This window comes from Caulobacter sp. GW456-12-1-14-TSB4 (genome assembly GCF_059424195.1).
In genome coordinates this window covers 1-54,767 of the sequence record NZ_JBWKZF010000005.1, presented here as the reverse complement: position 1 = coordinate 54,767, position 54,767 = coordinate 1, and the positions used below count along the sequence as shown (strand labels likewise).

56 protein-coding genes and 2 pseudogenes (1 of these 58 running past the window's edge) are annotated in these 54,767 nt (G+C 67.3%); 32 read left to right on the top strand and 26 right to left on the bottom strand.

Annotated elements, in window-relative coordinates:
• From mgtE to AC07YH_RS06175, 3 genes are all read left to right on the top strand, one after another.
• A protein-coding gene (mgtE, locus tag AC07YH_RS06185; RefSeq protein WP_494746133.1) for a magnesium transporter crosses the window boundary here: on the top strand, positions 1-960 show its 3' portion. Its footprint begins 495 nt before the window's first position; the window shows 960 of its 1,455 coding nt (coding positions 496-1,455); its start codon lies beyond the left edge, outside the window; it ends in the stop codon at positions 958-960.
• Positions 961-1,055: 95 nt separating this feature from the next.
• Positions 1,056-2,366, top strand: a complete 1,311-nt coding sequence (gene spmX / locus AC07YH_RS06180) for a lysozyme-family localization factor SpmX (RefSeq protein ID WP_494746132.1) — start codon at positions 1,056-1,058, stop codon at positions 2,364-2,366.
• Between the two features lie 164 nt (positions 2,367-2,530).
• The gene (locus tag AC07YH_RS06175) at positions 2,531-3,682 is read left to right on the top strand and encodes an isovaleryl-CoA dehydrogenase (protein ID WP_494746131.1); all 1,152 of its coding nucleotides are present in this window, start codon (positions 2,531-2,533) and stop codon (positions 3,680-3,682) included.
• On the opposite strand, the gene AC07YH_RS06170 is transcribed toward AC07YH_RS06175, so the two are convergent.
• From AC07YH_RS06170 to AC07YH_RS06155, 4 genes and pseudogenes are all read right to left on the bottom strand, one after another.
• Positions 3,679-4,395 carry an alpha-L-arabinofuranosidase C-terminal domain-containing protein gene (locus AC07YH_RS06170; protein WP_494746130.1) on the bottom strand — a complete coding sequence of 239 codons (717 nt, stop codon included), beginning with the start codon at positions 4,393-4,395 and terminating at the stop codon, positions 3,679-3,681. The genes AC07YH_RS06175 and AC07YH_RS06170 overlap by 4 nt on opposite strands.
• 78 nt (positions 4,396-4,473) lie before the next feature.
• The gene (locus AC07YH_RS06165) at positions 4,474-5,151 is read right to left on the bottom strand and encodes an alpha-L-arabinofuranosidase family protein (RefSeq protein ID WP_494746129.1); all 678 of its coding nucleotides are present in this window, start codon (positions 5,149-5,151) and stop codon (positions 4,474-4,476) included.
• Between the two features lie 257 nt (positions 5,152-5,408).
• Positions 5,409-5,494: pseudogene (locus AC07YH_RS06160) on the bottom strand (hypothetical protein).
• Between the two features lie 88 nt (positions 5,495-5,582).
• Positions 5,583-5,732, bottom strand: a complete 150-nt coding sequence (locus AC07YH_RS06155) for a hypothetical protein (protein ID WP_494746128.1) — start codon at positions 5,730-5,732, stop codon at positions 5,583-5,585.
• Between the two features lie 144 nt (positions 5,733-5,876).
• Here AC07YH_RS06155 and AC07YH_RS06150 point away from each other — a divergent pair, with 144 nt between their 5' ends.
• On the top strand, positions 5,877-6,650 hold the full coding sequence (locus tag AC07YH_RS06150; protein ID WP_494746127.1) for a methyltransferase domain-containing protein: 774 nt from the start codon (positions 5,877-5,879) through the stop codon (positions 6,648-6,650).
• Here AC07YH_RS06150 and AC07YH_RS06145 read toward each other — a convergent pair.
• The gene (locus AC07YH_RS06145; protein WP_494746126.1) at positions 6,628-8,403 is read right to left on the bottom strand and encodes a patatin-like phospholipase family protein; all 1,776 of its coding nucleotides are present in this window, start codon (positions 8,401-8,403) and stop codon (positions 6,628-6,630) included. The genes AC07YH_RS06150 and AC07YH_RS06145 overlap by 23 nt on opposite strands.
• Positions 8,404-8,573: 170 nt before the next feature.
• Between AC07YH_RS06145 and AC07YH_RS06140 the strand changes: the two genes are divergently transcribed.
• The 6 genes and pseudogenes from AC07YH_RS06140 to AC07YH_RS06115 all read left to right on the top strand — a co-directional run bounded on the left by AC07YH_RS06140 (position 8,574) and on the right by AC07YH_RS06115 (position 15,418).
• Positions 8,574-10,166, top strand: coding sequence for a carboxyl transferase domain-containing protein (locus tag AC07YH_RS06140; RefSeq protein ID WP_494746125.1), 1,593 nt, complete (start codon positions 8,574-8,576; stop codon positions 10,164-10,166).
• 22 nt (positions 10,167-10,188) lie between these two features.
• Entirely contained in the window at positions 10,189-11,028 is an 840-nt protein-coding gene (locus tag AC07YH_RS06135; protein WP_494746124.1) for an enoyl-CoA hydratase-related protein, read from the top strand.
• A gap of 24 nt (positions 11,029-11,052) precedes the next feature.
• A complete protein-coding gene (locus tag AC07YH_RS06130; protein ID WP_494746123.1) occupies positions 11,053-12,357 on the top strand; it encodes a DUF3667 domain-containing protein in 1,305 nt (434 codons plus the stop codon).
• A gap of 9 nt (positions 12,358-12,366) precedes the next feature.
• Positions 12,367-14,331 (top strand): acetyl/propionyl/methylcrotonyl-CoA carboxylase subunit alpha, encoded by a 1,965-nt coding sequence (locus tag AC07YH_RS06125; protein ID WP_494746122.1) that lies wholly within the window; start codon positions 12,367-12,369, stop codon positions 14,329-14,331.
• 464 nt (positions 14,332-14,795) lie between these two features.
• Positions 14,796-14,869: pseudogene (locus tag AC07YH_RS06120) on the top strand (hypothetical protein); the annotation flags it as partial.
• A 246-nt stretch (positions 14,870-15,115) separates the two neighbouring features.
• Positions 15,116-15,418, top strand: a complete 303-nt coding sequence (locus AC07YH_RS06115) for a hypothetical protein (RefSeq protein ID WP_494746121.1) — start codon at positions 15,116-15,118, stop codon at positions 15,416-15,418.
• On the opposite strand, the gene AC07YH_RS06110 is transcribed toward AC07YH_RS06115, so the two are convergent.
• Complete coding sequence (locus AC07YH_RS06110; RefSeq protein ID WP_494746120.1) at positions 15,336-15,893, bottom strand: hypothetical protein; 558 nt, start codon at positions 15,891-15,893, stop codon at positions 15,336-15,338. The genes AC07YH_RS06115 and AC07YH_RS06110 overlap by 83 nt on opposite strands.
• Here AC07YH_RS06110 and AC07YH_RS06105 point away from each other — a divergent pair.
• Entirely contained in the window at positions 15,892-16,038 is a 147-nt protein-coding gene (locus AC07YH_RS06105) for a hypothetical protein (RefSeq protein ID WP_494746119.1), read from the top strand. The genes AC07YH_RS06110 and AC07YH_RS06105 overlap by 2 nt on opposite strands.
• Here AC07YH_RS06105 and AC07YH_RS06100 read toward each other — a convergent pair.
• Positions 16,024-16,620, bottom strand: a complete 597-nt coding sequence (locus AC07YH_RS06100; RefSeq protein ID WP_494746118.1) for a hypothetical protein — start codon at positions 16,618-16,620, stop codon at positions 16,024-16,026. The two genes, AC07YH_RS06105 and AC07YH_RS06100, sit on opposite strands and share 15 nt — an antisense overlap.
• Before the next feature lie 257 nt (positions 16,621-16,877).
• On the bottom strand, positions 16,878-17,819 hold the full coding sequence (locus tag AC07YH_RS06095; protein WP_494746117.1) for an IS1595 family transposase: 942 nt from the start codon (positions 17,817-17,819) through the stop codon (positions 16,878-16,880).
• A 307-nt stretch (positions 17,820-18,126) separates the two neighbouring features.
• Between AC07YH_RS06095 and AC07YH_RS06090 the strand changes: the two genes are divergently transcribed.
• On the top strand, positions 18,127-18,528 hold the full coding sequence (locus AC07YH_RS06090; RefSeq protein ID WP_494746116.1) for a DUF1489 family protein: 402 nt from the start codon (positions 18,127-18,129) through the stop codon (positions 18,526-18,528).
• Positions 18,529-18,721: 193 nt separating this feature from the next.
• Here the strand turns inward: AC07YH_RS06090 and panC are convergent, their stop codons facing one another.
• Positions 18,722-19,570: a pantoate--beta-alanine ligase gene (gene panC, locus AC07YH_RS06085; protein ID WP_494746115.1), complete on the bottom strand. Its 849-nt coding sequence runs from the start codon at positions 19,568-19,570 to the stop codon at positions 18,722-18,724.
• A gap of 220 nt (positions 19,571-19,790) precedes the next feature.
• Between panC and mipZ the strand changes: the two genes are divergently transcribed.
• The 4 genes from mipZ to AC07YH_RS06065 all read left to right on the top strand — a co-directional run bounded on the left by mipZ (position 19,791) and on the right by AC07YH_RS06065 (position 22,516).
• Positions 19,791-20,627: a division plane-positioning ATPase MipZ gene (gene mipZ, locus AC07YH_RS06080; protein ID WP_494746114.1), complete on the top strand. Its 837-nt coding sequence runs from the start codon at positions 19,791-19,793 to the stop codon at positions 20,625-20,627.
• Positions 20,628-20,699: 72 nt separating this feature from the next.
• Positions 20,700-21,134: a J domain-containing protein gene (locus AC07YH_RS06075; RefSeq protein WP_494746113.1), complete on the top strand. Its 435-nt coding sequence runs from the start codon at positions 20,700-20,702 to the stop codon at positions 21,132-21,134.
• 15 nt (positions 21,135-21,149) lie between these two features.
• Entirely contained in the window at positions 21,150-21,209 is a 60-nt protein-coding gene (locus AC07YH_RS06070; protein WP_024265769.1) for a hypothetical protein, read from the top strand.
• A gap of 77 nt (positions 21,210-21,286) precedes the next feature.
• A complete protein-coding gene (locus AC07YH_RS06065) occupies positions 21,287-22,516 on the top strand; it encodes an aminotransferase-like domain-containing protein (RefSeq protein ID WP_494746112.1) in 1,230 nt (409 codons plus the stop codon).
• 59 nt (positions 22,517-22,575) lie between these two features.
• On the opposite strand, the gene AC07YH_RS06060 is transcribed toward AC07YH_RS06065, so the two are convergent.
• Positions 22,576-23,877 (bottom strand): serine hydrolase, encoded by a 1,302-nt coding sequence (locus tag AC07YH_RS06060; protein WP_494746111.1) that lies wholly within the window; start codon positions 23,875-23,877, stop codon positions 22,576-22,578.
• Between the two features lie 308 nt (positions 23,878-24,185).
• Here AC07YH_RS06060 and AC07YH_RS06055 point away from each other — a divergent pair, with 308 nt between their 5' ends.
• From AC07YH_RS06055 to AC07YH_RS06040, 4 genes are all read left to right on the top strand, one after another.
• Complete coding sequence (locus tag AC07YH_RS06055; RefSeq protein ID WP_454716986.1) at positions 24,186-24,620, top strand: phasin family protein; 435 nt, start codon at positions 24,186-24,188, stop codon at positions 24,618-24,620.
• 111 nt (positions 24,621-24,731) lie between these two features.
• On the top strand, positions 24,732-25,199 hold the full coding sequence (locus tag AC07YH_RS06050; protein ID WP_494746110.1) for a RidA family protein: 468 nt from the start codon (positions 24,732-24,734) through the stop codon (positions 25,197-25,199).
• Positions 25,199-25,972 carry a glycerophosphodiester phosphodiesterase gene (locus tag AC07YH_RS06045; RefSeq protein ID WP_494746109.1) on the top strand — a complete coding sequence of 258 codons (774 nt, stop codon included), beginning with the start codon at positions 25,199-25,201 and terminating at the stop codon, positions 25,970-25,972. The genes AC07YH_RS06050 and AC07YH_RS06045 overlap by 1 nt, the downstream gene beginning before the upstream one ends.
• Complete coding sequence (locus AC07YH_RS06040) at positions 25,969-27,162, top strand: GNAT family N-acetyltransferase (RefSeq protein WP_494746108.1); 1,194 nt, start codon at positions 25,969-25,971, stop codon at positions 27,160-27,162. The genes AC07YH_RS06045 and AC07YH_RS06040 overlap by 4 nt, the downstream gene beginning before the upstream one ends.
• 9 nt (positions 27,163-27,171) lie before the next feature.
• Here AC07YH_RS06040 and AC07YH_RS06035 read toward each other — a convergent pair whose 3' ends face one another.
• Both AC07YH_RS06035 and AC07YH_RS06030 read right to left on the bottom strand, forming a co-directional pair.
• Complete coding sequence (locus AC07YH_RS06035) at positions 27,172-27,660, bottom strand: pyridoxamine 5'-phosphate oxidase family protein (RefSeq protein WP_494746107.1); 489 nt, start codon at positions 27,658-27,660, stop codon at positions 27,172-27,174.
• A 406-nt stretch (positions 27,661-28,066) separates the two neighbouring features.
• Positions 28,067-28,648: a DUF4287 domain-containing protein gene (locus AC07YH_RS06030; protein ID WP_494746106.1), complete on the bottom strand. Its 582-nt coding sequence runs from the start codon at positions 28,646-28,648 to the stop codon at positions 28,067-28,069.
• A 53-nt stretch (positions 28,649-28,701) separates the two neighbouring features.
• Here AC07YH_RS06030 and AC07YH_RS06025 point away from each other — a divergent pair, with 53 nt between their 5' ends.
• A complete protein-coding gene (locus AC07YH_RS06025) occupies positions 28,702-29,136 on the top strand; it encodes an HIT family protein (protein WP_494746105.1) in 435 nt (144 codons plus the stop codon).
• Between the two features lie 99 nt (positions 29,137-29,235).
• Positions 29,236-29,682, top strand: coding sequence for a BLUF domain-containing protein (locus tag AC07YH_RS06020; protein WP_494746104.1), 447 nt, complete (start codon positions 29,236-29,238; stop codon positions 29,680-29,682).
• On the opposite strand, the gene AC07YH_RS06015 is transcribed toward AC07YH_RS06020, so the two are convergent.
• The 6 genes from AC07YH_RS06015 to AC07YH_RS05990 all read right to left on the bottom strand — a co-directional run bounded on the left by AC07YH_RS06015 (position 29,679) and on the right by AC07YH_RS05990 (position 35,828).
• Positions 29,679-30,008 (bottom strand): hypothetical protein, encoded by a 330-nt coding sequence (locus AC07YH_RS06015; RefSeq protein WP_494746103.1) that lies wholly within the window; start codon positions 30,006-30,008, stop codon positions 29,679-29,681. The genes AC07YH_RS06020 and AC07YH_RS06015 overlap by 4 nt on opposite strands.
• Positions 30,009-30,114: 106 nt before the next feature.
• Complete coding sequence (gene clpA, locus AC07YH_RS06010; RefSeq protein ID WP_494746102.1) at positions 30,115-32,445, bottom strand: ATP-dependent Clp protease ATP-binding subunit ClpA; 2,331 nt, start codon at positions 32,443-32,445, stop codon at positions 30,115-30,117.
• Between the two features lie 11 nt (positions 32,446-32,456).
• Positions 32,457-32,786 carry an ATP-dependent Clp protease adapter ClpS gene (gene clpS, locus AC07YH_RS06005; RefSeq protein ID WP_013079900.1) on the bottom strand — a complete coding sequence of 110 codons (330 nt, stop codon included), beginning with the start codon at positions 32,784-32,786 and terminating at the stop codon, positions 32,457-32,459.
• 240 nt (positions 32,787-33,026) lie between these two features.
• On the bottom strand, positions 33,027-34,283 hold the full coding sequence (locus tag AC07YH_RS06000; RefSeq protein ID WP_494746101.1) for a DNA polymerase IV: 1,257 nt from the start codon (positions 34,281-34,283) through the stop codon (positions 33,027-33,029).
• Between the two features lie 10 nt (positions 34,284-34,293).
• On the bottom strand, positions 34,294-35,184 hold the full coding sequence (locus AC07YH_RS05995; RefSeq protein ID WP_494746100.1) for an ROK family protein: 891 nt from the start codon (positions 35,182-35,184) through the stop codon (positions 34,294-34,296).
• Positions 35,181-35,828 (bottom strand): hypothetical protein, encoded by a 648-nt coding sequence (locus AC07YH_RS05990; RefSeq protein ID WP_494746099.1) that lies wholly within the window; start codon positions 35,826-35,828, stop codon positions 35,181-35,183. The genes AC07YH_RS05995 and AC07YH_RS05990 overlap by 4 nt, the downstream gene beginning before the upstream one ends.
• Before the next feature lie 114 nt (positions 35,829-35,942).
• On the opposite strand from AC07YH_RS05990, the gene divK reads away from it, so the two are divergent.
• The 7 genes from divK to AC07YH_RS05955 all read left to right on the top strand — a co-directional run bounded on the left by divK (position 35,943) and on the right by AC07YH_RS05955 (position 42,648).
• Positions 35,943-36,323: a cell-cycle response regulator DivK gene (gene divK / locus AC07YH_RS05985; RefSeq protein WP_492104040.1), complete on the top strand. Its 381-nt coding sequence runs from the start codon at positions 35,943-35,945 to the stop codon at positions 36,321-36,323.
• Positions 36,320-37,684, top strand: coding sequence for a PleD family two-component system response regulator (locus AC07YH_RS05980; protein ID WP_494746098.1), 1,365 nt, complete (start codon positions 36,320-36,322; stop codon positions 37,682-37,684). Before divK ends, AC07YH_RS05980 begins: the two co-directional genes overlap by 4 nt.
• Before the next feature lie 105 nt (positions 37,685-37,789).
• Entirely contained in the window at positions 37,790-39,178 is a 1,389-nt protein-coding gene (locus AC07YH_RS05975; protein WP_494746097.1) for a glycoside hydrolase family 28 protein, read from the top strand.
• Between the two features lie 55 nt (positions 39,179-39,233).
• Positions 39,234-40,385: a sugar-transfer associated ATP-grasp domain-containing protein gene (locus tag AC07YH_RS05970; protein WP_494746096.1), complete on the top strand. Its 1,152-nt coding sequence runs from the start codon at positions 39,234-39,236 to the stop codon at positions 40,383-40,385.
• Between the two features lie 99 nt (positions 40,386-40,484).
• On the top strand, positions 40,485-41,513 hold the full coding sequence (locus AC07YH_RS05965) for a D-alanine--D-alanine ligase family protein (protein ID WP_494746095.1): 1,029 nt from the start codon (positions 40,485-40,487) through the stop codon (positions 41,511-41,513).
• Positions 41,497-42,318, top strand: a complete 822-nt coding sequence (locus AC07YH_RS05960; RefSeq protein WP_494746094.1) for an NTP transferase domain-containing protein — start codon at positions 41,497-41,499, stop codon at positions 42,316-42,318. Before AC07YH_RS05965 ends, AC07YH_RS05960 begins: the two co-directional genes overlap by 17 nt.
• A 99-nt stretch (positions 42,319-42,417) precedes the next feature.
• Complete coding sequence (locus AC07YH_RS05955; RefSeq protein ID WP_494746093.1) at positions 42,418-42,648, top strand: hypothetical protein; 231 nt, start codon at positions 42,418-42,420, stop codon at positions 42,646-42,648.
• Positions 42,649-42,819: 171 nt separating this feature from the next.
• On the opposite strand, the gene rpmG is transcribed toward AC07YH_RS05955, so the two are convergent.
• The 3 genes from rpmG to AC07YH_RS05940 all read right to left on the bottom strand — a co-directional run bounded on the left by rpmG (position 42,820) and on the right by AC07YH_RS05940 (position 44,213).
• Entirely contained in the window at positions 42,820-42,987 is a 168-nt protein-coding gene (gene rpmG / locus AC07YH_RS05950; protein ID WP_010920317.1) for a 50S ribosomal protein L33, read from the bottom strand.
• Positions 42,988-43,068: 81 nt separating this feature from the next.
• Entirely contained in the window at positions 43,069-43,473 is a 405-nt protein-coding gene (locus tag AC07YH_RS05945) for a DUF6265 family protein (protein WP_494746092.1), read from the bottom strand.
• Positions 43,474-43,484: 11 nt separating this feature from the next.
• Positions 43,485-44,213: an NUDIX hydrolase gene (locus tag AC07YH_RS05940; protein ID WP_494746091.1), complete on the bottom strand. Its 729-nt coding sequence runs from the start codon at positions 44,211-44,213 to the stop codon at positions 43,485-43,487.
• A gap of 73 nt (positions 44,214-44,286) precedes the next feature.
• Here AC07YH_RS05940 and AC07YH_RS05935 point away from each other — a divergent pair, with 73 nt between their 5' ends.
• Positions 44,287-45,600: an amidohydrolase gene (locus AC07YH_RS05935; protein WP_494746090.1), complete on the top strand. Its 1,314-nt coding sequence runs from the start codon at positions 44,287-44,289 to the stop codon at positions 45,598-45,600.
• Between the two features lie 133 nt (positions 45,601-45,733).
• Here AC07YH_RS05935 and AC07YH_RS05930 read toward each other — a convergent pair whose 3' ends face one another.
• Positions 45,734-46,891 carry a pyridoxal phosphate-dependent aminotransferase gene (locus AC07YH_RS05930; protein WP_494746089.1) on the bottom strand — a complete coding sequence of 386 codons (1,158 nt, stop codon included), beginning with the start codon at positions 46,889-46,891 and terminating at the stop codon, positions 45,734-45,736.
• A gap of 52 nt (positions 46,892-46,943) precedes the next feature.
• Here AC07YH_RS05930 and AC07YH_RS05925 point away from each other — a divergent pair, with 52 nt between their 5' ends.
• Positions 46,944-47,960, top strand: a complete 1,017-nt coding sequence (locus AC07YH_RS05925) for an SGNH/GDSL hydrolase family protein (protein WP_494746088.1) — start codon at positions 46,944-46,946, stop codon at positions 47,958-47,960.
• A 111-nt stretch (positions 47,961-48,071) separates the two neighbouring features.
• On the opposite strand, the gene rnr is transcribed toward AC07YH_RS05925, so the two are convergent.
• The 3 genes from rnr to topA are packed head-to-tail and all read right to left on the bottom strand — an operon-like array spanning position 48,072 to position 53,526.
• Positions 48,072-50,354, bottom strand: a complete 2,283-nt coding sequence (gene rnr / locus AC07YH_RS05920) for a ribonuclease R (RefSeq protein WP_494746087.1) — start codon at positions 50,352-50,354, stop codon at positions 48,072-48,074.
• 56 nt (positions 50,355-50,410) lie between these two features.
• Positions 50,411-50,782 (bottom strand): hypothetical protein, encoded by a 372-nt coding sequence (locus AC07YH_RS05915; RefSeq protein ID WP_494746086.1) that lies wholly within the window; start codon positions 50,780-50,782, stop codon positions 50,411-50,413.
• Positions 50,783-50,820: 38 nt separating this feature from the next.
• On the bottom strand, positions 50,821-53,526 hold the full coding sequence (gene topA, locus AC07YH_RS05910; protein ID WP_494746085.1) for a type I DNA topoisomerase: 2,706 nt from the start codon (positions 53,524-53,526) through the stop codon (positions 50,821-50,823).
• 179 nt (positions 53,527-53,705) lie between these two features.
• On the opposite strand from topA, the gene AC07YH_RS05905 reads away from it, so the two are divergent.
• Positions 53,706-53,876: a hypothetical protein gene (locus AC07YH_RS05905; RefSeq protein ID WP_494618217.1), complete on the top strand. Its 171-nt coding sequence runs from the start codon at positions 53,706-53,708 to the stop codon at positions 53,874-53,876.
• On the opposite strand, the gene AC07YH_RS05900 is transcribed toward AC07YH_RS05905, so the two are convergent.
• On the bottom strand, positions 53,873-54,451 hold the full coding sequence (locus AC07YH_RS05900) for a hypothetical protein (RefSeq protein WP_494746084.1): 579 nt from the start codon (positions 54,449-54,451) through the stop codon (positions 53,873-53,875). The genes AC07YH_RS05905 and AC07YH_RS05900 overlap by 4 nt on opposite strands.
• Positions 54,452-54,767 lie beyond the last annotated feature (316 nt).

Genomic DNA, 54,767 nt, shown 5'->3' with positions numbered 1-54,767 from the left:
GAGACCGCTGGCCGCCTGATGCAGCGCGAATTCCTGGCCGCGCCGGAATTCTGGACCGTCGGCCAGACGATCGACCACGTCCGCGAGGCGGGCGACCAACTGCCCGAGCTCTTCTTCGACGTCTATGTGGTCGACCCGACCTACAAGCCCGTCGGGGCGATCCCGATCAGCATCCTGCTGCGCAGCCGCCGCGAGACGCCGCTGGCCGAGCTGATGGAGGCGGCGACCGAAATCGATGTCGGCATGGACCAGGAAGAGGTCGCCTACATCTTCGACAAGTACCACCTGATCAGCGCTCCGGTGATCGACGCGGGCGGACGCCTGGTGGGCCAGATCACCGTCGACGACATCGTCGAGGTCATCCGCGACGAAGCGCAGGAAGACATCCTCGCCCTGGCCGGTGTGTCCGACGCCGGCCGTGACGCCTCGGTGATCGAGATCGTCAAGTCGCGCCTGCCGTGGCTGATGTTGAACCTGGCCACCGCGACCCTGGCGGTCAGCGGCGTGGCCATCTTCCAGGCCGAGATCGCCCAGCTGGTGGCCCTGGCCATCCTGATGCCGATCGTCTCGTCCCTGGGCGGCAACGCCGGCACCCAGACCCTGGCCGTGGCCGTGCGCGCCCTGTCCAGCAAGGAGCTGACCACGGCCAACGCCCGCCGGATCGTGCTGCGCGAGCTGCTGGTCGGCCTGGTCAACGGCGTGTGCCTGGCCCTGGTCATGGGCGCGGCGACCTATCTCTTCTTCGGCCCCGCCGACCACCACGGCAAGCTGGCGATCATCGTCGGCTCGGCCCTGATCGCCAACATCTTCACCGCCGCCCTGGGCGGCATCCTGATGCCCCTGGCGCTGGAGAAGATGGGCCGAGACCCCGCGGTGTCGTCGTCGATTTTCGTGACCTTCCTGACGGATTTCACCGGCTTCTTCGCGGTGCTGCTGATCGCGGCGCTCTTGCTGCACTGACGCCTTTCTCGCCTCAGTAGGGAAAACTGGCGCCGACCTTGCGCCGAGACAGGCGAACGCATCCGCGTCTGTCTCAAACTGGGTCAAACTCCGCGATGAAACCGCGCCATCAGGTCACCCGGACGGCCGTCGATCTCATCAAGAGATTCGAAGGCTACCGTCAGAAGGCCGCGCAGCTCCCCGACGGGCGCTGGACGGTCGGCTATGGCCATACCCTGACCGCTCGCGAGGGCGCCTCCGTCTCTGAAAAGGACGCCGAGGCCCTGCTGCTGTACGACCTGATCTCGGTCGCCCATTCGGTCAACGAACATACCTACGCGCCGCTGAACCAGAACCAGTTCGACGCCCTGGTCTGCTTCGCCTTCAATATCGGTCTCGACAACTTCCTCCGCTCGGGCGTGCTGCGCCGGATCAATGAAGGCTCGCTGCTGCAAGCGGCGTGCGCGATGGAGATGTGGCGCAAGGCCGACTTCGAGGGCGAGCGGATCGTCATCGACGCCCTGGTCCGCCGCCGCTCGGCCGAGAAGACCCTGTTCCTGACGCCGGCCAACGGCGAATGGGTGCCCGCGCCCAGCCCGGTGCTGCGCCCGAAGGTCGATTACGACGCCGGCTGCGCCATTCCGAAACAGACGCCGATGGCCGTCAACACCCGCACCGAGGGCGACCGCGTCGTCACCGAGCGCGAGGAAGGCCTGCCGCTGAACATCGTCGTCCCGGAAGAGGACGGCCCGACCGCCACCGAAACCTCGGCCGCCGCCGTCGCCGCGCGCCTTGAGGCCATCCTGCCGGACGCGCCGCTGGCCGCTCCGACCACGACTACGACCGCGCCAAAGCCCGTGCGCCAGGACGACCTGGGCCTGCCGGAGCCGCCGGCTCCGGTCCAGCTGACCGTCACCGAGCCCGCGCCGGTGCTGTTCCAGGACGAGACGACCACGACCCCGGTCGAGCCGGTCGCCGCGCCGGTCGAGTTCACGCCGTTCCGCCTGACGCCGCAGCCAGTCGAGGAAGTCGCACGGCCGACGCCGGTCGAAAGCTTCGCCCCGGCCTCGCAGACGGTCCAGAGCGAGCCGACCCTGTTCGGCGGCCCGGCCGCCAGCTCGTCGGTGTTCAATCTGGGCGGCTTCTCGACCAGCGAGGAAGTCGACCTGCAGACGATGGACGTCTCCCTGGTCCAGGCCGAAGATCCGCGCTTTGGCAACACCAGCCTGCTGGTCAGCCTGGGCATCCTGGGCCTGGCCCTGTTCGGCGGTGGCGTGCTGTGGATCCTGACCGTGGCCGCGGGCTCCGACACCGGCGTGAAGATGTTCGGCTACGGCGCCAGCATGATTGGCGCGATCTGTTTCGTGGTTTCGGCCTATCTTCTGCTCCGCCGCCTTGCCGGCCCCGATGCGAGCGACGAAGAATAGTTTTCTTTGCTTCCCCGAGAGCCTGGAGGGCTCTCTTTCTTAGAGATAGCGCGCCAATCGCCGAAACCGGCAACCACTTTCGGCTGGCGCGCTAGGGGAACTTGAGCAAGAACGCCCGCAGGTCACAAAGACCGGCGGGCGTTTGTGCTGTGGGAGGAGCTAACATGACGAATTTCGCACCCTCGATGGATTTCGCGCTGGGCGAGACGGCGGACGCGATCCGCGACACCACGGCCCGCTTCGCCGCCGACAAGATCGCGCCGGTCGCCGCCAAGATCGACGAAACCAATGAATTCCCGCGCGACCTGTGGGTCCCGATGGGCGACCTGGGCCTGCACGGCATCACGGTCGAGGAAGAGTTCGGGGGCCTCGGCCTCGGCTATCTCGAGCACGTGATCGCCATGGAGGAGATCTCTCGCGCCTCGGCCTCGGTGGGTCTCAGCTACGGCGCGCACTCCAACCTCTGCGTCAACCAGATCCGCCGCTGGGCCACGCCCGAGCAGAAGCAGCGCTACCTGCCCAAGCTGATCAGCGGCGAGCACGTCGGTTCGCTGGCCATGAGCGAGGCCGGCTCGGGCTCGGACGTCGTGTCGATGAAGCTGCGCGCTGAACAAAAGGGCGACCGCTACGTCCTGAACGGCACGAAGTTCTGGATCACCAACGCCCCGCACGCCGACACCCTGGTGGTCTACGCCAAGACGGATGAGCGCCGGATCACCGCCTTCATCGTCGAAAAGGGCATGAAGGGCTTCAGCGTCTCCAAGAAGCTGGACAAGATGGGCATGCGCGGCAGCGACACCGCCGAGCTGGTGTTCGAGGACTGCGAGATTCCGGAAGAGAACGTCATGGGCCCGGTCGGCGGCGGCGTCGGGGTGCTGATGAGCGGCCTCGACTACGAGCGCGCCGTGCTCAGCGCCGGTCCGCTGGGTATCATGCAGGCCTGCCTGGATATCGTCCTGCCCTATGTCCGCGACCGCAAGCAGTTCGGCCAGGCCATCGGCTCGTTCCAGCTGATGCAGGGCAAGATCGCCGACATGTACGTGGCCCTGAACTCGGCCCGCGCCTATGTCTACGCCGTGGCTCGCGCTTGCGACGCCGGCAAGACCACGCGCTTCGACGCGGCCGGCGCGATCCTGATGGCGTCCGAGAACGCCGTGAAGGTGTCGCTGGAAGCCATCCAGGCCCTGGGCGGCGCCGGCTACACCAAGGAGTGGCCGGTCGAGCGCCTGCTGCGCGACGCCAAGCTCTACGACATCGGCGCCGGCACCAACGAGATCCGCCGCTTCCTGATCGGCCGCGAGCTGATCGGGGCTTAAGGCTCCAGCCGCACCACCGTCACCGACGCCGGCGCCAGGGGCAGCACCAGCTTGCCGCCCTTGGCCTTGGCGCTGACGGGCTTCGGCGCGACCGTGTTCGGGGCCTCGAAGGTGTTGATGCTGTTGAAGCGCGGCGCGGCCAGGGTCCGGCCGACGACCGCCTTGGCCGGTAGTTCGACCTCGGCAGCCTGATGCGGATCGAGGTTCGTCACCGCCAGCCACAGCGCGCCGCCCTTGTCGCGGGCGGCGATGGCGTCCAGGCGGGGCAGGGCGGTGTCGCCTTCCTGGTAGGTCCCCGCGTCGAGCTTGATCGGCACGGACGTCGCGTCCTGGAACGGCGTGTACATCGAGAACAGGTGGTAGGTCGGCGTCAGCAGCATCTTGCCGCCGTCGGTCAGGATCATCGCCTGCAGCACATTGACCATCTGGGCGATGTTGGCGCCGCGCACCCGGTCGGCGTGGCGGGCGAAGATGTTCAGGGTCAAAGCCGCCAGCAGCGCGTCGCGCTGGCTGTTCTGCTGGTAGAGGAAGCCGGGGTTCGTGCCCTTCTCGACCGCGTACCAGGCGCCCCATTCGTCGACATAGAGCCCGACCTTCTTCTCCGGGTCATAGCGGTCCATGATCGCGGCGTGGTCGGCGACATAGGTCTCCATCCGCAGGGCCGACTTCAGCACCAGCGCATAGGCCGCCTCGTCGAAGCCGGTCGCGGCCATGTTCGGCGGCCACTTGGCGAAGCCGGAATAGGCGTGCAGCGACAGGGCCTCGAAGTCCCAGGCGTAATTGCGGTTGCTTCAGGCCTTCATGACCGTGTCGGTCCAGACCTTGTCGTCGTCGCTGGGGCCGGCGGCGACGCGGACCATGCCCTTCTGGCCGCTGTCATAGTTGCGAGCGAAGGTGGCGTACTTGCGCAACTCCTGCACGTACTGGTCGGCGGTCATCGCCCCGCCGCAGCCCCAGTTCTCATTGCCGATGCCCAGCAGGCGCACCGTGTAGGGCGCGGGGTGGCCGTTGGCGGCGCGTTCCTTGGCGAGAGCGGTCGGCCGGTCGGACGTCATGTAGTCCATCCAGTCGGTCATCTCCTCGACCGTGCCCGAGCCGACATTGACCGACACATAGGCGTCCGCGCCGATCTGGTCGGCGAAGTCCATGAACTCGTGCGTGCCGAAGGTGTTGGGCTCGATCACGCCGCCCCAGCTGGCGTTCAGGGTCGGCTGGCGGGTCGGGCCGACGCCCTTGCGCCAGTGATAGGTGTCGGCGAAGCAACCGCCAGGCCAGCGGACATTGGGGACCTTCAGGGCCTTCAGGGCGCCGACGACATCGTTGCGCATGCCGCGGGTGTTGGGGATCGGCGAGTCCGGGCCGACCCAGACGCCTTCATAGACGCCCCGGCCCAGATGCTCGGCGAACTGGCCGAAGACGTCTCGGGCGATCACGGGGCCGGCGGCCTTGGCGTCGACGGTGATCGTCACGGGCGGGGCCTGGCTCGCCGTCACCGCTGTTACCGCTATCAGAATTGCCGCCGCAAAAGCCCGCATCCGCCGTCCTCCCGCTTTCTGGTTATCGGGCTAGTCAGGCATGGCGGGGCGGCGGGGCGCAAGCGGGCCGTAGTCGTAGATGGAAGTCGTCGCAGACAGAAAAAGGGCCGCCCCGATTGCTCGGGACGGCCCTCCATCGTCGTAGCCGCTCTCGCAGCGTGTGACTTGAACCTTCAGGCGTTCAACGCGCCCTAGGCGGAGACCTCATTCATAAGGCTCCAGGTCACGACTTGCGACCGCGGTTGGAGACAATGAGACACTGGTCACCTCCTTTCAGTTGGTTGAACAACACAGCCTGAATATGGACCCGATTTCGCGAATGAAAAGGGGGAGTCGACCGCGACGAGGCGTCGCGCTGTCCGTGCTCAGATCGTCAGCAACCTGAAGGCAATGAGGATGACCGCCCACAGCGCGAAGGCCGCGCCGACGGCCAAGGGGCGATTGAGGTTGAGACGACGAAAACCTGGCGTCCGGGCCGGAGGGCCGTTGGGGACGAAATTGATGGGCGTGAGCATGCCGCGTGAATCCTTCCCTTAAATCCCTCTGTCGGGGATCTGACTCGAACCGTATGGTAAAAATTCGCCTTTGAGAAGAATTCTTCACAAAAGGTTTTTGCCGCGCGAGTGAAAAATTGTCGCAGGGGAAGTTGGGGAGCGTAGATGGCGAGTTGGGATCCTGACATCTACGCCCTCTATCGCCGTTATCGCGAGCGGCCGGCGCTGGATTTGCTGACCGCCATTCCTCGCGACCTTGAGCCCCGCGAGGTCTGGGACCTGGGCTGCGGCCTGGGCGAGCAGGCGGCGCTGCTGGCCGCGCGGCATCCGATGGCGCGGGTGCGGGGCCTGGATTCCAGTCCGGAGATGCTGGAGCGGGCCAAGGCCCTGCCGGCGCGGGTCGAATGGGTGCTGGGCGACATCGACGGCTTCGCGCCCGACGCTCCAGCCGACCTGATCTTCAGCAACGCGGCCCTGCAATGGGTGGACGATCATGCGAGCCTGATCCCGCGCCTGGCCGACAGCCTCGCGCCCGGCGGCGTGCTGGCCGTGCAGATGCCGGTGGCCGATGGCCTGGGCTGGCGAGGCACGCTCACTGAGATCGCCGCCGAAGGACCGTGGGCCGACCGCTTCACCGGCGTCGAGGGCGTGCGCCACGCCAATGCGGCCGAGGACTACTACGCCTGGCTGGCCCCGACCTGTCCCGAGGTCGACATCTGGACCACGACCTATCTGCACGCCCTGCACGGCCAGGATCCGATCGTCGACTGGACCCTGGGCACGACCTTGCGGCCCTATCTCGACGCCCTGCCCGATGACGAGAAGAAGCCGTTCCTCGACGCTTGGCGGGAGCGGCTGGCGCAAGACTATCCGCGTCGCGAGGACGGCGTGACGCTGTTTCCGTTCAAGCGATTGTTCATCGTCGCGCGGAAGGACTGACCCCGGCGTGCTTCTCGGCCAGGCTGGGCCGGCGGCGCAGCTCATCGACGGGCCGGGGCAAGGCGTCCAGCGCTTGGCTGGCGGCGATGTAGCCGGCCTTCACGGCGGGCTCGAACGCGCGCCAGTCGCGGATATCGACGCCCTCCAGCTTCGGCGTGACCAGCACGTCGGTGGCCTCGCGGGCGGCGGCGAGGTCCCGACCCGTGGTCACGGTGGCCGCGCGCATCAGCAGGGCCACGATCGGCGGGCCCTTGCGCCACTCGCCCGAAGCGATCCAGCTCCAGATCGACGGGGGGCGGTAGACGTCGTCGGCGGTGATGCTGCGGCCGCGGGTGACATCGACCCCGACGATCGGCCCGAGCTGGAACGAGCGCATCACGTCGGCCGGGAAGTTCTTCATCACCGCCCCGTCGACCAGCACCTGGCCTTTTTCGGTGGCTGGCGGCAGCACGCCCGGCAGCGAGATCGAGGCCCGCAGCGCGGTCTGGAGATCGCCGGTGCGATGCAGCTGATAGGCGCCCGAGGTCAGGTTCGACGAGACGCAGAAGAACGGCAGCCACAGGTCGCTGATATCGACCGTGCCGAAATGCTCGTCCAGCCGCGCCTTGACCTTCTCGCCCCGGGTCATGGCGATCAAGGGGAAGGCGATGTCGTCCAGCGGGCTGGTGTCGACAAAAGCCTTGCGGATGCGATGCTCCAGCTCGCCGTCGTCCCAGCCCATGGCGATGCCGGCCGCCACGATCGCGCCCATCGAGGCGCCGCCGACGAAGTCGATCGGGATGCCCCGCTCACGCATCGCCTCGATCGCGCCGATATGGGCATAGGCCCGCGCGCCGCCGCCGGAGAGCACCAGGCCCACGGACTGACCGGTCAGCACCCGCGCCAGCCGCTGCATGTCGGCCAGGCCGTTCTCGCGCAGATGGAACAGCCGCGCCGCCTGGGTGGCCTCCATCCAGGCCGCCGAGCCCGTGGGGCGGGTCAGGGTCGCCGACTGCAGCAGGATCAGGTCGACCAGCCGCTGGGCCTGCAGCGGACCGGAAGCGTAGGAGGGGATTTCGTCCGGCGGCGTGCGGTCACCGCGTCCGATGCGGAACAGGCGGTCCACCTGGCGGCCGACCACGTGCTTCCAGGCGGTCTCGTCGGCCTCGGCGACATAGAGGACGAAGTCGTGCTCGCGCTCGACATTGCTGAACCACTCGGTCGGGGCCAGCAGCGACTCGCCGCCCTCGACGGTGACCGAGTAGCCCAGGGCCTCGATGCAGCGGGCCAGGCGCTCGACCACGGGCCGGATGGCCGCGCCGCCCTCGACGGCGATGAAGCCGAACACCGACGGATCGCCGATCGCCGCGTGGGTCTGGGCCTGGCGGGCGCGGCGGATCATCAGCCGCGACAGCTCCAGCATCACATGCGGGTCTTCCTCGGCCGCCTCGAAGAAATCCTCGCGGGGCAGGGACAGGACCTCGCTGTCGCGCAAGGCGACCATGTAGGCCGAGTGGGCGTTGCCGCCGACCAGGGCCATCTCGCCGGCCGGTTCGCCTGGACGGATGACGCCCAGGAACTGCGGCTCCTGGCCCTCCTCGCGGCGGAAGGCGCCGAGGCGTCCGGTCTTCAGGAAATAGAGCTGGTCGGCGTCCTCGCCGGGGCTGAACAGCACCGCGCCGCCCGGCAGCGAAAACCATGCGGCGACGCCGGTCCGTCGCTCTCGGGCGAACAGGCGGGCCAGGGCCGAGTCGTCGGGCAGGGGCGTTTCCACGGCGCGGACGCTAGCTCAAGGCGCAAGGCTTGACCACGGGGGCGGCTTAAGGCGCAACTGTTGATCTCGAACTGGAAATGTCCGAGAACGGATTTGGCCCGGAATCTTTCTCTTCAGGGTCCAAAAAACTACGACTTCCGGGTTGGGGTGGAAGAGGCTAAGCGTCGGTCATGCCGAAGTTGAACTCCGTTATCGACGCGTCCGGTGACGCTTTCGCCCGTAACGCGGCCCACAACCGCGCCCTGGCCGACGAACTGCGCGCAAAGGTCGCGCACGCGGCCCTCGGTGGTCCCGAGAGCTCGCGCGAGCGCCACGCCTCGCGCGGCAAGCTCTTGCCCCGCCAGCGCGTCGAGCGCCTGCTGGATCCCGGCTCGCCCTTCTTGGAGATCGGCCAGCTGGCCGCCTGCGACCTCTATGGCGGCGAAGCGCCGGGCGCGGGCATGATCTGCGGTGTCGGCCGGGTGTCGGGCCGCGAGGTGATGATCGTGGCCAACGACGCCACGGTGAAGGGCGGGGCCTACTTCCCGATGACGGTGAAAAAGCACCTGCGGGCCCAGGAGATCGCCGCCCAGAACCGCCTGCCGTGCGTCTATCTGGTCGACAGCGGCGGCGCGAACCTGCCGCACCAGGCCGAGGTCTTCCCCGACCGCGACCACTTCGGCCGCATCTTCTTCAACCAGGCCCGCATGAGCGCGGTGGGCATCCCGCAGATCGCCTGCGTCATGGGCTCGTGCACCGCCGGCGGGGCCTATGTCCCGGCGATGAGCGACGAGACCGTCATCGTCCGCAACCAAGGCACCATCTTCCTGGCCGGCCCGCCGCTGGTGAAGGCCGCCACGGGCGAGGTCATCTCGGCGGAAGAGCTGGGCGGGGCCGACACCCATGGTCGTCGCTCCGGTGTCGTGGACCACGTGGCGGAGAACGACGAGCACGCGCTGGAGATCGTCCGCTCGATCGTCGCCAACCTCAACACCACCAAGCCCGATCAGCTGGTCCTCACCGAGTCCGAGCCGCCGCTGTACGATCCTGAAGAGATTTACGGCATCGTCCCGACCGACGTCCGTGCGCCCTACGACGTCCGCGAAGTCATCGCCCGCATCGTCGACGGCAGCCAGTTCGACGAGTTCAAGGCGCTGTACGGCACCACCCTGGTCTGCGGTTTCGCCCGCATCTGGGGACAGCCGGTAGCGATCCTGGCCAATAACGGCGTGCTGTTTTCCGAGAGCGCCGTGAAGGGCGCGCACTTCATCGAGCTGGCCTGCAAGCGCAAGATCCCGCTGATCTTCCTGCAGAACATCTCGGGCTTCATGGTCGGCGGCAAGTATGAGGCCGGCGGCATCGCCAAGGACGGCGCCAAGCTGGTCACGGCGGTCGCCTCGGCCGAGGTGCCCAAGTTCACCGTCCTGATCGGCGGCAGCTTCGGGGCCGGCAACTACGGCATGTGCGGCCGAGCCTATTCCCCGCGCTTCCTCTTTACCTGGCCCAACAGTCGCATCTCGGTGATGGGCGGCGAGCAGGCCGCCAGCGTGCTGGCCACCGTCCACCGCGACGCGGCCAAGTGGACGCCGGAGGAGGCGGAAGCCTTCAAGACGCCGATCCGCCAGCGCTATGAGGATGAGGGCAATCCGTATCACGCCACGGCGCGCCTCTGGGATGACGGCATCATTGATCCGGCGCAAACCCGCGACGTGCTGGGTCTGGCCATCTCGGCCTCGCTGAATGCGCCGATCCCGGAGACCACCTTCGGCGTTTTCCGGATGTAGCGCTTAAAAAGGAACGAGCCCCATGACCAACCCGATCGCCGATCCCATCGTCGAAGTGCCCGACACCGAGACCATGACCCCGCTCGTTCATATCGACAGCACGCCTGACGGCGCGGTGACGGTCTGGATCAACCGGCCCGACAAGAAGAACGCCTTCGACGCCGAGACCATTTCGGGCCTGCGCCAGGCGTTCGAGACCCTGCACGGGGCCGAGGGCGTGCGGGTGGTGTTCCTGCGCGGTGTCGGCGGCGCGTTCAGCGCGGGCGCCGACCTGGACTGGATGGCCGAGGCCGTTGAGCGGGACGAGGACGACAACCGCGCCGACGCCCTCGAACTGGCCCACATGCTCAAGGCCCTGCACGACATCCCGGCCTTGACCGTGGCCATGGTCGAAGGCCCGGCCTTCGGCGGCGGCGCGGGCCTGGTGGCTGCGTGCGACCACGCCATCGCCCTGATCGACGCCAAGTTCTCGTTCTCCGAGGTCAAGCTGGGCCTGACCCCGGCGACCATCAGCCCCTACGTGATCCAGGCCCTGGGCCCGCGGACCGCCAAGCTGCTGTTCGCCACCGGCCGGGTGTTCGACGCCGACGACGCCTGGGGCTACGGCCTGGTCGATGAGGTTTTCGAGGACGTCGCCAGCCTGGAAGTCGCCCGCGACGCCCTGATCGAGGAAATGCTGCCCTGCGCCCCCGGCGCGATGGGCGACGCCAAGGCCCTGGTCAACGACTTCGCTGGCCAGAAAATCGACAAGGGCCTGATCGAGGAGAGCGCCAAACGCATCGCCCGTCGCCGAGTGTCGGAAGAGGGCCAAGAAGGGGTGCGCGCCTTCCTCGCCCGTCGTAAACCGTCCTGGGCTGAATAGACTCAACCGTTGGGGGCGTAGGGCGTGATCACTGGGGCGGAACTGGAAGCGGCGGCGGCGGACTCGGCGGGCGGTTATATCCGGCCGAAGAAGAAGCCGTTCGACCATAAGGGCGAGCTTTGCAAGAACTGCGGCACGCCGCTGGAGGGCTGGTTCTGCCACTCCTGTGGCCAGAGCGCGGACACCCATCACCGCTCCATCCTGCACCTGATGTGGGAGGCCATCGAGGGGATGTTCCACCTCGACGGTCGCCTGGCCAACACCCTGCCGCTGCTGTTCTTCCGGCCGGGCAAGCTGGCCAAGGACTACATGGAAGGTCGGATCGTGCGGCATGTGCCGCCGTTCCGGACCTTCCTGGTGGCCCTGCTGCTGTTCATCTTCGCCGCCGAGCACGCCATCCACGGCCTCCGCCATGAGCAGGAGCTGAAGGAAGAGCGCGAGGCCGCCCAGCTGGCCACGCCGGCCGGCCGCAAGGCCAAGGCCGACGAAATCCGCAAGGAAGCGACCGAGAACCGCGCCGAACGCCTGAGGGACGCCGTCGAACAGCGTGACGGGAACCTCAAGGAAGAAGGCGCCGACAAGGCCAAGATCGCCGAGGAATTCGCCGACGACACCAAGAAGGCCGAGGACCGCTACGCCAAGTCGATGGCCGAGGCCCAGGCGCTGCAGGACAATCCCAACGCCGCCGAAGAGGCCCTGGCCAAGAGCAGGGGCAAGATGTCCAACGCGGCCAAGCAGGTCCGGGACCTGAAGCTGCAGGACGCCGAGACGCTGCCGAACGGCCAGAAGAAACTGACCGGGGTCACGGTCGACGGCACGCAGGTCAATGTCACGGTTCCGCCCCAGGCGAGCATCGACGCGAACGCGAAGGGCCACACGAACCTCGACAGCAACGAGACTGTCAAGGGCTGGAAGCAGAACCTGGCCAAGGCCATCGAGAACCCGGACTACTACCTGCTGGTCCTGTTCGGCTGGGCCCACCGCCTGGCGGTGCTGCTGCTGCCGATCACCGGCCTTAGCCTGGCGCTGGTCTATGTGAACAAGCGCCAGTACTTCATCTACGACCACCTGCTGGTGGCCACGAACCTGCTGTCGTTCTCGTTCCTGATCTATGCCGTGTGCATGGTCCTGCCGATGTCGGCCTGGCCGGCCGCGTTCGGCATCGCCGGCCTGTGGGGGCCGATCAATCTCTTCCAGACGATGCGCGGCGGCTACGGCTCCAGCATCTTCGGCGCCCTGCTGAAGACCTGGATCGTCTGGACCATCGGCGTCACGTCCTTCGGGCTTCTGATGGTCGGCCTGATGCTCTTCACCCTTTCCCAGATGTAGGTCTAAGCCTTGATCTCCTCCGTCCTGATCGCCAACCGAGGCGAGATCGCCCGTCGCATCATCCGCACCGCCCGAGAGCTGGGCGTGCGGACGATCGCCGTCTATTCCGAAGCGGACGCCAACGCGCCCTTCGTGATGGAGGCCGACGCGGCGATCCTGATCGGCCCGGCGCCGGCGAAGGAGAGCTATCTGGATCCGAAGAAGATCCTGGCGGCGGCCAAGCAGATGGGGGCCGAGGCCATCCACCCCGGCTATGGCTTCCTCTCGGAAAATGCCGACTTCGCCCAGGTGGTGACGGACGCGGGCCTGGTCTGGATCGGTCCGCCGCCCTCGGCGATCCGCGCCATGGGCCTGAAGGACGCGGCCAAGAAGGTGATGATCGAGGCCGGCGTGCCGACCACGCCGGGCTATCTGGGCGAGGACCAGTCGGTCGAGCGCCTGGCCACCGAAGCCGGCAAGATCGGCTTCCCGGTGCTGATCAAGGCCGTGGCCGGCGGCGGCGGCAAGGGCATGCGCAAGGTCGATCGCGCCGACGACTTCGAAGCCGCCCTGGGCTCGTGCCGTCGCGAGGCCGCCGCCAGCTTCGGCGACGACCGCGTGCTGCTGGAAAAGTACGTCACCCGGCCGCGCCATATCGAGGTGCAGGTGTTCGGCGACACCCACGGCAACGTCGTCCACCTGTTCGAGCGCGACTGCTCGCTGCAGCGCCGCCACCAGAAGGTCATCGAGGAGGCTCCGGCCCCCGGCATGGACGAGGCCACCCGCGCCTCCGTCTGCGCCGCCGCCGTGAAGGCCGCGCAAGCCGTGGGCTATGTCGGGGCCGGCACGGTCGAGTTCATCGCCGACGCTTCGGAAGGCCTGCGCGCCGACCGCATCTGGTTCATGGAGATGAACACCCGTCTCCAGGTCGAGCACCCGGTCACCGAGATGGTCACCGGCCAGGACCTGGTCGAGTGGCAACTGCTGGTCGCCTCGGGCGAACCGCTGCCGCTGGAGCAGGACGAGATCACGCTGGACGGCTGGGCCATGGAGGCCCGCCTCTATGCCGAAAACCCGGCCACCGGCTTCCTGCCTTCGACGGGCAAGCTGAAACACTTCCGCCTGCCGGAAGGCGATGTCCGCGTCGACAGCGCGGTGGAGGAGGGCGGCGAGGTCACGCCCTTCTACGACCCGATGATCGCCAAGCTGATCGCCCACGGCGCCGACCGCGAGGACGCCGCCCAGCGGCTGGCCGAGGCCTGCGCGCTGGTCGAGGTCTGGCCGGTCAAGACCAACGCCGCCTTCCTGGCCAGGTGCGCCAGCCACCCCGACTTCGTCGACGGCGCCGTCGACACCGGCTTCATCGAGGCCCGCCTGGACGAGCTGGTCGAGCGCGGCTTCAGCGACGAGCCGGCCATGGCCGCGATCGGCTGGCGGCTGGACAGCTTCCTGGAGGCCGAGGCCCGCCGCGACCCGTGGGAGAGCGCGCCGTCCAAGCTGCTGGGCTTCCGCATGAACGCCCCCCGCGCCCCGATGCATCTGCCGATGTCGGCCGACGGCAAGGCCATGCCGCTGCAGGTCGCCCTGATCGGCGGTGGCTCCGAGGACTGGTCGTGGGACATCCGCCACGCGGACGGCGCGACCTTCGACGAGGTCACCCGCCTGCCGACCACCTACGGCAAGGGTCCGATCCAGGTGTTCGAGGGCGGCGACGTCGTCGAGTTCGACTTCGCCGCCAAGGTCGGCGGAGCGGGCGAAGGGGCGGCCTCGGACGGCGCGATCCTGTCGCCGATGCCGGGCAAGATCGTCTCCGTCGCCGTCGAGGCCGGCCAGGCGGTGACCAAGGGCCAGACGCTGCTGACCCTGGAAGCCATGAAGATGGAACACGCTCTAGCGGCTCCGTTCGACGGCGTGGTGGCCGAGCTGACGGCGGTCGCCGGCGGCCAGGTCAGCGAGGGCGTGGTGCTGGTGAAGCTGGAAGCGGCGGCGGGCTGAGATCCTCCCCCGCGTCGCGGGGGAGATGGCCCAGAGGGCCGGAGGGGGGGCAGCACGGCCTCGATCCAGCTCGCCCCCTCAGTCGCTCCGCGACAGCTCCCCCGCATCGCGGGGGAGCAGCTAGCTGGGCGCACGTCCACACCTCCACGCGGCCAGCCGCTGAAGCTCAAGGAAAGGGACGCGGAGCGCCGGACAGCGTCCGGAGTGTGAGACAAGAAATACCGTTTCGACGAAGCCCGACGCTCCGCGCGATCGTTATCCGGAAGCGTGACGTCCCGACGCTGTTCGCACCTGTTCGCCCTTGAAGCCTCCGACGGGCGGGCCAGGCCGCGAAGCCTGGTCCCGGCTGTCCGGGTTTCCCCGAACCTGTCGTCTCTTCGGCCCAACATCCCACGTCGTTTCTGTGTTCCAGGGCCGACCGCCGCCAGAGGGATGCAGTTGCGGCCGAAACCGCACCGATGAGCACGCCCGCTCGATCACACCCCGCCGCCGCAACGGTCGCTGGCCATGCGCCCTTTCCTCGCGACGAGGTGGGTAGAGAGTACGGCAGGTTTTCAGGCCGAGGACGGAGAAGCGCGAACGCTCGTGCGTCACCTGAAGCCCTCTCTCTTAGAGAGAGGGAGGGGCCCATGCGCAGCATGGGAGGGTGAGAGGTTACACCCTCTCCGAATAATCCTGAAAATCCAGAGAGATGTGCAAACCGGCCACCGGCTTTGCCTAACCTCTCACCCTCCCACGCCTGCGGCGCGGGCCCCTCCCTCTCTCTTAGAGGGGAGTTATGTAGGTGGCAAAGCAGGACGAGGCGGTGGGGGATTCGGGCGGCGTAGCTTTTGCAATCGCCTCGACTGGCGTCACGGACGGCATGGTCGATGCCGGGTTCGAGCAGGTCAAAAGCCTGATGGTCGATTACGACATGATCGATTGGGATCCCGAAGGCGATGACCCAAACGGGTCGATGCGCGCCGCTGAAATTGAGCGCGCCGAGAGCGCCGCCAAAGCTGCTCTCAAGAGGGCGTATCTGGCGATGGAGACCGTAAGGCAAGGTCTCGCGACGCCAGAAGAGCTTGGTGCAGCTTCCGCAGTCTGACGATTTCCTTGTTGATCTTGGCGACCGTCAGGCCTCGGGTGTCGCGGATCTTCTGCCCCTCATGGCGACCTTTGATGCCTGCGATCAGCAGCGACATTTCATCGTCGGTTACGCTCTGCGCCACCCGGTAGAGGACTGGCGGCGGTGTCATCAGCGACCAGTGGGCGTGAACAATCGCATTCCTCCTCTGGTTGGCTGCGCCCACCTGATCGATAGCCTTCAGCAAGGCGTCTAACTCGGCGTTGGACGGTCGGCGTTTGATCATCGCCGTCACGATCTTGATCTGTGCCTTGGTCGCCAGCTCGCCTAAAACGATCGAAGCTACGGCGCGATCGGGAATGCCGAAGTCTCGGAACAGGGCTGCGATCACGTTCTCAATGGCGCCCCAAGCAGTCAGAAAGCGACCGAGCGCTAGGTTGGCTTCGTTCCAGAGGGTATCATCCGGCCATAGTCCTTCATCAGAGACTTCTGACATGCCCGACATCCCCAGCGACGACGAACAACATGCAGAAGAGGTCTTCAACGCGCTGCTCGGCAAGCTCGTGAGCACACCACACAAGCCGCACAAGCAGAAGTCGAATGAAGAGGCTAGCGACCGGAAACCGTCAGAGGCTGGCTAGCTTCCCTTCACAGGCGGCTGAGCGCCGGGCCTGGAAGAAGGCGAGCGGATCGGCTGACGACGTCGCGGGCCTCGCGGCGACGAGCTGAACGTTCGGCCAATCGGAAACGTACTGGTAGGTGACGTTCTCGGGTATGCCGGCCAGCGGCTCACCCGACGTGCGGTGTGTGTCCTCAAGGACGGTCACCACTGGCTTTCCGTGGTTGTGGAACGTCATCAGCTTGTAGGTCTGGACGATCCCGCTGCCCTTGGCCTGGCGGCTTCGCATCTGCAGGAATTCCTTCATGCTGACGCTCCAAGCCTCGGTGCATGGTTGGCTTAGACCCAGGAAGGCGGCCACGTCCTCGTCTCCATCGAAATAGGTGACGCCCTTCTCTTCGATGATCGCCGGCTCCGCTGGGTCGGGCATGCCCTGATCCTCCCTGGAAACGGGAATGTACCTTGGATCCGTCGGTGCCTCTGGCGCGGCCGGCGCCGCGGCGGCCGGCTCCGGCGTCCAGGTCTTCCACAAGACGATAGGCGCGGCGACGGCGGCAGCCATCACCGTCACGCAGGCCGCAACCTGCATCACGTTCGCACGCATGCATAACCCCGTGTTCGCCCAGCAGGAGCCGGGACGGTTGGTCACGCGCGAACACAGGGAAGCGCGTCCTGCTTATTCCCCGTGGGTGTTTTATTGGGCAGGCCGCCCGACAGAGCGGACCTGTGTTCACGCGCAACAGCGCATCAGCCTTCCGTGACCAAACTTCGGGCTGACGGGGCTTTAGAACATGAATTCGAACCTAAGGCGAGGCGACCCTGGCTCTCTTACGAAGGTAATGAAGCTTGCGCGCTTTCTGCTTAAGCGTACGCGGCTTCGTCAGTCCGCCGATAAGTCAGGCGCTTTCCACCGATGCCGCGCAGGGCCTCTTCGGTGCGGGTGACGTCATCGACGCCCAGGGCGGCGCGGTTGGAGTAGCGGAAGTCGAACTCGGCGAGGTAGCGCGAGAGGTGCGCTTCCGAGACGTGGTGATAGATGCCGTTGATCCCGCGCTTGAGGATCGAGAAGAAGCCCTCGATCGTGTTCGTGTAGGCGTCGCCACGCACGTACTCTTCCTTGCCGTGGTTGACCGTTTCGTAGCGGGCGAACTCGGGGCCGATGATGCGGTATTGACCGGCGTCGTCGGTCATCAGGGCGCTCGAACGGCGGACATGCTTGGTGATGATCGGGCGCAGGGTGTTGGCGTTTACGGCTGGGACGTGGAACGAGCGGACGCGACCCTGGCGCTCGACCAAGGAAAAGCAGATTTGCTTGCCCACGGCGCCGATGTTCTTCGGGTTGCGCTTGGAGAGGTGCTTGTTCTTCTCCTTGCCGCCGATCACGGTCTCATCGACTTCGACGACCTTGCCCTCGCCGCCCATCGGAGCTGAGCCGCCGTGCTCGGTCATGGCCTCGCGGATGCGGTGGCACATGAACCAGGCCGTCTTGTAGGTGACGCCGAGGTTACGGCCGATCTGGTTGGCGCTGATCCCCTTCTTGCTCGACGACATCAGGAAGGTCGCAAGCAGCCACTTGTTGAGCGGGATCTTGGACCTCTCGAAGACCGTGCCGACGGTGACCGTGAACTGCTCGCGGCAGGCGTTGCACTGATAGAGACCGGCGCGGTGCGCCTTGCCCTTCAGGCCGGTGGCCTCGTCCACGACGCCGCAGTGCGGGCAGATCGGCCCGTTCGGCCAGCGCAGCTTTTCCAGATGCTCGCGAGCCTTATCGGCGTCGTGGAAGATGGGCGAGGTCAGGTTCATGGCGCAGCTTTCCTTCAGGCCGATAGTCGCCCGAGAGGGTTGCTTTGTAAAGTATATAACCCCCCTCTTAGAGAGAGGGGGCCAATGCCCGTCCCTCGCCGGGAATAGCGACCCCAAACGAAAACCGCCGCTGCGGACGGCCCCCACATGGCGTCCGAAACGGCGGTATGAGCCCCCAGGCTCGGATCACGCCCCCACATGAACGCGATGGCCAAGAGATAACGCTGTCATGCAAGGCGTCGATGGCTTTCCCTCTCAGGGCGAACCGACAGGTTGCCTTACCCCGCAAGCGCGCTATCTAGCGCCCATGGCGTTGCACATCATCAAGCTGGTCGTCGGGTGCGAGACGATCGACGATCTCCTGGCGTGGCATCAGGACAAGAGCCAGCCCTGGGTCATGCACACCCGCATGACGCCCAAGCGGATCGACGAGGTCCTGGACGGCGGCTCGCTGTATCGGGTGTTCAAGGGCCAGATCCTGTGCCGCCAGACCATCCTGGCCATCGACACGGTCGGCGAAGGGGCGGCGTCGCGCTGCGAGGTCACGGTCGATCCGCCGATCATCCGCGTCGCGCCCCAGCCGCGCCGGGCCTTCCAGGGCTGGCGCTATCTCAAGCCCGAGGACGCGCCGCCGGACCTCACCGCCAGCGAGGCCGCCGATCTGCCGCCGGACCTCGCCCGGCAATTGCGCGAACTGGGCGCCTGGTAGGTTTTGTCTGATAACTTTTGGCTGTGATGTTAGCTAAATAGCAACCAGGGCGGGTGTCATCTTGTCGCGGGGACGAGGGAGAGATGACCATGAAGGCCAGTTTCGCCGCCTTGGGCGTGGGGATGCTGTTCGTGGGTTTGATCGCGGGGCTGCTGATCGCCCTGAAGCCGGTCTAGCTAGCCGCCAAGCCTTCCTAGACGGCCATATTGTCGATCAGCCGCGTCTTGCCTAGCCACGCGGCGACCAGGATGCGGCCCTGCGCCTGGCCGATAGGGCCGGGGCCCAGGCGCGACAGGTCACTGGCCTCGCGGATCTCGACATAGTCGACCTGGCCGAAGCCTGCGGCCTTCAGGGCGGCGACGGCCTTTGCTTCCGCTTCATTGATACGGCCGCCCGCGGCGACCTCGGCGGCGGCGGCCTTGATGGCCGTCGGCAGGGCCACGGCGGCGGCGCGTTCCTCAGGCGACAGGTAGGCGTTGCGTGAGGAGAGGGCGAGACCGTCTTCCGCACGAGCGGTGGGCGCGCCGATGATCTCGATGGGGATGTCCAGGTCGCGGGCCATGCGCTTGACCACCTGCAACTGCTGATAGTCCTTCTCGCCGAACACGGCGACGTCGGCCTGGCTCTGGATGAACAGCTTGGCCACGACGGTGGCGACGCCGCCGAAGAACTGCGGCCGGGCCGCGCCTTCCAGCGGTTCGGAGACGCCCGAGACGCTGATCGCGGTGGAGAAGCCGGGGGCGTACATCTCCGCGCCGTTCGGGGCGAACAGCAGGTCGCAGCCGACGCCGGCCAGCTTCTCGACATCGGCCGTTTCGCCGCGCGGATAGGCGTCGAAGTCCTCGTGCGGGGCGAACTGCTTGGGATTGACGAAGATCGTCGTGATCACCCGGTCGGCGTTCGCTTGAGCCAGCTTGATGAGGCTGAGGTGGCCCTCGTGCAGGGCGCCCATGGTCGGGACCAGGGCCACGCGCTGGCCGGCGGCCTTCCAGGCGCGGACGTGCTCGCGCATCTCGGAAACAGTGCGGACGATCTGGGTCATGGCTGGGCCTCCACGCGGACAGGCCGCGCTTATGGCCCCGTGGCCGACGGAGGTCCACCATCCCTTAGGAGAACGGGACTGGCCCTCAGGGGAACAGGGCCGTTGGGGGTGCGACAATTATGCTTGTGGATTGAACCGGTTGACCGGCTAGGGCGCTGGTAACATCGTGTTAACCTTCAGTCCAAGGTCGCGCGAGTCGCGACGTATCGAGGATCGAGCCATGGCCGAAACGCGCGTCATCGTCGTCGGCAACGAAAAGGGTGGTGCGGGCAAGTCCACCATCGCCGTCCACCTGGTGACCGCGCTGCTGTACGGCGGCGCCAAGGTCGCCGTGCTGGACCTGGACCTGCGCCAGCGCACCTCGGGCCGGTTCTTCGAGAACCGCACGGCCTGGACCGCCAGCAAGAAGCTGGACCTGCCCATGCCGCTGTCCCTGACCCTCAGCGACAACGACATCGCCCTGGCCGAGAAGTCGGAAGAGGAGCAGGTCGCCGGTTTCGAGGCCGCCTTCGCGCGCGCCGCCGAAGAGTGCGACTTCATCCTGATCGACACCCCCGGCGGCGACAGCGCCATCACGCGCCTGGCCCACGGCCGCGCGGACCTGGTGGTCACGCCGATGAACGACAGCTTCGTCGATTTCGACATGCTGGGCACGGTCGATCCAGTGTCCATGGAGCTGACCAAGCCCAGCCTCTATTCGCTGACGGTTTGGGAAGGCCGCAAGCAGCGCGCCCTCTCGGGTCAGCGCCAGGCGATGGACTGGGTGGTGCTGCGCAACCGTCTGGCCACGACCGAGGCCCGGAACCGCAAGCGCCTGGAGGACCGTCTGACGGCCCTGGCCAAGCGCGTCGGCTTCCGCATCGGCCCCGGCCTGCGCGACCGCGTCATCTATCGCGAGCTGTTCCCGTTCGGCCTGACCATCGCCGACCTGTCGCCGCAAGTGCGCCCGGTGCCGGTGTCCCTGCAGCACCTGGCCGCGCGCCAGGAACTGCGCGCCCTGATGCACAGCCTGGGCCTGTCGGCCTATTCCGGCGAGACCATGCTGGCGGCGCAGTAGGCGCTGCACTAAGTTCACGACCAGCGGGCGGCCGGGGCGACCCTGCCGCCCGTTTTCGTATCCGGAGTTCCGATGCTGTACCTGCTGCTGGGCGCGGCCATCCTCGTCTTCCTGCTTTGGCCGAAGGGGCGCACGTTCCTGAACGGCGACGGCTGGCGGGTGGGGGCCGGGGCGGCCTCGATCGCGGCTTTCGCCGGGGCGGCCTACGCCACGATCCGCGGCTCATGGGGCACGGGCATCGTGCTGGGCGTCATCGCCTTGTGGAGCGTCACCGAGGCCCGTCGCCGGCCGGTCATCCGCCGCGAGATCGTCCATCCGCCCAAGCCCGAGCTCAGCCTCTCCGAGGCTCGCTCGCTGCTCGGTGTCGGCCCGGAGGCGACCTTGGCCGAGGTCAAGGCGGCCTATACGCGCCTGATCCAGATGGCTCACCCGGACAAGGGCGGCACCGAGGGCCTCGCCGCCCAGCTCAACGCCGCGCGGGATCGTTTGATCAAGCGGCGCGGCTGAGCTACGACTAGCGCCATGATCAACCGCGAACGCTTCTGGCGCCGCCGCTCGTCGGGCCAAACCTGCTCGGTATGACGCTCTGACCTTCGTTCAGAGTGAGCCACGGCCTGTGGCTCGAAGGCGTCATTCCAGTTTCGGACCTTGATCTTCCCATGACTATCCAAGCCACCACCTCGGCCATCGATTGGGCCGACCGTTTCAGCACGCGCATGGACCGCGTCCGCGCCAGCGAGATCCGCGAACTTCTCAAGCTGCTGGATCAGCCCGACATCCTGTCGTTCGCCGGCGGCATCCCCGATCCCGGCCTGTTCCCGGCCGAGCGCATCCAGGCCGACTACGCCGCCGTGCTGGCCGACCCCGTCCTGGCCAAGCAGGCGCTGCAGTACTCGGTCAGCGAGGGTTATCTGCCGCTACGCGAATGGATCGCCGAGCGCATGACCCGCGACGGCATGCCGTGCGAACCCGCCAACATCATGCTGACCGCCGGCTCGCAGCAGGCGTTGGATTTGATCGGCAAGCTGTTCATCAGCCCGGGCGACACGGTCGTCGTGGCGCGGCCGACCTATCTGGGCGCGTTGCAGGCGTTCAACGGCTACCAGCCGGCCTATCGCGACCTGCCGGACGCGGCGCTGAAGGGCGGCGAGACCGACCTGCCGGAAGGCGCTCTGGGCTATTTCGTGCCCGACTTCGCCAACCCGACCGGCGTCAGCCTGACGCTGTCGGAGCGCGAGGCGATCCTGGACATGGCCGCCGCGCTGGACATGACCCTGGTCGAGGACGCGGCCTATCGCGAGCTGCGCTTCGCCGGCGAGCCGACGCCGACCCTGCTGGCGCTGGACATCGAGCGCTCGGGCGGCATCGATGCGGCTCGCACGATGTTCCTGGGCACCCTGTCCAAGACCCTGTCGCCGGCCCTGCGCATCGGCTGGGTCTGCGGGCCCAAGCCCGTGATCGAAAAGCTCGTCCTGCTCAAGCAGGGCGCGGACCTGCATGTCTCGACGATCAACCAGATGGTCGCCCATCGCGCCGTGTCGGAAGGCTATGACCAGCACCTGCACCGCCTGCGCGGAGCCTATGGCGCCAAGGGACGGGTGATGCTGGACACACTGGAGCGGACCATGCCCCAGGGCGTGACCTGGTCGCAGCCGGACGGCGGCATGTTCGTCTGGATCGACCTGCCGGAAGGGATCGACGGCGCCGATCTGCTGGCCCGCGCTATCGAGGAGGAGCGGGTGGCCTTCGTCCCCGGCGCGCCGTTCTTCGCCGAGGTGAAGACCGCCAACGCCATCCGGCTCAGCTACTCGCTGCCGACCGACGCGCAGATCGACGAGGGCGTGGGGCGCCTGGCGCGGCTGATAAGCCGGGCGATCGCCGAGGCCTAGACAAGCAAAACCCCGGAGGTCGCCCTCCGGGGTTTCTTGTTTCAGCGATGTGGAGCCGTCTAGCGCGGCGACAGCACCATGCAGGGCATGCGCTTGGCCTTCAGGGTCGAGCAGGCCTCGCGGGCGGCGTCCGAGGTCAGGCCCTGGAACTGGGCGCGGAACGCCCCGCCGGCCGCGCCTTCGACCGCGCCCTCGGCGTCGGCGACCATCTTGGCGAAGCGGCTGCGCACCAGCTTCAGCTGGTCGTTGGCCAGAGACTTGGACTTGAACGCGCCGACCTGCACGCCCCATTCGCCCTTCGACTTCTTGGCGACGGGCTTGGCGGCCTCGCGCATCGTGGGCGAGACCTTCACCGGCGGCGTGCGCGGGTTCTCGGTCAGCACGATGCGCAGGCCGGCCTGGTCGCCGTCGCCCTGTTCGACCGAGGGACGCTCGATCGGGCCGGTCGGCTCGTCTTCATAGATGTTGGCGGCGATGGTGGTGCGCTCGCCGCGCGAACGACGCTTCATCACGTCGAAGCCGGTCAGCAGCAGGTCTTCCATGTTGTTGTCGCGCCAGGCGGTCGAGGGGCCGCCCAGGACCACGGCGATCAGGCGGCGGCCGTCGCGCACGGCCGAGCCGGCGAGGTTGAAGCCCGAGGCGTTGGTGTAGCCGGTCTTGAGGCCATCGAACCCTTCCATGCTGTCCAGCAGGCGGTTGTGGCCCTTGATGTAGTTGCCCCGGAAGTAGAAGCCCTTCACCGAGAAGTAGCTGTAGTACTGCGGGAAGTCGCGCATAGTGGCGCGCGACAGAATGGCGAGATCGCGGGCCGACGAGATCTGGCGGCTGTCGGGCAGGCCTGAGGCGTTCACGAAGCGGCTGTTGCGCATGCCCAGTTCCTGGCCACGCAGGGTCATCAGGGCGGCGAAGCGCGACTCACTGCCGGCGAGTCGTTCGGCCATGGCCACGGCGACGTCGTTGGCCGACTTGACGGTCATGGCCTTGATGGCCTCGTCGACCGACAGGCTGTCGCCCGGCGAGATGCCGATCTTGGTAGGGGCCTGGGCCGCCGCGCGCGGCGACATGGTGACCCGGTCCGTCAGCTTCAGGCGGCCTTCGCTCAGCGCCTCGAAGGTCAGGTACAGGGTCATCACCTTGGTGACCGAGGCGGGGTAGCGGGGGCTGTCGGCCCTTTTGTCGTAAAGGACTTCGCCCGAATTGGCGTCGATCACGATCGCCGCGTACTTCGGCTCCTGAGCGTTCAGCTGCAGGTAGGGTATGGCCGCCGAAGCCGGGGTCGGGGCGGCCGCGCCGAACAGGCACGAGAGCGCGAGGCCGGCGACAGCCAGGAAGGAACGGGCGGAGGTAAGCTTGGCGAACATGAAGCGACGTCCGTCATTTGAACTGGGACGCGGTTTGGCGCCGCGACACGTGTGACCAGTAGCATGATGGAAGCGGCCTTTCGCTAAAGTAAACAACTGGTGAGCGATGTTGCCGCAGGCGCAAAAATATCAGGCGCGTGGTTCCAATGCTGCAGCTTGAGAGGTCATGACGTTGCGTCATGGTGCGCTGCACAAAATTGTTGACTGCTGCACTGCAACATGAGAGAACCGCGGTGTTCCAAGCGCAGATGGGCGAGTTGCAGCTCGCTTGATCCGCCCCGCCTCGTTCCCTCCCCAGGAGAATTCCCATGGCCGCCGCCGAAACCGTCAAGAACACCGTCGAGCAATACACCGCCGCTTCGAACCAAGCGTTCAAGGACGGCGTCGAGAAGTCGCTGGCCGCTCTGGCCGAAGCCAACACCCACTCGAAGAAGAACCTGGAAGCCGTCGTCGCTTCGGTGACCGCCGCCACCAAGGGCGCTGAAGCCCTGGGCGCCCAGACCTTCGCCTATTCGAAGAAGGCCGTGGAAGACCAGGTCGCCGCCGCCAAGTCGCTGGCCGGCGCCAAGAGCGTCCAGGAAGCCGTCGAACTGCAGACCGCTTGGGCCAAGTCGGCTCTGGAAGCCTACATCGCCCAGGTCAGCAAGGCCTCGGAGATCGTCTCGGCCTCGATCAAGGACTCGGTGAAGCCGCTGAACGAACGCGCCAGCGCCGCCGTCGAGAAGTTCCAAGCCGCTCGCTAAGCGCCGCTTCCGGACTACGGATTGAAGGGCTCGGACCGAAAGGTCCGGGCCTTTTTTCTTTTGCCGGTCTGCGCAGCACGTTAAGCATGAGCCACTGCATTTCAGTGGAGCGTGTGGATGTCGAAGGTCGAGGATCGCCTGAAGGAACTGGGCGTCGAGCTGCCGCAGCCGGTGGCCCCGGTGGCCAACTACGTGACCTACGTCCGCTCGGGCAATCTCGTGACCATTTCCGGCCAGATCTCGATCGCGGCCGATGGCGGCATCAAGGGCACGGTCGGCGTCGATGTCGATCTGGAGACCGCCCAGAAGGCCGCCCGCCTGTGCGGCATCAACCTGCTGGCCCAGATGAAGGCCGCCTGCGACGGCGACCTAGACCGCGTGGTCCGCGTCGTGAAGCTGGGTGGCTTCGTCCAGGCTGGCCCCGACTTCATCGACATCCCCAAGGTCATCAACGGCTGCTCGGACCTGATGGTCGAGGTCCTGGGCGACGCCGGTCGCCACGCCCGCTCGGCGGTGGGCGTCTACAAGCTGCCCCTCGGCTTCGCGGTCGAGGTGGACGCGGTAGTGGAGATCGCCTGATGCGCTCGCGCGAACGCCCCTCGACCGATGTCTTCGGCGAGGCGTGGGAGCGCCTGTTCGAGCCGCCGGTGGCCCACCGCGGTCTCTGGACCCCTGATGGCGCGCCGGAGAACAGCCTGGCCGCCTTCCAGGCCGCCTGCGCGGGCGGCTACGGCATCGAGCTAGACGTCCAGCTGACCGCCGACGGCGAGGCCGTGGTCTTCCACGACGATCGCCTGGAGCGCATGACCGGCCGGGAAGGGCGCCTGCGCGACCACAGCGCCGCCGAACTGGCGACCTTCGCGCTCAAGGGCACCGACGAGACCATCCCGACCCTGGCCGATACGCTGACCATGATCGGCCACCGGGCCATGGTGTTCATCGAGCTGAAGACGCCGTTCGGTGACGTCGGCCCGCTGGAGAAGCGGGTCACCGACGTGCTGGTCGACCACAACGGCCCGACCGCCGTGATCGGCTTCAACCCGTACTCGCACGCCTGGTTCGCCGACCATCACCCGCAGATCCTGCGCGGCCTGGACAGCTACAGCTGGAACGACGACAGCGCCCGCAAGCTGGCTCCTGAAATGCGCAAGTCGCTGGCGGCGCTGGAGCAGGTCGAGCTGGCGCGCCCCGATTTCCTGGCTCTGGGCTTGGACATGTTGCCCAGCCCGCGCGCGGACCTATATCGCGCCAAGGGCATGCCGATCATTGCGTGGACGGTCCGTGACCCCGACCAGTGGGAAGGCGTGAAGGACCATTGCGACAACCTGATCTTCGAGGGCTTCACGGCGTGACCACCGACCCGGTGGGCGTCCAGTCGGCGGTCCGCGTCCATCGCGAGATCACCGACATCGGTCGCGACGCCTGGGAGGCCTGTGCGGACCACACCGGCGATCCGTTCGTCAGCTACGACTTCCTGTCGATCCTGGAAGAGAGCGGCTGTGTCTCCGCCCGCACCGGCTGGGCCGCGCACCATCTGACGGTGCTGGACGACAACGACGTCGTGGCCGGGGTCATGCCGCTGTATCTGAAGTCCCACAGCCAGGGCGAATATGTCTTCGACCACGCCTGGGCCGACGCCTATGAGCGGGCCGGCGGGCAGTACTATCCCAAGCTTCAGTGCTCCTCGCCGTTCTCGCCGGTGACAGGTTCACGGCTGATCGTGCGGCCGGATGTCGATGTCGACGAAGGACGCATAGCCCTGCTGGGCGGGGCCCTGACCCTGTGCCAGCGGCTGGAGGCCTCGTCGCTGCACGTGACCTTCCCAGTGCAGGACGAGTGGAGCTGGATGGGCCAGCGCGGCATGCTGCTGCGCCAGGACCAGCAGTATCACTGGGAGAACCGGGGCTACGCCACCTTCGACGACTTCCTGGCGGCCCTGTCGGCCAATCGCCGCAAGACCATCCGCCGCGAACGCCGCGACGCTCAGGGCGGGCTGGAGATCGTCGCCCTGACTGGCGATGAGCTGACCGAGGCGCATTGGGACGCCTTCTTCGGCTTCTACATGGACACCGGCTCGCGCAAATGGGGCCGGCCGTACCTGAACCGTCGCTTCTTCTCGCTGCTGCAAGAGCGGATGGCCGACAAGGTGCTGCTGATCATGGCCCGTCGCCCGGGCGGTCCGTGGATCGCCGGAGCGCTGAACCTGCTGGGTCGCGACTGTCTCTACGGCCGCCACTGGGGCTGCACCGAGGACGTGCCGTTCCTGCATTTCGAGCTCTGCTACTACCAGGCCATCGAGCACGCGATCCGCCTGGGGTTGCCGCGCGTTGAGGCCGGCGCCCAGGGGCAGCACAAGATCGCGCGGGGCTATCTGCCGAGCGCGGTCTACTCGGCCCACTGGATCGCCGATCCAGCGCTGCGCGAGCCGGTGGCGCGCTATCTCGAGCGCGAGCGCGAGGCCGTCGAACACGACATCGAGATGCTGACGGAAGAGTTCTCACCCTTCCGCCACGAACCAGATCCGCGCCGCGATGAGCGCTAGGCTGGGGCGCTAGTTCAGCCGCACCTCGCCGACCTTGTCCTTGTATTCGCGCTTGGGATCGGCCCCGAGCAGCATCTTCACGCCGGCGAACAGGTTGTTCTCGTTCAGCCAGATCTGGGCGTCGGCCGGCTCGAAGCGCAGCAGGCGCAGCTTGGGATCGTCCTTGCCCTCGAACCAGGCGGCGATGAAGGGGTTCCAGAGGCGATCGATCGTCTCGTGGTCGGTGTCGATCCGCAAGGTTCCGTCGATCGCGGCGAACAGGTGATGGCCCTTGTCCTGGAAGTGGATGAAGGCATCGCGACCCTGCTGGTCCAGCGAGTGGACGAGGTCGGTCTCAGACGAGGTGAAGATCCAGATCGGCCCGCTGTGATCGCCTTCGATCAGGGCGGTCATCGGCTGGGCGCGACCGCCATCGACGTCGGGCAGGCCCAGCATCACGGTGCGGTCGGACTTCAGGGCCTTCCAGAACTTGGCGGTGAGATCGGCTTCCTTGGACATGGGGGGTCTCCTTTGCGTGGGAGACCAACGGCGGCCGGGAAGGGGCGTTCCTAGGGCGACGCTTGGGCGGGGCTTTCCGCCTTGCCGGGACGAACCCGGCGAGGGCGGAGAAGCCATAGGCCTACGAGCAAGACTACCGAGAGCGCCCACAGTGCATAGGCGAGCATCATCTGTGATGGATAGGGAGGCTCGCCGAACATGCAGATTATATACGTCCAGCCTGCAGCGATGAAGATGCTCAATGGAAACGCGAAGAGGAGCACGACCCTCAGAACGTCCCGTATCCAGTCCGGCATCGTGGCGGCCTCGTCTCACCGATCTTGCGCACACTATGGTTGTGTCTCGCTCGCAGGAGAAGAGAGATCTGAGCGGGGTCCTGAGCCACGCCTACATGAGCGGTTTGCTGCTAGGACCTTTCCCAAGCCGCCTTCAGCAACGCCGTGACCGCGCCATCGACGGCGTCCCGCGAGGCCAACGGCAGCTTGGCTTTGAGGCGCTCGGACCAGCCTTCGTTCTTCGGTGCCAGCAAACCCGGCGCGGCGTCCGGCTCGACCGCCAGGCCCAGCATGGCCGTGCCGCCCTTGACCGGTTTCAGCGCCGCGAACTGGGACTTGCGCGACCAGGCGGTGAAGCCCTTGCGCTGCCCGGTGACCAGGCCCTCGAAGCCGGCCACGGCGGCCTCGACCGCTTCCAGGATCGCCGCCGAGCCCGGGTCGATCCACAGCACTGCGCGCAGGCCGTCGGCGTCGTCCCAGCCCATCTGCGAAGGGAAGGCGACGGAGAAGATCGTGGCGGCGCGGTTCTGGCCGATGCCGTAGGTCGCCTTCAGCCAGTCGGTGCGGGCGCGGGGTTTGGTTTCCTGGCACTCGCGGCGGACGATCTCGACCCATTCGTCCAGGGTCTTGCCGGTTTCGCGCTCCAGATTGGCCCGGACCGAGGCGAACCACTTCTGCTGCTGTTCGGTCAGGCCCTGGGGCTTGATGTCCATGGTTGCGCGCGTCCCCCGGTTTGCTACGACCGGTCTTCCAAAGGGAGACGGTCATGAGCCTCGACGGACGCTACGACACGGACAACATCTTCGCCAAGATCATCCGGGGCGAGATTCCGGCCGTGAAGGTGTTCGAGGACGAGCAGGTCCTGGCCTTCATGGACGTGTTCCCGCAGTCGCGCGGCCATGTGCTGGTGATCTCCAAGACGTCCCAGGCCCGCAACCTGCTGGACGCGGAGCCCAAGACCCTGGGCCGCCTGATCGGCGCCACCCAGAAGGTCGCCACGGCGGTGGTCTCGGCCCTGAAGCCCGACGGCGTGGTCGTCACCCAGTTCAACGGCGCCCCGGCCGGCCAGACGATCTTCCACCTGCACTTCCACATCATCCCTCGCTACGAAGGTGAAAGCCTGGGCCGCCACGGCGAGGGCGGGATGGCCGATGTCGAGGAGCTGAAGGTCCTGGCGGCGAAGATCAGCGCGGCGCTGTAGCGGCGGGACCCGTTTCGGGAACGCGCTTCATTCCGGGGGCGGCTCTTTTAACGGTTGGCGCGTTAGCGCTACCGGCGAGACGCCAGGCCCGGGAACGCCATGCTTGAATTCGAGGAAGGCCGCAAAGGCCTGCGCCGCCTGATCTATGCTAGCCGGTTCGTCGGCGAGGGGGACTTCGGCGAGGCGGTGCGAACGATCGTCAACGCCTCGATCCAGAACAATCGCCTGGTCGATGTCACCGGCTTCCTGCTGGCGGGCGAGGGCTGGTTCCTGCAGTGGCTGGAAGGTCCCGCGACTGAGGTGGACGAGACCTTTGCGCGGATCGCCCGAGACAAGCGCCACGCCGACCTGATGACCCTCGCCGACGGCCCGGCGGATCGCCGCCGTTTCCGGGACTGGAACATGGGCCAGCACCGCCTGGACGTGCTGGATCAGGCTCTGTTGGCCGAGGTGGGTCTGGAGCACTTCCAGCCCGCCGGCCTGGACGCCGACCGCGCCGAGCGCCTGCTGACCCGCCTCGGCGAGCGCTATCTGCGGGGCGGTTAGGGCGTCAGCTTGATCAGAGCGGTGGAAATGGTCATCAGCACCGCCACGCCGCTTAGGATCGCCCAGCCTTGTAGGCGGATCTTCTCGCTCAGATCAGCGCGGAGACGGCTTTCCGCCAGGGCGATATCGCTCTTCAGTTCACTCTTCGTGGCGAGGAGGTCTGCTCGAGTGGCGGCGAGTTCAGCCTTGGTCGCCAGTTCGCTGATGTCTGGAAGTATGGTCGTTTGCTGCACCAGTTCGACGATCGTTTCGGCCATGCGTTCGTCCATGCCGGCTTCGCGAAGCCGTTTTGAAGCGCTGAGCGTGTCGAAGCCGATCGCGGTCATGTACACACGCTAATCGTTTGTTCTCGTTTCGTCCACAATTTTCGCGCGACCCAAACGAAAAGGGCCCGGATCGCTCCGGGCCCTTCGCTAGGTCTGTGACCAAGCCTTATTCGGCCAGGGCCGGTTCGGCTTCGTCGGTCTTGCTGGCCTTCGGATCGGGCGTGCTTTCGATTTCGAAAGCGATCTTGCCGTTCTCCAGCACCACGGTGACGTGGCCGCCGCGCACCAGCCGTCCGAACAGGATGTCGTCGGCCAGGGGCTTCTTGATGTGCTCCTGGATGACGCGACCCAGCGGACGGGCGCCGTAGAGTTCGTCGAAGCCGTTCTTGGCCAGCCAGTCGGCCGCGTCGTCGCTCAGCGAGATCGTCACGTTCCGGTCGGCCAGCTGGGCCTCCATCTGCATGACGAACTTCTGCACGACCTGACGGATGATATCGGCCGTCAGCGGCTTGAAGGCCACGACCGCGTCGAGGCGGTTGCGGAATTCCGGCGTGAACAGGCGCTTGAGGGCGGCCTCTTCCTCGCCGACCACCTTGTCGCGGCCGAAGCCGATCGACTGGCGCTGGGCGTCCGACGCGCCGGCATTGGTGGTCATGATCAGGATGACGTTCCTGAAGTCGACCTTCTTGCCGTTGCTGTCGGTCAGCACGCCGTGATCCATGACCTGCAGCAGGATGTTGTAGACGTCCTGGTGGGCCTTCTCGATCTCGTCGAGCAGCACGACCGCGTGCGGGTGCTGGTCGACGGCGTCGGTCAGCTGGCCGCCTTGGTCATAGCCGACATAACCGGGAGGGGCGCCGATCAGGCGGCTCACGGTATGGCGTTCCATGTACTCCGACATGTCGAAGCGGATCATCTCGATGCCGAGCGTCGAGGCCAGCTGCTTGGCGGCCTCGGTCTTGCCGACGCCGGTCGGGCCGCTGAACAGGAACGAGCCGATCGGCTTGTCCGCGTCGCGCAGGCCGGCCCGGGCCAGCTTCATGGCCGAGGACAGTTGCAGCAGGGCCTCGTCCTGACCGAACACGGCGCGCTTCAGGTCCGCTTCCAGTTCCTTCAGGGCCTCGGTGTCCGACTTGGAGACGGACTTGGGTGGGATGCGGGCGATCTTGGCCACGACGGCTTCGATCTCCTTGACGCCCAGGACCTTCTTGCGACGGCTTTCCGGCAGCAGCATCTGGCCCGCGCCGGCTTCGTCGATCACGTCGATCGCCTTGTCCGGCAGCTTGCGGTCGGTGATGTACTTGGCCGACAGCTCCACCGCCACCTTCAGGGCGTCGGCGGTGTATTTCAGCTTGTGGAAGTCCTCGTAGTAGCTCTTCAGCCCCTTGAGGATCTTGATGGTGTCTTCCACCGTCGGCTCGTTCACGTCGATCTTCTGGAAGCGACGGACCAGGGCCCGATCCTTCTCGAAGTGCTGGCGGAACTCCTTGTAGGTGGTCGAGCCCATGCAGCGCAGGCTGCCCGAGGCCAGGGCCGGCTTCAGCAGGTTCGAGGCGTCCATCGCCCCGCCGCTGGTCGCGCCGGCGCCGATCACGGTGTGGATCTCGTCGATGAACAGCACCGCGTTCGGGTGGTTCTCGAGTTCCTTGACGACCTGCTTCACGCGTTCCTCGAAGTCGCCGCGATAGCGGGTGCCGGCCAGCAACGCGCCCATGTCGAGCGAGTAGATGGTGGCGCCTTCCAGGACCTCGGGGACCTGGTGCGTGACGATCTTGCGGGCCAGGCCCTCGGCGATGGCGGTCTTGCCGACGCCGGGGTCACCCACGAGCAGCGGGTTGTTCTTGGTGCGACGGCACAGGATCTGGATCGCGCGTTCGACTTCGTTCGCACGGCCGATCAGGGGGTCGACCTTGCCCTGGCGGGCCTTTTCGTTGAGGTCGACGCAATAGGCTTCCAGAGCTTCGCCGCCGGTCTTGGTGTTCGGCTTCTCGCCGTCTTCCTCGGTGGCGTTCGAACCGGCGCTGGCGCCCTTGACGTTCTTGGTCTCGGAGGCGCCGGCCTTCTTGGCGATGCCGTGGGCGATGAAGTTCACCGCGTCGTACCGCGTCATGTCCTGCTCCTGCAGGAAGTAGGCGGCGTGGCTTTCGCGTTCGGAGAAGATGGCGACCAGAACATTGGCGCCGGTGACCTCTTCGCGGCCCGACGACTGGACGTGGATCACCGCGCGCTGGATCACGCGCTGGAAGCCGGCGGTCGGCTTGGCGTCCTCGTCGTCATCGACGACCAGCGAGGCCAGTTCGACGTCGAGATAGTTCGAGAGGCTCTTCTTCAGCGCGGCGAGATCAACGTCGCACGCGCGCATAACTCCGGCGGCGTCCTCGTCGTCGGTCAGGGAAAGCAGAAGGTGCTCGAGCGTCGCGTACTCGTGCTTACGCTGGTTGGCGTACGCAACGGCGCGATGCAGGGACTCTTCCAGGGGGCGCGAAAAAGAGGGCAATGGGGGGCTCCTCAGTCCTTTTCCATGGTGCACTGCAGGGGGTGCTGATGACGTCGCGCCGAGTCGATGACTTGCGCGACCTTGGTCTCTGCGACTTCGTAAGTGTAGACACCACACACGCCCACGCCGTTCTGATGGACGTGGAGCATGATGCGCGTGGCGTCTTCACGCGACTTGTTGAAGAACCGTTCGAGCACGTAAACGACGAACTCCATGGGAGTGTAGTCGTCGTTGAGAATCAGAACTCGATAGAGCGAAGGCTTCTGCGTCTTCGGCTTCACTTCCGTGACGACCGACGACCCAGCGCCGTTGCTTTGTCCGCCTTGCTTCCGCTCGGCCATCGACTTGTTCTCTCCCGGCGAGCAAATCACTCGCCTGTCTGAATTAGATATGGAAACGCGACGGCTTTGGAAGAGGCCGACACGCCGCTGCGCCGCTTTAGCACAGGGGCGCCTCGGAAAACGGCTTCACGATTGGGAGAGCGAAGGCCGAGCGCGAACGGTTCCGTGGGTGAGAGGCCCAAATGGTTAGCGACATCCTGTCGCGCAAGAGGGGTGCGGAGCGCCGAACGCGCGACTCACTCAGCGGCCTTTGAGCGCCCGACCACTGACGACCGCGGCCGCGCCGAACTTGCCGCGCAGGGCGTCGATGGCGGTTTCGCTCTTCAGCGTGCGGCGTTCCTCGTCGGCGAACATGTCCGCGCCGGCGGTCTCGGCGTCGACGAACTCGGTCAGGCCCGCGCCGATCAGGCGATAGGAGAGGCCGGGTTTCTCGGCCGCCAGCAGTTCGCGCGCCACCTGGAACAGGGTGCGGGCCGTCTGGGTCGGCACGGCCAGGGTGCGGCGGCGGGTGTGGATCTTGAAGTCGGGCGTGCGCAGCTTCAGCGTCGCCACGCGGCCGGCCACGCCTTCCTTGCGGGCTTGCTTGGCGACCTTCTCGCAGAGCGGCCAGAGCTCGTCCTCAAGTTCGTCCCGCTTGTGCAGGTCGTCGTTGAAGGTGGTCTCTGCGCTGATCGTCTTGCGGGCCTGGTCGGGATCAACCATCCGGCTGTCCTGGCCGTGGGCCAGGCGGTGCAGGCGCAGGCCGCCGGAGCCCAAGCTTTTGGCCAGCTCTTTCAGATCTGCGGCGGCGATGTCGCCGACGGTCTTCAAACCGATCTCGGCCAGGGACGACACCGTGGCCGGGCCGACGCCGGGCAGGATGCTGACCGGCTTGCCGGCCAGGAAGCTCTGCGCTTCGGCCGACCCGATCGCCGAGAAGCCGCGCGGCTTGTCCAGCTCAGAGGCGATCTTGGCCAGGAACTTGTTGGGGGCCAGACCGATCGAGACGGTCAGGCCGATGTCGCGCTCGATCTCGGCCTGCAGCCGCGCCAGCATCGCCGCCGGCGTCGCGCCGTGCAGGCGATCGGTGCCGGTCAGGTCGATCCAGGCCTCGTCCAGCGACAGCGGTTGGATCAGCGGCGTCAGCTTATCGAGCTTCTCGTGGATGAGCCGGCTGGCCTCCCGGTACTTGGTGAAGTCGGGCTTGATGACCACGGCCTGCGGGCACAGCTTCAAGGCCTTGTACATCGGCATGGCCGAGCGGGCGCCGCTCATGCGAGCGATGTAGCAGGCGGTGGTCACGACCCCGCGCTTGCCGCCGCCGACGATCACCGCCTTGTCGCGCAGGCTCGGGTCGTCGCGCTTCTCCACCGAGGCGTAGAAGGCGTCGCAGTCCAGATGGGCGATCGAGAGTACGCCCAGCTCCTCATGGAAGACCGTGCGCGGCGAGGCGCAGGACGGACAGCGCGCGGCTTTCACCTCGCCCGTCCATCCGCAATCGCGGCACAGGGACTTCATGGGAGCGTCCTTACGCCTCCGGCGGCCACAGCCAGACCGCGCCGCGCACGCCGGAGCTGTCGCCGTGGATGGCCTTCTTCACTGGCGTCTCGAACACGTCCGAGAACACGTGCGGCGCGATGGCGGCGGGCAAGCGATCATAGAGTGCGTCGACATTCGACATGCCGCCGCCCAGCACGATGACGTCCGGGTCGATGATGTCGCAGATGGCCGCCAGGCCTCGGCCCAGGCGATCGACATAGCGGTCCAGCGCCCCGGCCGCCGAGGCGTCGCCGCTGTTGATCGCGTCCATGGTCGCCTGGCCGGTCGGGAAGCCCGCGTCCTTGGAGAACGCCGGGCCGGCGACCCACTTCTCCATGCACCCCTTGCGGCCGCACCAGCACTCGGGACCGGGATATTCCTCCGGCTTGGGCCAGGGCAGGGGCATGTGGCCCCATTCGCCGCCGAAACCGTTGTGACCCTCGATGATCTTGCCATCGACCACGACCCCGCCGCCGCAGCCGGTGCCGATGATCACCGCGAACACCACCCGCGCTCCGGCCCCCGCGCCGTCGGCGGCTTCCGAGAGGGCCAGGCAGTTGGCGTCGTTGGCCAGGCGCACCGGGCGAGCCAGGCGCTGCTCCAGGTCCTGACCAAACGGCCGGCCATTCAGATAGACGCTGTTGGCGTTGCGGATCAGGCCGGTGCGCGGCGAGATCGAGCCGGGGATGCCAAGGCCCAGGCGGGCGCAGGTCGCACCGGCCATGGCCTCGGCGTCGGCCAGCAGGCCGGCCACGACATCGAGCGCTGCGCCGTACTCGCCCGGATTGGGCTTGCGCACCCGCGCGACGAACTCGCCGGCCTCGTTGAGAGCGGCGACCTCGATCTTGGTGCCGCCGAAATCGACTCCGAACCGGATCATGCGAACAGACGCTCCTCGATGGCGGCCTTCAGGCGAGGCCACTCGTCAATACGGACATGACGGTCGGGCGCGGAGGGGGCGAACGGGCGCAGGCGCTCGTCGCTGACCATCTGGAACCGCCCGACGTCGGGCGCCTTCTCCGCCACCGATTCCAGCTGCGGCAAAAGGTCGTCGATGAAGACGGCGCGGCCCGAGGTGCGCGCGGCCAGCTCGGCGGCCGGGGGACCCTTGGGCCCGCTGTTGATGATCAGCGGATAGTCGAAGCCGTGGGTCTTCAGCCACTTGGCCCGGGCCAGGCGTCCGTGTTCCGGGGCGTTGGTCAGGATCACCACCTCGGCCCGGGTCGACAGGTCGGCCAGGGCGTCGGCGGCGCCGATGGCGGGAATCAGGTCATCGGCGCCGTCGCGGAAGAAATCGTCGAACAGGACCTTGCCCGCGATCAGATCGAGGTGTTCCGTCTCGCCGGGACGATAGATGTTCTGGAACAGGGCGAAGCGATCGACCCGCAGCTCGAAGCCATGGCGCGCGATGAAATCGCCGAAGCCGCGCATGAACTGCGCGAGCACTTCGTCGACATCGACGATGACCAGCGATGCGGTCGGCGTGATGGCGCAGGCCTGAAGGTCGGAGTAGCGTGGTTCCATGAGCTCGGGGTCTTAACGCGATTAGCGCGGGCTTAAGGATATTCGTGCGATCTGGTTCTGGAAGGCGGCGCGAATCCCTAGGCGCCGCCACGTGACCGTTTGGTCGGGGTAAGGATGACGAAGAAGGTCCTCATCGTGGAGGATAACGAGCTGAACATGAAGCTCTTTCATGATCTGCTCGAGGCCCAGGGTTACGAGACCCTGCAGACCCGTGAGGGTCTGTCGGCGCTGTCTATTGCCCGCGACAACAAGCCCGATCTGATTCTGATGGACATCCAGTTGCCGGAAATCTCTGGCCTGGAAGTCACCAAGTGGCTCAAGGAAGACGACGACCTGGCGCATATCCCGGTCGTGGCCGTCACCGCCTTCGCCATGAAGGGCGATGAGGAGCGTATCCGCGAAGGCGGCTGCGAGGCCTATATCTCCAAGCCCATCTCGGTGGTCCACTTCCTGGACACCATCAAGCGCCTGCTGGACAAGGTCCCCGCCGCATGAGCGCCCGGATCCTCGTCGTCGACGACATCGAAGCCAATGTCCGTCTGCTCGAGGCCAAGCTGACGGCCGAGTACTATGAAGTCTCCAGCGCCATGGACGGCCCGACCGCCCTGGCCATGGCCGCCCGCGACCTGCCCGACATCATCCTGCTGGACGTGATGATGCCCGGCATGGACGGCTTCACCGTCTGCCGCAAACTCAAGGAAGACCCGACCACCCGCCACATCCCGGTGGTGCTGATCACGGCCCTCGACGGCCGCGCCGATCGCATCCAGGGCCTGGAATCGGGCGCTTCGGACTTTCTGACCAAGCCCATCGACGATGTCATGCTGTTCGCCCGCGTGCGCAGCCTGACCCGCTTCAAGCTCGTGATCGACGAACTGCGTCAGCGCGAGGCCTCGGGCCGCCGCATGGGCGTGATCGCCGGCGCCGCCGCCCGCCTGGACGGCCTGGGCGGCCGGGTGCTGATCGTCGACGACAACGAGCGCCAGGCCCAGCGGATCGCCGCCGAGCTGGGCGTTGAGCATCGCCCGGTCGTCGAAAGCGATCCGGAGAAGGCCAAGATCAGCGCCGGCGGTCCGGTCGATCTGGTCATCGTCAACGCCGCGGCCAAGAGCTTCGACGGCCTGCGCTTCACCGCCGCCCTGCGGTCGGAAGAGCGTTCGCGCCAGCTGCCCGTGCTGGCCATGGTCGATCCCGACGACCGGGGCCGCATGGTCAAGGCGCTGGAAATCGGCGTGAACGACATCCTGCCGCGTCCGGTGGACCCGCAGGAGCTGTCGGCTCGGGTCAAGACGCAGATCCAGCGCAAGCGCTACACCGACTACCTGCGCAACAACCTCGACCACAGCCTGGAACTGGCCGTTACGGACCAGCTCACCGGCCTGCACAACCGTCGCTACATGACGGGGCAGCTGGACTCGCTGGTCAAGCGCGCGGCGATGGGCGGCGAGCCGGTCTCGGCCCTGCTGATCGACATCGATTTCTTCAAGAAGATCAACGACACCTTCGGTCACGACATCGGCGACGAGGTGCTGCGCGAGTTCGCCCTGCGCCTGGCCTCCAACGTTCGGGCCATCGACCTGCCTTGCCGTTTCGGCGGCGAGGAGTTCGTGGTGATCATGCCTGACACCGCCCTGGCCGACGCCCTGCGCATCGCCGAGCGGATTCGCAACCATGTCTCCGGTTCGCCCTTCAAGGTGGGACCCACCAAGGAAGAGCTGACCGTGACCATCTCGATCGGCGTCTCGGCCACGGCCGGTGAAGGCGACACCCCCGAAGCCCTGCTGAAGCGGGCGGACGAGGGCGTCTACCAGGCCAAGGCCTCGGGCCGTAACGCGGTGGTCGGCAAGGCCGCGTAAGCGCCTTCCAGATCTCGACATTTATGGATTGGCGGGCGCGTCGCGTCCGTCGCATGCTGCTCTGAGAAACCGGTGTCATAAGCCGATCCTAGGGAGCGTCCGCCCATGTCCGCCAATCGCCGCGCCGTGCTCGCGCTCGCCGGTCTCTCGACCCTGATCGCCGCGAACCCGGCGGGCGCCGCCGTTGCGCCCAAGACTTCCGCACCGGCTCAACCGAAGTTGCGGATCGATCCGCGCGAGCTTGGCGCGGTGGGCGACGGCGTCGCCAAGGACACCCACGCCCTACAGCTGGCCCTCGATCGTTGCGCCGTGTTCGGCGGCGGCGAGGTGGTGCTGGCCGGCGGGACCTTCCTGACCGGCGCGATCCGGATCGGCGCGAACACCACGCTGCGGATCGAAGAGGGCGCGACCCTGCAGGGCTCGCCCGACCTCGCCGACTATCCGATCGTGCAGGTGCGCTGGGAGGGGCGTTGGGTTCCCGGCTATATCGGCCTGATCTGGGGGCAGGGCGCGCGCAATATCGCCCTGACCGGCAAGGGCGCCATCGTCGCCTCCGACGCGATCAAGGGCCGCGTCCAGAAGGAGACCGGCCTGCGCCATCCGGCCTTGCTGGAGTTCGTCGACGTCCAGGGCCTGACCGTCACCGATCTGAAGACCCAGCAGAACGACATGTGGTCGATCCACCCGGTCTATTGCGACGACGTCGTGTTCCGCAATGTGGTCGTCAACGGTAGGGCCGACGGCATCGACGTCGATTCCTGCCGCCGGGTGACCATCGAGCACTGCGACTTCGACACGGTCGATGACTGTATCTCGCTGAAGTCCGGCCGGGGGATGGAAGGCAATCTGATCGCCCGTCCGACCGAGGACGTCGTGATCACCGACTGCACGTTCAAGGACCATCGCTGGGCCTGTATCGGCATCGGCAGCGAAACCTCGGCGGGCGTGCGCCGCGTGCGGGTCGAGCGGTGCAAGATGCTCGCCGCCCACACCTTCGCCGTCTACATCAAGAGCCGACCGGGTCGTGGCGCGTTCATCGAGGACATCGTGATGCGCGACCTGGAGGTCTCCGGGACAGGCAACGGCTTCTTGCGCCTGAACTTCCTGGACAGCGGCAAGCAGGACCAGTTCCCGGTCGCGGGCTTCGACGGCATCCCCACGGTGCGCAACTTCACCTTCGAGCGGATCAAGGTCACCGACGTCCCGGTGCTGGTCGAGGCGGTCAACATCCATCCCGACAAGCCGCTGGACGGTCTGACGCTGAAGGACATCACCGGGACGGCGGGCAAGGGGATCACCCTGGCCAACATCAAGAACGTCACGCTGAAGAACGTGGCCGTGACGATCGCCGAGGGCCCGAAGCTCTCGATCAACAACGTCACCGGCAAGGGACTGGAGGGCGCCACGCCGCTGAGCCCAACCGTGCGCCCGGCGGACGTCGTGGCGACCCAGCCGCCGTACAAGCTGGGCATGACCAGCGGCAAGCCCAACTAGTCGTCCCAAAACCGTTACACGGCGGCGTTAGACCTGACCGTTCCGGGGGCGGCGCATGGGCTACGACAGCTTCTATTTCCTCAAGAAGGCGTACGGGATCTATCCCGGCGTCGTGGCGCCGGTGTCGGCGCGGTGCCTGCAGGCGCACTATGCCCAGCGCCAGGCCCGGCGCGGGCCGGCGCGGGCGGCGCTGGACGCGGTGGTGGGCCTGGCCTTCCAGGCCTGGATCCCCGGCCGCGCGGCCAAGGTGGCGCGCAAGTTCGACCTCGGCGAAGCCTGGCGCCGCCGCGCCATCGAGATCGCCCACGCGCGCTTCGTCGATCCCAACGACCTGGCATTGTTCCGCATCGAGGACCCGGTCCAGTTGGACGGCTACATCCGCCGCTTCGAGGACGCGGCGCTGAACAAGCGGATCAACCCCTTGGGCTGGACCCGCGAATGCGTGCTGGCCGACAAGGTCCGGTTCGAGGCCCGCTGCGCCGCCGCCCATCTGCCTTCGCCGCGCACCGTGGCGGTGGTCCGGGACGGCAATGTAGAGATGAAGGCCGACCCGGCCGGCCGCGACCTGGTGCTGAAGCCGGCGGACGGGGAGGGCGGCGACGGCGTCGTCGTGCTGGAGCGCGTGGCCGACGCCGCCGATCTTGCCGTCCATTTGGCCGCCCGCCTGCCGCGCGGCCGGGGCGCCTGGCTGGTCCAGGACCGGGTCGCGACCCATCCGGCGCTGCGGGACCTGGCGCTGGACGCCCTGCCGACCGTGCGCATCGTCACCATGGTCGACGAGGTCGGCGCGCCCGAGGTGGTCAGCGCCACCTTCCGCTTCGCCTCGGTGCGCGGGGCCAAGGTCGACAACATGAAGGCCGGCGGGCTGATCGCGGCGGTGGACCTGCCGGTCGGATCGCTGGGCGTGGCCTGCAAGGGCTATGGCGGCGGCGACCATGCCGTCCATCCGGTCACCGGCGCGGCGATCGCCGGCCGCATGCTGCCCGACTGGGCCGCGGCCAAGGGCCTAGTGCGCCGGGCCCATGCCGAGGTCTTCCCCGACTACGCCCTGATCGGCTGGGACGTGGCCCTGACGCCTACCGGCCCGGTGCTGATCGAGGGCAACGGCAAGCCGGGCGTCTTGATGCCTCAGCGCGCCGCCCGCCAGGGTCTGGGCGTCGGCCGTTACGGCGCTTTACTCGCATATCATCTTGCCATGAAACCGTAGCGCGTCCGTCACGCGCCGAGCCTAGCCTTCGAAGATCGACATCGACGCGACGGACCTGCGGAAGGGGGCTTCCGGTGGCCCCGAGCCCGGAGGCTGCCGATGAACCGTATCGCCGCTCCGCGACGCCTTCCGCTCGAGGCCAAGCGCGCCCTTCGCATCATGCTGATCGCCAAGCACGCCAAAGGGCGGGGCGAGCTGCATCCCGAGGACGGCACCCACGCGGTCTATCACTGCGAGATGCGCGAGACGCTCGAGGACATCGGGGTCAACCTGATGGTCGCCGACGAATACAGCGTGCTGTTCGAGCGTCCGGACGTCGATTTCGTCTTCCCGCTGCTGAACCGCGCCGGCTTCCTGAACTCGGAAATGCTTGTCCCGCTGCTCTGCAACCGCCTCTCGCTACCGTACCTCGGCGCCAGCCCGATCCTGCGCGGCCTGTCGGACGACAAGCACCTGACCAAGCGCGCCGCCGTGGCGCGGGGCGTGCCGACCGCGCCGTGGGCCGTCTATCGCCGGGGCGCGCCGCTGGACGCCAGCCTGCTGCCGCCGGGCGAGCACTTCGTGATCAAGCCGAACGCCTCCTCGGCCAGCTGGGGCGTCAGCGACGCCTTCGACTGGGCCGGCGTGCGCGAAGCGGTCCAGCGCCTGCACGAGGAAGGCCACGACGTCATCGTCGAACCGTTCATCCAGGGCCACGACATCGAGATCTCGGCCATCACGGTCGACGGCGAGCCGGTCATCCTGCCGACCCAGATCGTCGAGCAGATCAACCCGGCCCAGCTGCGCACCTATCAGGAGAAGCGCAACCTGGTCGGCGGCCAGGCCTATGAGATCCGCCCGCTGGAGGACGGCCCGCAGCGCCAGATCGCCGAGGCCCGGGCCCGCGAGATGATGCGGGAGTTCATGCCGTTCGACTACGGCCGCTTCGAGTTCCGCCTCGACGTCGCCACCGGCGAGGTCCAGTTCCTGGAAGTGAACCTGAACTGCAATCTGTGGTCCCGGAAGACGATCTCGATGGCCGCCCAGCAGATCGGCTGGACCCATGCCGAGCTGATCGAGACCATCCTGACCGAGAGCCTGGACCGCCAGGGTCTGCTGCAAAGGGCGTACGATGTCGTCGCAGCCTGAGCCTTTCGTCGGCGTGATTCTAGCTGGTCAGCGGCCGGGCCGTGTCGATCCCCTGGCCGAGGCCGCGGGCGTCGTGAACAAGAACCTGGTCCCGATCCAGGGCGCGGCGTTGGTGCGCTATGTGGTCGAGGCCCTGATCGCGACGCCGGGCCTGACGCGCCTGCGCATCGTCGTCGAGCCGGAGACCGCGCCGCTGATCGACGCGATGCTGCCCGCCAGCCGGTTCCTGATCGAATATGTGCCGGCCGCCAACAATCTGGCCGACAGCGTCTATGCCGCCGCCGAGGGCGTGGGCGACATGCCGTTGCTGGTGACCACGGGCGACAACGTCCTGCTGACGCCGGGCGCGGTCAGCGAGGTGCTGAACGCCCTGAAGGTAGCCGACGTCTCCCTGGCCATGGCGACCCAGCGCTCGGTGATGGCGGCCCATCCGGAAGGCCAGCGGCGGTTCTACAAGTTCTGGGACGACGCCTATTCGAACTGCAATCTCTACGCTTTCGCGGGACCCGCCGCGACCAGCGTGGCCGAGAGCTTCCGCAGCGGCGGGCAGTTCGCCAAGAAGCCTATGCGGATGATCATGGCCCTGGGGCCGATCAACCTGGCCCTGCTGCTGATGGGCCGGTTGTCGCTGCGCGGGGCGCTCAACCGCCTGGGCCGCCGCTTCAAGCTGAAGGTCGAGCCGGTGGTCCTGACCGACGGCGCCCACGCCATCGATGTCGATAACGAGCGCACTTATGGTGTGGCCGACACTTTGCTGGCCAAGCGGGCGCTGGACCAAGGCCGTCTGATCACGGATGCGGCATAACTAACCGAAATTAGGCGGCTTTCTTAGCGGCCTGCATACGGCTGTCGCAGACTCTCGTCTCAATGTCTCGCACGGGGGAGTGGTGAGATGAGAGCAAGAGTGCGTGCGCGTAAGCATCCGTTTCCGGGCGGATGGCTGGTCCTGGGTCTGCTGACCTGTGTGGCGCTGTTCGTCCTGGGCGCGCAGGCCAGCGAGCATCTTTCAGGCGGGCTCTCGACGGCGGCGACACTGGGCGCGTTCGTCGCCATCTGCGTCGGGCCGGTACTGCTGGCCCTGACCGTGTTGTGGGGCGGTTTCGCCTTCTTCCGCTGGTTCCTGATCGGCCGCTAGATCCTCCCCCGTTGGGGGAGGTGGCCCGAAGGGCCGGAGGGGGCCAACTCGGCCCACATCCAGCTAGCCCCCTCAGTCGACTTCGCCGACAGCTCCCCCAGAGGGCGAGCAAACAAAAACGCCCGGCTATCGCTAGCCGGGCGTCTTGATGTCGTAGCGCTGAAAGCGATCTTACTTGATCTTGCCTTCGCGGAATTCGACGTGCTTGCGGATGACCGGATCGTACTTCTTCAGCACCATCTTCTCGGTCTTGGTGCGGGCGTTCTTCTTGGTGACGTAGAAGAAGCCGGTGTCCGCCGTCGAGTTCAGGCGGATCTTGATGGAAGCCGGTTTGGCCATGGTCGAATCCCTGCGGTGGTCGCGCAGGTTCCCGCGCGTTGGAAATAAGAGGCGCGGAACATACTGATCGGCAGCTCAAAGTCAATTGGCGGCAGTACACCGCTTGTAAGGAAAGTCCGCCGATCGCGCCTGACCGCCGACGGAACCCTCGATCCGGGCCACCAGGGTGTCCTTGTCGACCAATCTGTAGAGGATCCGCTGCGGGAAATCGTGCTCCGGGGCCTCGAAGGTGACGGTGTTCTCGGCGATCTGCTTCAGCGGGAAAGCGGCCTCGGCCTGGCCGGAGGGAATCGCCACGTACTGCAGCTTGCCGTCGCGGACGCTGCGGCTCATGCCGATCATCGCGCCGCCGGCCGGGGCCAGCCACTGCTCCTCGATCTTCGTGCCGTTGGGCCGGACCAGGGTCCAGCAGCCGGCGATGAAGCTTAGGCGGTCGATGTCGGCGGGCGCGGCCAGAAGCGTCAGGGCCAGGACCGAAGCGATCACGAGAACCTCCCTCAGAGGTGCGTCAGGTGACGCTTGCCGTTCAGGAAGCGCATGAACGGCGCGGGCCGTCCAGTCTCCGCCAGCCGCTGGCCGATCTCGTGGACCACGAAGCGGGTGATGTTGGGCAGGTCCAGCGCCATGGCTTCCTGGAAATCGACCCAGGCGATCTCGTCCAGTTCGCCGCAGTCGGGGCGGCGGTCCAGGGAGAGCAGCGCCTCGGCAGGGGCCATGAAGAAGCGGGCGTCGAAGCGACGCGGGCGATAGGGCGGGGTGATGGCCCGGGCCACGAAGCTGAGCGGCGCCAGGTCGGGCAGGGCGCCCTGGGCCAGGAACGGCCGCCAGGGGCCCGCGCCGGGGCGCTCGGGGGCTGGCTTGGCCAGCAGCAGGCCCGTTTCCTCGAAGGTCTCGCGCACCGCCGCCAGGGCCAGAGCGCGGGCCAGGCGGGCGGGGGTGCGGTGGCGGGGTTCGAGTTCGAGCCGGGCCGCGACCTCGGGCGCGAGTTCGGTGGCGCTGGGCGCGTCGTAGTCGGCGCGGTCGACCCGGCCGCCGGGGAACACCCACTTGTCGGGCATGAAGGCGACGCCGCCGTTGCGACGACCCATCAGCAGGCGCGGTTGCGGGCCGTCGGTGCGGACGATGATCACGGTGGCCGCGTGCTTGGGCGTCAGCGCCGCGCCCGTCTCGCGCACGGCGCCGTCGTTGATCGTGTCGAATTTCGCGTCGATCGGCGGCAGGCTCATGCCATCACGTTAGACCGATTGCGCGGCTGGGAAAGACCGACGTAACGTCAGGCCTGTTTTTCGAGGGGGCGTTATGATCGTACGGATTTCCACCCTGGCGCTGGTCGCCGGTTTGTCGCTCGTTGGTGTGTCAGGGGCCGCGCCGGCCATCGCCGCGCCCTCCACCGCCAAGATCGAGGCGGCGGCCAAGGCCGTCCAGCCCAAGGTCATCGCCTGGCGGCGCGACATCCACGAGCATCCGGAGCTGGGCAATCAGGAGGTCCGCACCTCGGCCCTGATCGCCAAGGAGCTGAAGGCCCTGGGCTTCGAAGTCCGCGAGAACGTCGGCAAGACCGGCGTCGTCGGCATCCTCAAGGGCGGCAAGCCCGGCAAGGTCGTGGCCCTGCGCGCCGACATGGACGCCCTGCCGGTCGAGGAGAAGACCGGCCTGCCGTTCGCCTCGAAGGTCACGGCGACCTGGGAGGGCAAGACCGTGCCGGTGATGCACGCCTGCGGCCACGACACCCACGTGGCCATGCTGCTGGGGACCGCCACGGTGCTGGCCGGCATGAAGGCCGACATCAAGGGCACGGTCGTCCTGATCTTCCAGCCCGCCGAGGAAGGCCCGCAGGCCGGCGAGGAGGGCGGCGCCAAGCTGATGATCCGCGACGGCGCGCTGGACAAGCCCAAGGTGGACGCCGTCTTCGGCCTGCACATCGGTCCGGCCGACGCTCACCTGCTGAACTACCGGCCCGAGGGCTTCTACGCCTCGTCCGACCGGCTGACGATCACGGTGAAGGGCAAGCAGACCCACGGCGCGCGGCCTTGGGCGGGGATCGACATGGCCAGCATCGCGGCCGACATCATCCAGGCCACCAACCAGATCGCCGCCCGTCAGGTCGATGTCGGCGCCTCGCCCTCGGTGGTGACGATCGCCGTCATCAACATGGGCATGCGCCAGAACATCATCCCCGAGGACCTGAAGATGGAGGGGACCATGCGGACCTTCTCCACCGCCCGCCACGACGACCTGGTCGCCAAGATGCAGAAGGCCGTCGCCGCCATCGGCGACCGCTACGGCGCCAAGGCCGAGGCGGTGTTCAGCCAGCCCTATCCGGTGACCTATAACGATCCGGCGCTGTCGGCCTGGGTGAAGGCCAGCCTGGAAAAGGCTTCGCCCGGCAAGGTCGATGACAAGGCGGCTCTGGTGACCGGGGCCGAGGACTTCTCGATGTACGCCGAGAAGGTGCCGGGCGTGTTCGTGCAGCTAGGCGGCCGCAAGGCGGATGTGCCGGCGGCGACGGCTCCGGCGAACCACTCGCCTTACTTCGATGTGGACGAGGCGGTATTCGAGACCGGCGTGAAGGCCGAGGTCTTCATGGCGCTGGATTATCTGGACAAGAAGTAGGGGGCGGCGCTGCCCCACTCCACCGCCGTTCGGCGGTCCCCCTCCCCCAAGAGGGGGAGGAGAGCCTCGCTCTGCGAGGGGCGGAGCTAAGCTCTCCGCCCCGTTTGGGGGCGGACAGACCTGCGTGAGCGGGTCAGGTGGGGGCCTGTGCTGAGCTGGCCGCCCGCGCCTCGAACCACGGCGTTATCCGCTTCAGCGCCTCCTCGACCTCCGGGGTCGAGACCGCGAAGCTGAAGCGGATGAAGTGCTTGCCCTCGACGGGATCGAAATCGACGCCGGGGGCGGTGGCCACCCCGGTATCCTTCAGGAGCTGTTGGCAGAAGCTCAGCGAGTCATCCGTCAGGTGGCCGATATCGGCCCAGATGTAGAAGGCCCCGTCCGGCGGGGCGATCTTGCGCAGGCCAAGGGCGGGCAGGGCGTCGAGCATCAGCTGGCGGTTCCTGCGGTAGACGTCGATATGGGCTTCCAGCTCGTCGATGCAGTCCATCGCGGCGAGGCCGGCGTGTTGGCTGAGCGACGGGGCGGTCAGGAACAGGTTGCCGACATAGGCCCGCGCCCGCTCCAGGTCCTCGCCCAGGGGCGTCAGCAGCCAGCCCAGCCGCCAGCCGGCCATGCTGAAGTACTTGCTGAAGCTGTTGACGATCAGGGCGTTGGGCGCGAACTCCAGCATCGAGGGCGTGCGGCCGGTGTAGCTGAGGCCGTGATAGATCTCGTCGCTGATGATGCGGATGCCGCGCTCGCGGCAGACCTTGGCGATGGCTTCCAGCTCTTCTGGCGCGATGATCGTGCCGGTCGGGTTGGCGGGGCTGGCGACGATGACGCCGGCGGGGGCGGGGTCGAGTTCCGCCAGGTGCTTGGCGGTCAGTTGGAAGCGATCCTCCGGCCCGCAGGCGATCTCGACGGGTTCGAGGTGCAGGGCCTTGAGGCTGTTGCGATAGGCGACATAGCCGGGGCGGGCCAGGGCGATGCGGTCGCCGGGCGTGAACACGCTTGAGAGCGCCAGGACCAGGGCCGGCGAGGCGCCGCAGGTCAGGACGATCCGCTCGGGCTCGACCGTGACGCCATAGAGGGTCTGGTAGCGCTCGGCGATGCGCTGGCGCAGGGCGGGGCTCTCCCAATAGCCCATGGCCTCGGCGTCGAGAATCTCATGGGCCTTGGCCAGCGCCTTGCTGGGCGCGCCGGTCGAAGGCTGGCCGAACTCCATGTGGATGATCGAGGCGCCCTCGGTCTTCAACTGGTGAGCCAGGCGGCTGATGGCGATGGCGTGGAAGGGTTCGATCTGCGCGCGCATGGCTTTGCTTAGCGGGGTTTGACGCGGCGCGCATCCCGCTTGAGAAGGGGACATGCGTTCGCTGATCCTCGCCGCCGCCCTTGCCATCTCGACGCCTGTCTGGGCGCAGACCGCGCTACCGCTGAACATCGGCGGCCGCGTCGCGCCGGCGCCGGACGGAGCCTACGACTTCGGCTGGCCGGGGGTCTATTTCGAGGGGCGCTTCAACGGCCCTTCCGTCGAGGTCGTGGTCAATACCGGCGACGAGCACCTGGCCGTCAGCATCGATGGCGCGCGCAAGGCCGAGCTGACCAAGGCCGGCGAACTGCACCTGCTGCTGGACCGGCTAGGCCCTGGCGAGCATGTCGTGCGCCTGGACAAGCTGACCGAGAGCCAGACCGGTTCGGCGCGGTTCGAGGGTTTCTTCGTCGGACCGCAGGATAGCGTGCTGCCCGCGCCGGCCCGTCCGCGGCGGATCGAGTTCATCGGCGACTCCCACACCGTCGGCTACGGCGTCCGCTCGGCCAGCCGCGATTGCACCCAGGAGCAGGTGCACGACCTGACCGACACCAGCCTGGCCTTTGGGCCGATCCTGGCGGGGCGGCTGGACGCCGACTACCGGATCGAGGCGTTCTCGGGCCGGGGCGTGGTGCGCAACTATGATGGCCTGGCGCCCGGTGAGCCGCTGCCGGTGCTGTTCCCGCGCGTGATCCCTGGGCAGGCCGAGCCGCGCGTGGCGGCGGATGACCCGTGGGCGCCGGACATCGTGGTGATCGGTCTGGGCACCAACGACTTTTCGACGAAGCTCCACCCCGGCGAGGCCTGGGCGGACGAGGCGGCGCTGCATCACGACTACCGCGAGACCTATGTGAGTTTCGTCCAGGGCCTGAAGGCCAGCCGGCCCGGCGCGCGGGTGTTCCTGATCGCCGGCGACACCTTCGCCGACGACGTCGCCGAGGTGGCCGACCGCACCGGCGCGAGGGCCGTGCGGATCACGGGGATGGACAGCGGCGCATGCCATCACCACCCTTCGGTGGCCGATCAGAAGATGATGGCCGACAAACTGGAGGCGGCGATCGCGGCGCCGTGAGCGGGGCCGAAACCTCGTCTTTCGACAAGCTCAGGATGAGGTTTCTCGTGAACCGCCCTAGCCATGATCCTCATCCTGAGCTTGTCGAAGGGCGAGGATCACGCACCAAGCCTACCGCCGCTTCCCGCGCCGCACGCCCTTCGGCAGGCCGCCGCGCGGCTTCACCGCCGCCTGGCGGCGGGCGCCGAGCCGCGGACGCGGCATGTTCGGATCCGCCGGCAGAGGATCGCTCAGCATCTCGAACAGCAGGCCGCCGGTCACCGGCGTGGCCTCGACCAGCTTGACCTCGACGTTCATGCCCAGCGTCCAGCGCTGACCCGTGCGGTCGCCGACCAGGGCGTGCAGTTTCTCGTCGTGGACGAAGAACTCCTGGCCCAGGGTCGAGACCGGCACCAGGCCGTCGGCGCCGGTGTCGGCCAGCTTCACGAACAGGCCAAAGCGGGTGACGCCGGTGACCCGGCCCTCGAAGGTCGCGCCCACGCGGTCGGCCAGGAAGGCGGCGATATAGCGGTCGGTGGCGTCGCGCTCGGCGGCCATGGCCCGGCGCTCGGCATGGGTGATGACCTCGGCCGTGTCCTTGATCTGGGCGATGTCCTGGTCGGTCAGGCCATCGTCGCCCAGGCCCAGCGCCCGGATCAGGCCCCGGTGGACGATCAGGTCGGCATAGCGGCGGATCGGGCTGGTGAAGTGGGCGTACTTGGCCAGGTTCAGCCCGAAGTGACCGATGTTGTCGCTGCTGTAGTGGGCCTGCATCTGGGTGCGCAGGACCACCTCGTTGATGATCGCCGCATTGGCCCCTTCGCGCGTCTCGTCCAGCAGCTTGTTGAAGCGCGAGGTCTGCGGGGCCTGGCCCTTGTCCCAGCGGATATCCAGCGTCTGCAGGAAGTCGGCCAGATTCTGCATCTTCTCCAGGCTGGGCGTATCGTGCACGCGATAGATCAGAGGCGAGCGCTTGGCCTCCAGGCTCTCGGCGGCGCAGACGTTCGCCTGCACCATCATCTCCTCGATCAGCTTGTGGGCTTCCAAGCTGGCGCGCTTGGTGATCGAGGTGATCTCGCCCTCGCGGATGATGATCCGGCGTTCGTCGCTCTCGATCGCCAGGGGAGAGCGGGCGTCGCGGCCGATCTTCATCGTCCGATAGGCTTCCCATAGCGGCTGCAGGATCGGTTCCAGCAGCGGGCCGCTCTTGTCGTCGGGCTGGCCGTCAATCGCCGACTGGGCCTGCTCATAGGACAGCTTGGCGGCCGAGCGCATCAGGCCGCGCACGAACTTGTGGCCCTTCTTGCGGCCCGACTTGTCGAACACCATCCGCACGGCCAGGGTCGCGCGGTTCTCAGCTTCACGCAGCGAGCACAGGCCGTTCGACAGGGTCTCGGGCAGCATCGGCTCGACGCGGTCGGGGAAGTAGACGCTGTTGCCCTTTTCACGGGCGTCGCGGTCCAGGGCCGATCCGGGGCGCACATAGGCCGCGACGTCGGCGATGGCCACCCAGACGACCCAGCCGCCGACATTGGTCGAGTCCTCGTCGAGATGGGCGAAGACGGCGTCGTCGTGGTCGCGGGCGTCCACCGGGTCGATGGTCACGAACGGCAGATGCCGCAGGTCTTCGCGGCCCGTCAACGTCGGCTCGACGGCGGCCTTGGCTTCGCGCTCGGCTTCTTCGGAGAAGCCGGTCGGGATGCCGTGGCTGTGGATGGCGATCAGCGAGGCCGCGCGGGGATCGTTCTCGGTCCCGACCACCTCCAGCACCTTGCCGGGCTTGGGGCCGTAGCGGCCGCCGTGCGTGCCGACCTGGGCCAGGACCAGGTCGCCGTCCTTGAAGTCATGGGCCACGCTGGGGTCGAGAACCAGCACGTCCTTGGACTTGCGGTCGACCGGCTCGACGCGGATCTCCTTGCGGTGCTTGCGGATGACGCCCAGCACCTTGTGGGCGCTCTGGCCCAGCTTCTTGATCAGCTTGGCCTCGAACTCGCCGGTCTCCAGGCGCTCGAAGCGGACCAGCAGGCGATCGCCCAGGCCCGGGGCGCCGGCCGCGGCCTCGCCCTTGGTCGGGGCCAGGCGAACGTTCGGCACGTCGTCGTCGGACTTGGTCAGTTTGACATAGAGCTCGCCGTCGCCGTCGCGATCCACCACGTCGGCCACGCCGACGGGGGGCAGGGAGCCGGCTTCCGCGAAGCCTTTCCGGCCGCGCTTGGCCAGCGCGCCCTGGGCCTCCAGCTCGCGGATCATCTCGCGCAGGGCTCGGCGGTCGGCGCCCTTCAGGCCGAAGTGGCGAGCGATGTCGGCCTTGCCGCTCTCGCCGGCGTCGCGCAGGAACGCGATCAGCGTGTCACGGTCGGGCAGGCCGGCCGGCGGCTTGGGCTTGAAGGTCTTGGTCGGTCGAAGTTTGGCCATGTCCTGCCTTACCCCGTTACGGGGGCGGATGGCCAGCCAAGGGGCGCGCGTGAGGCCTAGTACAGGTCTTCGATCGACTTCGGCGGCTGGGGCTCGGCGGGCTTGGGCGCGGCGGGAGCCACGGCGGCCGGAGCGGCAGCGGCGATTGGCGGGGTCTCGATCACCGGCGGGGCTTCCTGCTCGGCGGTCTCGACCTCGACGGCCTTGGGCTTGGGTTTCTCGACCGGCGGCGGCTCATAGGCGAGGGCGGGGGCGGCGTCCTTGACGGGCACGCCCGAGACCTCGGCCAGCGGCTGCTTGGAGGTCTCCATGCCACCGTGGTCGATCTTCATGGCGTTGGTGACGCCCATGGCGAAGCCGCCCACGCAGCACAGGATCAGCGCGGACACCACGACGTGCAGGGGCAGGGGACGTTCCAGCGTCGTCATGATCGAACTGTACTCCCCTCCCTAGCGCCTGGATAGGCTCAGGCCTCGTCGTCCCAAGGCGCGGCGCCGTCATCCGTCGAGGCGGCGGCCTTGGCCTTCGGCGCGGCCTTCTTGGCCGCCGGTTTCTTGGCGGCGGGCTTCTTCGCGGCCGTCTTCTTGGCCGGAGCGTCGCCTTCCGCCTTGGCCGTCTTTGCGGCGGCCTTCTTGGGCGCGGCCGCCTTCTTCGCCGGCTTCTTACCGCCGCCCTTGGCGGCGCGCTCGGCGATCAGGGCCACGGCCTCTTCCATGGTGATGGAGGCCGGGTCCTTGCCCTTGGGCACGTTGGCGTTGGTGTCGCCGTGCTTGATGTAGGGGCCGAAACGACCCGACAGCACGCGCACCGGCTTGCCGTCCTCGGGGTGATTGCCGAGTTCGGCGAGAGCGGCCGCCGCCCCACGCTGCGGACGCCCGCCGCCGGCGCGCTTGTCGGCCAGGATGGCGACGGCGCGGTTCAGGCCGACGTCGAACACCTCTTCGGCGTTTTCCAGATTGGCGTAGGTGCCGTCGTGCAGCACGAACGGGCCGAAGCGTCCCAGGCCGGCCGTGATGACCTTGCCGTCGTCCGGGTGCTTGCCGACTTCACGCGGCAGCGAGAGCAGGCGCAGGGCCTTCTCCAGATCCATGGCCGAGGCGATCCAGCCCTTGGGCAGGGACGAGCGCTTGGGCTTCTCGCCGCTGTCGGCGGCGGCCAGCTCCTCGACATAGGGACCAAAGCGGCCGTTCTTCAGCCACACGGCCAGGCCGGTCGCGGGGTTGAGGCCCAGTTCCTTGTCGGCGCTCTCGGCTTCGCCTTCGCCCTCCGACACGCCCAGCTGGCGCGTGTAGCGGCATTCGGGATAGTTCGAGCAGCCGATGAAGGCCCCGAACTTACCGGTCTTCAGCGACAGCTGGCCGACATTGCAGGTCGGGCACAGGCGCGGGTTCGAGCCATCGCCCTTGTCGGGGAAGATGTGCGGGCCCAGGGCTTCGTTCAGCGCGTCCAGGACATTGGTCGTGCGCAGTTCGGCGATCTCGCCGACGGCGGCGTGGAAGTCCTTCCAGAAGTCGCGAAGGAACTGCTTCCAGTCCAGCTTGCCGTCCGACACCAGGTCCAGCTGCTCCTCGAGCGCGGCGGTGAAGTCGTATTCCACGTAGCGCTTGAAGAACTGCTCCAGGAACGCGGTGACCAGGCGGCCCTTGTCCTCGGGGACGAAGCGCTGCTTGTCCATCTTCACGTATTCGCGGTCGCGCAGCACGGTCAGGACCGAGGCGTAGGTCGACGGACGGCCGATCCCCAGCTCTTCCATCTTCTTGACCAGGCTGGCTTCCGAATAGCGCGGCGGCGGTTCGGTGAAGTGCTGGTCGGCGCGGGCTTCGATGACCTTGGCGCTAGCGCCTTCCTCGATCGCGGGCAGGCGGGCGCTGTCCTCGTCGCCTTCGTCGTCGCGGCCTTCCTCATAGACGGCCAGATAGCCGGGGAAGAGCACGACCTGGCCCGTGGCGCGCATGCCGGTCTGGCCGTCGCTGCTTTCCAGGTCGACCGTGGTGCGCTCGATGCGGGCGCTCTCCATCTGGGAGGCGATCATCCGCTTCCAGATCAGCTCGTAGAGGCGGCCGAGATCCGATTCCAGGCGCAGCGAGCCCGGGTTGCGGTTCAGGCTGGTCGGGCGGATGGCTTCGTGGGCCTCTTGCGCGTTCTTGGCCTTGGCCTTGTAGTAGCGCGGGGTCTCGGGGACATAGGTCGCGCCGTAGACGTTGCCGATGACGCTGCGCGCTTCGGCGATGCCTTCCGGCTCGACCGACACGCCGTCGGTCCGCATGTAGGTGATCAGGCCGACGGTCTCGCCACCGATGTCGATGCCTTCATACAGCTTCTGGGCGGCCTGCATGGTGCGCTGGGCGGAGAAGCCCAGCTTGCGGGCGGCTTCCTGCTGCAGGGTCGAGGTGGTGAAGGGCGGGGCGGGCGAGCGCTTGCCGGGCTTCTTCTCGACGGCGGCGACCTTGAACACGGCGGCGCCCACCGCGGCCTTGGCGGCCAGGGCCGAGGTCTCGTTATTGAGGTCGAACTTGGTGAGCTTCTTGCCTTCGTGCTTGACCAGGCGGGCCAGGAACGGATCGGCGCCGGCCGAGACGTCGGCGTCGACGGTCCAGTATTCCTGGGTCTTGAAGCGCTCGATCTCCAGCTCGCGGTCGACGATCAGACGCAGGCAGACAGACTGCACGCGGCCGGCCGAGCGACTGCCCGGCAGCTTGCGCCACAGCACCGGCGAGAGGGTGAAGCCGACCAGGTAGTCCAGGGCGCGGCGGGCGAGGTACGCCTCGACCAGCTCCATGTCGACGTCGCGCGGATTGGCCATGGCCTCCAGCACGGACGTCTTGGTGATGGCGTTGAAGGTGACGCGCTGGACGGCCTTGTCCTTCAGCGCCTTCTTCTTGTTCAGCACTTCCAGCACGTGCCAGCTGATCGCTTCCCCTTCGCGATCCGGGTCGGTGGCCAGAATCAGGCGGTCGGCCTTCTTCAGGGCGTCGACGATGTCGCTGACCCGCTTGGAGGCCTTGGCGTCGACCTCCCAGCTCATGGCGAAGTCGTTGTCCGGCTCGACCGAACCGTCCTTGGACGGCAGGTCACGGATGTGACCGTACGAGGCGAGAACCGTGTAGTCGGACCCGAGGTACTTGTTGATGGTCTTGGCCTTGGCCGGGCTCTCGACGACGACGACGTTCATTCTGACTCTTGTGCAGTATAAGGGGTCGCCCATGAGGCGAGCGCCGGGAAAGTGGGGGCTTCACCTGGGGTCTGTCAACGGAAGGACCCGCAAAACAGTGAGGCTTGGGCGTCTGGTAGGCGCTTGTTAAGGCTATTGCACGACAATGCGATGGCTAGTTCCACGACTGCTTGAGCCCGATGGACCTCACCGTCAATCGGATCGCGACCGAGGCCTATGTCTCGCCGATCCAGCCGATCAAGGCCGTGACCTCGAATGCCGAACGCGCGGAGATCGCCGATCGGCTGAAGCAAGCCGTGCGCGCGACGCCGGCGGCGGGCACGGGTCTGCTGGTCGATCTCAGCGTCTAGAGCGGTCGATCGCGCAGTTCGGCGCAGTCCGCGGCGCTTAGCCGATCTTCCCCCACCGAAATCACCTTGGTCTGCCGATGCAGCAGCGGCGCCAGCGGCCATTCGCGATGCAGGCGCAGGTTATAGGCGCTGTCCAGCCCGCCGCCTTCGGTCATGACGCAGGTGATGTTCTGGCTCAGCCGCAAGGTCTGCCTGGGCGGATCGACATATTCACCCGCCACGAACACCAGGCCCAGCAGGCCGACGCTGCCAAGAAAGTAGCCATAGACGATCGGCAACGCGCCGAAGACCATGGCGGCCCGTCGCGCCATCCTGGGCCAGGGCAGTCGGCCGATGGAGAAGACCAGGAAAGCGTAGGCGGCATAGGCCGCCGCCAGGGTCCAGACATTGGCCAGGACGGGCACGAAGCGGATTCCCGCCACGCCGGCCGCAACGACTACGCATAAGAATATGGCGGTCGCGGCGGCCGTCGCCGCATAAGGGCGGGGCGCAAGTCGCCCCGCCAGGGTCCGCAGCAGCAAGCCGGCGATGGGCGCGGCCAGCAATAGCGCCCAGACCAAGGTGACGGGGTCCATGATCACGCTCCTGCCAGAACTCGATCTTCGGTTGTCCGTCCGTGGCTGGCAAGCTTGACCAATCGCCACGTTCCTGACGCGGGGGCGTGGCCTAAATCACGTTCTGGGCCGGCGCTTCGGCCTGTGACCTGGCGGAGTGATGGCGCACTGGAGACGACGCGGCGGGAAGGGCGTGGCCCTGGTCGTGAGCATCGGCGCGCATGTGGCCGCCGTCGCGGTCCTGTTCGCCACCCACATCACGCCGCAGCCGCCCGAGCCGCCGTCGGTGCTGGTCACGCTGGTCGATCCGCCGCCGCCTCCACCGCCACCACCACCC

Coding starts and splice junctions, on each gene's coding strand:
- spmX (WP_494746132.1), top strand. CDS start 1,056: ATGAAACCGCGCCATCAGGTCACCCGGACGGCCGTCGATCTCATCAAG.
- AC07YH_RS06175 (WP_494746131.1), top strand. CDS start 2,531: ATGACGAATTTCGCACCCTCGATGGATTTCGCGCTGGGCGAGACGGCG.
- AC07YH_RS06170 (WP_494746130.1), bottom strand. CDS start 4,395: ATGGCCGCGACCGGCTTCGACGAGGCGGCCTATGCGCTGGTGCTGAAG.
- AC07YH_RS06155 (WP_494746128.1), bottom strand. CDS start 5,732: ATGCTCACGCCCATCAATTTCGTCCCCAACGGCCCTCCGGCCCGGACG.
- AC07YH_RS06150 (WP_494746127.1), top strand. CDS start 5,877: ATGGCGAGTTGGGATCCTGACATCTACGCCCTCTATCGCCGTTATCGC.
- AC07YH_RS06140 (WP_494746125.1), top strand. CDS start 8,574: ATGCCGAAGTTGAACTCCGTTATCGACGCGTCCGGTGACGCTTTCGCC.
- AC07YH_RS06135 (WP_494746124.1), top strand. CDS start 10,189: ATGACCAACCCGATCGCCGATCCCATCGTCGAAGTGCCCGACACCGAG.
- AC07YH_RS06105 (WP_494746119.1), top strand. CDS start 15,892: ATGCCCGACATCCCCAGCGACGACGAACAACATGCAGAAGAGGTCTTC.
- AC07YH_RS06110 (WP_494746120.1), bottom strand. CDS start 15,893: ATGTCAGAAGTCTCTGATGAAGGACTATGGCCGGATGATACCCTCTGG.
- AC07YH_RS06100 (WP_494746118.1), bottom strand. CDS start 16,620: ATGCGTGCGAACGTGATGCAGGTTGCGGCCTGCGTGACGGTGATGGCT.
- AC07YH_RS06095 (WP_494746117.1), bottom strand. CDS start 17,819: ATGAACCTGACCTCGCCCATCTTCCACGACGCCGATAAGGCTCGCGAG.
- AC07YH_RS06090 (WP_494746116.1), top strand. CDS start 18,127: ATGGCGTTGCACATCATCAAGCTGGTCGTCGGGTGCGAGACGATCGAC.
- panC (WP_494746115.1), bottom strand. CDS start 19,570: ATGACCCAGATCGTCCGCACTGTTTCCGAGATGCGCGAGCACGTCCGC.
- mipZ (WP_494746114.1), top strand. CDS start 19,791: ATGGCCGAAACGCGCGTCATCGTCGTCGGCAACGAAAAGGGTGGTGCG.
- AC07YH_RS06075 (WP_494746113.1), top strand. CDS start 20,700: ATGCTGTACCTGCTGCTGGGCGCGGCCATCCTCGTCTTCCTGCTTTGG.
- AC07YH_RS06065 (WP_494746112.1), top strand. CDS start 21,287: ATGACTATCCAAGCCACCACCTCGGCCATCGATTGGGCCGACCGTTTC.
- AC07YH_RS06060 (WP_494746111.1), bottom strand. CDS start 23,877: ATGTTCGCCAAGCTTACCTCCGCCCGTTCCTTCCTGGCTGTCGCCGGC.
- AC07YH_RS06055 (WP_454716986.1), top strand. CDS start 24,186: ATGGCCGCCGCCGAAACCGTCAAGAACACCGTCGAGCAATACACCGCC.
- AC07YH_RS06045 (WP_494746109.1), top strand. CDS start 25,199: ATGCGCTCGCGCGAACGCCCCTCGACCGATGTCTTCGGCGAGGCGTGG.
- AC07YH_RS06035 (WP_494746107.1), bottom strand. CDS start 27,660: ATGTCCAAGGAAGCCGATCTCACCGCCAAGTTCTGGAAGGCCCTGAAG.
- AC07YH_RS06030 (WP_494746106.1), bottom strand. CDS start 28,648: ATGGACATCAAGCCCCAGGGCCTGACCGAACAGCAGCAGAAGTGGTTC.
- AC07YH_RS06025 (WP_494746105.1), top strand. CDS start 28,702: ATGAGCCTCGACGGACGCTACGACACGGACAACATCTTCGCCAAGATC.
- AC07YH_RS06020 (WP_494746104.1), top strand. CDS start 29,236: ATGCTTGAATTCGAGGAAGGCCGCAAAGGCCTGCGCCGCCTGATCTAT.
- AC07YH_RS06015 (WP_494746103.1), bottom strand. CDS start 30,008: ATGACCGCGATCGGCTTCGACACGCTCAGCGCTTCAAAACGGCTTCGC.
- clpS (WP_013079900.1), bottom strand. CDS start 32,786: ATGGCCGAGCGGAAGCAAGGCGGACAAAGCAACGGCGCTGGGTCGTCG.
- AC07YH_RS06000 (WP_494746101.1), bottom strand. CDS start 34,283: ATGAAGTCCCTGTGCCGCGATTGCGGATGGACGGGCGAGGTGAAAGCC.
- AC07YH_RS05995 (WP_494746100.1), bottom strand. CDS start 35,184: ATGATCCGGTTCGGAGTCGATTTCGGCGGCACCAAGATCGAGGTCGCC.
- AC07YH_RS05990 (WP_494746099.1), bottom strand. CDS start 35,828: ATGGAACCACGCTACTCCGACCTTCAGGCCTGCGCCATCACGCCGACC.
- divK (WP_492104040.1), top strand. CDS start 35,943: ATGACGAAGAAGGTCCTCATCGTGGAGGATAACGAGCTGAACATGAAG.
- AC07YH_RS05980 (WP_494746098.1), top strand. CDS start 36,320: ATGAGCGCCCGGATCCTCGTCGTCGACGACATCGAAGCCAATGTCCGT.
- AC07YH_RS05975 (WP_494746097.1), top strand. CDS start 37,790: ATGTCCGCCAATCGCCGCGCCGTGCTCGCGCTCGCCGGTCTCTCGACC.
- AC07YH_RS05970 (WP_494746096.1), top strand. CDS start 39,234: ATGGGCTACGACAGCTTCTATTTCCTCAAGAAGGCGTACGGGATCTAT.
- AC07YH_RS05965 (WP_494746095.1), top strand. CDS start 40,485: ATGAACCGTATCGCCGCTCCGCGACGCCTTCCGCTCGAGGCCAAGCGC.
- AC07YH_RS05960 (WP_494746094.1), top strand. CDS start 41,497: ATGTCGTCGCAGCCTGAGCCTTTCGTCGGCGTGATTCTAGCTGGTCAG.
- rpmG (WP_010920317.1), bottom strand. CDS start 42,987: ATGGCCAAACCGGCTTCCATCAAGATCCGCCTGAACTCGACGGCGGAC.
- AC07YH_RS05940 (WP_494746091.1), bottom strand. CDS start 44,213: ATGAGCCTGCCGCCGATCGACGCGAAATTCGACACGATCAACGACGGC.
- AC07YH_RS05935 (WP_494746090.1), top strand. CDS start 44,287: ATGATCGTACGGATTTCCACCCTGGCGCTGGTCGCCGGTTTGTCGCTC.
- AC07YH_RS05930 (WP_494746089.1), bottom strand. CDS start 46,891: ATGCGCGCGCAGATCGAACCCTTCCACGCCATCGCCATCAGCCGCCTG.
- AC07YH_RS05925 (WP_494746088.1), top strand. CDS start 46,944: ATGCGTTCGCTGATCCTCGCCGCCGCCCTTGCCATCTCGACGCCTGTC.
- rnr (WP_494746087.1), bottom strand. CDS start 50,354: ATGGCCAAACTTCGACCGACCAAGACCTTCAAGCCCAAGCCGCCGGCC.
- AC07YH_RS05915 (WP_494746086.1), bottom strand. CDS start 50,782: ATGACGACGCTGGAACGTCCCCTGCCCCTGCACGTCGTGGTGTCCGCG.
- topA (WP_494746085.1), bottom strand. CDS start 53,526: ATGAACGTCGTCGTCGTCGAGAGCCCGGCCAAGGCCAAGACCATCAAC.
- AC07YH_RS05905 (WP_494618217.1), top strand. CDS start 53,706: ATGGACCTCACCGTCAATCGGATCGCGACCGAGGCCTATGTCTCGCCG.
- AC07YH_RS05900 (WP_494746084.1), bottom strand. CDS start 54,451: ATGGACCCCGTCACCTTGGTCTGGGCGCTATTGCTGGCCGCGCCCATC.